At 71.9% G+C, this 53,112-nt stretch carries 43 protein-coding genes and 2 pseudogenes; 14 read left to right on the top strand and 31 right to left on the bottom strand.

The window, feature by feature from the left end:
• Window positions 1–163 (bottom strand): annotated as a pseudogene (locus ACZ58N_RS33150) (methylmalonyl-CoA carboxyltransferase); the annotation flags it as partial.
• Between the two features lie 284 nt (window positions 164–447).
• Here ACZ58N_RS33150 and ACZ58N_RS33145 point away from each other — a divergent pair.
• Window positions 448–1,050: a YceI family protein gene (locus tag ACZ58N_RS33145; RefSeq protein ID WP_471167538.1), complete on the top strand. Its 603-nt coding sequence runs from the start codon at window positions 448–450 to the stop codon at window positions 1,048–1,050.
• 31 nt (window positions 1,051–1,081) lie between these two features.
• Here the strand turns inward: ACZ58N_RS33145 and ACZ58N_RS33140 are convergent, their stop codons facing one another.
• The 4 genes from ACZ58N_RS33140 to ACZ58N_RS33125 form a co-directional block, all read right to left on the bottom strand.
• Window positions 1,082–2,440, bottom strand: coding sequence for a hypothetical protein (locus ACZ58N_RS33140; RefSeq protein ID WP_471167535.1), 1,359 nt, complete (start codon window positions 2,438–2,440; stop codon window positions 1,082–1,084).
• Between the two features lie 108 nt (window positions 2,441–2,548).
• A complete protein-coding gene (cimA, locus tag ACZ58N_RS33135; RefSeq protein WP_389707548.1) occupies window positions 2,549–4,189 on the bottom strand; it encodes a citramalate synthase in 1,641 nt (546 codons plus the stop codon).
• A 320-nt stretch (window positions 4,190–4,509) separates the two neighbouring features.
• The gene (locus ACZ58N_RS33130; protein WP_471167532.1) at window positions 4,510–5,142 is read right to left on the bottom strand and encodes a TetR/AcrR family transcriptional regulator; all 633 of its coding nucleotides are present in this window, start codon (window positions 5,140–5,142) and stop codon (window positions 4,510–4,512) included.
• Window positions 5,143–5,171: 29 nt separating this feature from the next.
• Window positions 5,172–6,242 (bottom strand): agmatine deiminase family protein, encoded by a 1,071-nt coding sequence (locus tag ACZ58N_RS33125; RefSeq protein WP_471167529.1) that lies wholly within the window; start codon window positions 6,240–6,242, stop codon window positions 5,172–5,174.
• 421 nt (window positions 6,243–6,663) lie between these two features.
• On the opposite strand from ACZ58N_RS33125, the gene ACZ58N_RS33120 reads away from it, so the two are divergent.
• Both ACZ58N_RS33120 and ACZ58N_RS33115 read left to right on the top strand, forming a co-directional pair.
• Window positions 6,664–8,115 (top strand): cytosine permease, encoded by a 1,452-nt coding sequence (locus ACZ58N_RS33120; RefSeq protein WP_471167526.1) that lies wholly within the window; start codon window positions 6,664–6,666, stop codon window positions 8,113–8,115.
• Entirely contained in the window at window positions 8,091–8,249 is a 159-nt protein-coding gene (locus tag ACZ58N_RS33115) for a hypothetical protein (protein WP_389707558.1), read from the top strand. Before ACZ58N_RS33120 ends, ACZ58N_RS33115 begins: the two co-directional genes overlap by 25 nt.
• Window positions 8,250–8,353: 104 nt before the next feature.
• On the opposite strand, the gene ACZ58N_RS33110 is transcribed toward ACZ58N_RS33115, so the two are convergent.
• The 4 genes from ACZ58N_RS33110 to ACZ58N_RS33095 all read right to left on the bottom strand — a co-directional run bounded on the left by ACZ58N_RS33110 (window position 8,354) and on the right by ACZ58N_RS33095 (window position 12,116).
• On the bottom strand, window positions 8,354–9,457 hold the full coding sequence (locus ACZ58N_RS33110; RefSeq protein WP_471167523.1) for a branched-chain amino acid aminotransferase: 1,104 nt from the start codon (window positions 9,455–9,457) through the stop codon (window positions 8,354–8,356).
• A 230-nt stretch (window positions 9,458–9,687) separates the two neighbouring features.
• On the bottom strand, window positions 9,688–10,728 hold the full coding sequence (locus ACZ58N_RS33105; RefSeq protein WP_471167520.1) for a 3-isopropylmalate dehydrogenase: 1,041 nt from the start codon (window positions 10,726–10,728) through the stop codon (window positions 9,688–9,690).
• A 111-nt stretch (window positions 10,729–10,839) separates the two neighbouring features.
• Window positions 10,840–10,971 carry a hypothetical protein gene (locus ACZ58N_RS33100; RefSeq protein WP_471167517.1) on the bottom strand — a complete coding sequence of 44 codons (132 nt, stop codon included), beginning with the start codon at window positions 10,969–10,971 and terminating at the stop codon, window positions 10,840–10,842.
• A gap of 260 nt (window positions 10,972–11,231) precedes the next feature.
• Window positions 11,232–12,116, bottom strand: coding sequence for a LysR family transcriptional regulator (locus ACZ58N_RS33095; protein WP_471167514.1), 885 nt, complete (start codon window positions 12,114–12,116; stop codon window positions 11,232–11,234).
• Between the two features lie 101 nt (window positions 12,117–12,217).
• Here ACZ58N_RS33095 and ACZ58N_RS33090 point away from each other — a divergent pair, with 101 nt between their 5' ends.
• A complete protein-coding gene (locus ACZ58N_RS33090) occupies window positions 12,218–13,231 on the top strand; it encodes an NADP-dependent oxidoreductase (protein ID WP_471167511.1) in 1,014 nt (337 codons plus the stop codon).
• A gap of 119 nt (window positions 13,232–13,350) precedes the next feature.
• Complete coding sequence (locus ACZ58N_RS33085; protein WP_471167508.1) at window positions 13,351–15,378, top strand: phosphocholine-specific phospholipase C; 2,028 nt, start codon at window positions 13,351–13,353, stop codon at window positions 15,376–15,378.
• 48 nt (window positions 15,379–15,426) lie between these two features.
• Here the strand turns inward: ACZ58N_RS33085 and ACZ58N_RS33080 are convergent, their stop codons facing one another.
• A complete protein-coding gene (locus tag ACZ58N_RS33080) occupies window positions 15,427–15,981 on the bottom strand; it encodes a GNAT family N-acetyltransferase (RefSeq protein WP_471167557.1) in 555 nt (184 codons plus the stop codon).
• Window positions 15,982–15,983: 2 nt separating this feature from the next.
• Window positions 15,984–16,436, bottom strand: coding sequence for a tyrosine-protein phosphatase (locus tag ACZ58N_RS33075; protein ID WP_471167505.1), 453 nt, complete (start codon window positions 16,434–16,436; stop codon window positions 15,984–15,986).
• Between the two features lie 82 nt (window positions 16,437–16,518).
• Between ACZ58N_RS33075 and ACZ58N_RS33070 the strand changes: the two genes are divergently transcribed.
• On the top strand, window positions 16,519–17,220 hold the full coding sequence (locus ACZ58N_RS33070; protein WP_471167502.1) for a nitroreductase family protein: 702 nt from the start codon (window positions 16,519–16,521) through the stop codon (window positions 17,218–17,220).
• Window positions 17,221–17,311: 91 nt separating this feature from the next.
• Here ACZ58N_RS33070 and pruA read toward each other — a convergent pair whose 3' ends face one another.
• Both pruA and ACZ58N_RS33060 read right to left on the bottom strand, forming a co-directional pair.
• Entirely contained in the window at window positions 17,312–18,943 is a 1,632-nt protein-coding gene (gene pruA / locus ACZ58N_RS33065) for an L-glutamate gamma-semialdehyde dehydrogenase (RefSeq protein ID WP_471167499.1), read from the bottom strand.
• A gap of 51 nt (window positions 18,944–18,994) precedes the next feature.
• Window positions 18,995–19,921 carry a proline dehydrogenase family protein gene (locus ACZ58N_RS33060; RefSeq protein WP_471167496.1) on the bottom strand — a complete coding sequence of 309 codons (927 nt, stop codon included), beginning with the start codon at window positions 19,919–19,921 and terminating at the stop codon, window positions 18,995–18,997.
• Window positions 19,922–20,120: 199 nt separating this feature from the next.
• Between ACZ58N_RS33060 and ACZ58N_RS33055 the strand changes: the two genes are divergently transcribed.
• Complete coding sequence (locus ACZ58N_RS33055; RefSeq protein WP_471167493.1) at window positions 20,121–21,428, top strand: PucR family transcriptional regulator; 1,308 nt, start codon at window positions 20,121–20,123, stop codon at window positions 21,426–21,428.
• Window positions 21,429–21,580: 152 nt separating this feature from the next.
• Window positions 21,581–22,555 carry an NAD(P)-dependent alcohol dehydrogenase gene (locus ACZ58N_RS33050; protein ID WP_471167490.1) on the top strand — a complete coding sequence of 325 codons (975 nt, stop codon included), beginning with the start codon at window positions 21,581–21,583 and terminating at the stop codon, window positions 22,553–22,555.
• A 78-nt stretch (window positions 22,556–22,633) separates the two neighbouring features.
• On the opposite strand, the gene ACZ58N_RS33045 is transcribed toward ACZ58N_RS33050, so the two are convergent.
• The gene (locus ACZ58N_RS33045; protein ID WP_471167487.1) at window positions 22,634–23,206 is read right to left on the bottom strand and encodes a TetR/AcrR family transcriptional regulator; all 573 of its coding nucleotides are present in this window, start codon (window positions 23,204–23,206) and stop codon (window positions 22,634–22,636) included.
• Window positions 23,207–23,308: 102 nt separating this feature from the next.
• On the opposite strand from ACZ58N_RS33045, the gene ACZ58N_RS33040 reads away from it, so the two are divergent.
• Window positions 23,309–24,850: an MFS transporter gene (locus tag ACZ58N_RS33040; protein ID WP_471167485.1), complete on the top strand. Its 1,542-nt coding sequence runs from the start codon at window positions 23,309–23,311 to the stop codon at window positions 24,848–24,850.
• Window positions 24,851–24,923: 73 nt separating this feature from the next.
• On the opposite strand, the gene serA is transcribed toward ACZ58N_RS33040, so the two are convergent.
• The 6 genes from serA to ACZ58N_RS33010 form a co-directional block, all read right to left on the bottom strand.
• Complete coding sequence (gene serA, locus ACZ58N_RS33035; RefSeq protein WP_471167482.1) at window positions 24,924–26,513, bottom strand: phosphoglycerate dehydrogenase; 1,590 nt, start codon at window positions 26,511–26,513, stop codon at window positions 24,924–24,926.
• Window positions 26,514–26,786: 273 nt separating this feature from the next.
• Complete coding sequence (gene ilvC, locus ACZ58N_RS33030) at window positions 26,787–27,788, bottom strand: ketol-acid reductoisomerase (RefSeq protein ID WP_281206934.1); 1,002 nt, start codon at window positions 27,786–27,788, stop codon at window positions 26,787–26,789.
• 102 nt (window positions 27,789–27,890) lie between these two features.
• Window positions 27,891–28,415, bottom strand: coding sequence for an acetolactate synthase small subunit (gene ilvN, locus ACZ58N_RS33025; protein WP_281206935.1), 525 nt, complete (start codon window positions 28,413–28,415; stop codon window positions 27,891–27,893).
• Window positions 28,416–28,447: 32 nt separating this feature from the next.
• Complete coding sequence (locus ACZ58N_RS33020) at window positions 28,448–30,334, bottom strand: acetolactate synthase large subunit (RefSeq protein WP_471167479.1); 1,887 nt, start codon at window positions 30,332–30,334, stop codon at window positions 28,448–28,450.
• Between the two features lie 227 nt (window positions 30,335–30,561).
• The gene (locus tag ACZ58N_RS33015) at window positions 30,562–33,435 is read right to left on the bottom strand and encodes a putative bifunctional diguanylate cyclase/phosphodiesterase (protein ID WP_471167476.1); all 2,874 of its coding nucleotides are present in this window, start codon (window positions 33,433–33,435) and stop codon (window positions 30,562–30,564) included.
• Window positions 33,436–33,710: 275 nt separating this feature from the next.
• Window positions 33,711–34,658, bottom strand: a complete 948-nt coding sequence (locus ACZ58N_RS33010; RefSeq protein WP_471167474.1) for a 2-hydroxyacid dehydrogenase — start codon at window positions 34,656–34,658, stop codon at window positions 33,711–33,713.
• Window positions 34,659–34,731: 73 nt separating this feature from the next.
• Here ACZ58N_RS33010 and ACZ58N_RS33005 point away from each other — a divergent pair, with 73 nt between their 5' ends.
• The 3 genes from ACZ58N_RS33005 (at window position 34,732) to ACZ58N_RS32995 (ending at window position 37,433) form a co-directional block, all read left to right on the top strand.
• Window positions 34,732–35,739 carry an aldo/keto reductase gene (locus tag ACZ58N_RS33005; protein ID WP_471167471.1) on the top strand — a complete coding sequence of 336 codons (1,008 nt, stop codon included), beginning with the start codon at window positions 34,732–34,734 and terminating at the stop codon, window positions 35,737–35,739.
• 314 nt (window positions 35,740–36,053) lie between these two features.
• The gene (locus ACZ58N_RS33000; protein ID WP_471167555.1) at window positions 36,054–37,211 is read left to right on the top strand and encodes a PQQ-dependent sugar dehydrogenase; all 1,158 of its coding nucleotides are present in this window, start codon (window positions 36,054–36,056) and stop codon (window positions 37,209–37,211) included.
• A gap of 39 nt (window positions 37,212–37,250) precedes the next feature.
• Entirely contained in the window at window positions 37,251–37,433 is a 183-nt protein-coding gene (locus ACZ58N_RS32995) for a DUF6191 domain-containing protein (protein WP_471167469.1), read from the top strand.
• Between the two features lie 135 nt (window positions 37,434–37,568).
• Here the strand turns inward: ACZ58N_RS32995 and ACZ58N_RS32990 are convergent, their stop codons facing one another.
• The 5 genes from ACZ58N_RS32990 to ACZ58N_RS32970 form a co-directional block, all read right to left on the bottom strand.
• Window positions 37,569–40,652, bottom strand: coding sequence for a helix-turn-helix transcriptional regulator (locus ACZ58N_RS32990; protein ID WP_471167552.1), 3,084 nt, complete (start codon window positions 40,650–40,652; stop codon window positions 37,569–37,571).
• A gap of 80 nt (window positions 40,653–40,732) precedes the next feature.
• Window positions 40,733–40,900, bottom strand: a complete 168-nt coding sequence (locus tag ACZ58N_RS32985) for a hypothetical protein (protein ID WP_471167467.1) — start codon at window positions 40,898–40,900, stop codon at window positions 40,733–40,735.
• A gap of 167 nt (window positions 40,901–41,067) precedes the next feature.
• Window positions 41,068–41,679 (bottom strand): hypothetical protein, encoded by a 612-nt coding sequence (locus ACZ58N_RS32980; RefSeq protein WP_471167465.1) that lies wholly within the window; start codon window positions 41,677–41,679, stop codon window positions 41,068–41,070.
• A gap of 136 nt (window positions 41,680–41,815) precedes the next feature.
• A complete protein-coding gene (locus ACZ58N_RS32975) occupies window positions 41,816–44,077 on the bottom strand; it encodes an MMPL family transporter (protein WP_471167462.1) in 2,262 nt (753 codons plus the stop codon).
• A gap of 215 nt (window positions 44,078–44,292) precedes the next feature.
• Window positions 44,293–44,748, bottom strand: a complete 456-nt coding sequence (locus ACZ58N_RS32970; protein WP_471167550.1) for a cupin domain-containing protein — start codon at window positions 44,746–44,748, stop codon at window positions 44,293–44,295.
• Between the two features lie 82 nt (window positions 44,749–44,830).
• Between ACZ58N_RS32970 and ACZ58N_RS32965 the strand changes: the two are divergent.
• Window positions 44,831–45,631, top strand: a pseudogene (locus ACZ58N_RS32965) (GNAT family N-acetyltransferase); the annotation flags it as partial.
• Window positions 45,620–46,264 (top strand): DinB family protein, encoded by a 645-nt coding sequence (locus ACZ58N_RS32960; RefSeq protein WP_471167547.1) that lies wholly within the window; start codon window positions 45,620–45,622, stop codon window positions 46,262–46,264. The pseudogene ACZ58N_RS32965 and the gene ACZ58N_RS32960, both read left to right, overlap by 12 nt.
• Before the next feature lie 3 nt (window positions 46,265–46,267).
• On the opposite strand, the gene ACZ58N_RS32955 is transcribed toward ACZ58N_RS32960, so the two are convergent.
• The 6 genes from ACZ58N_RS32955 to ACZ58N_RS32930 form a co-directional block, all read right to left on the bottom strand.
• Complete coding sequence (locus tag ACZ58N_RS32955) at window positions 46,268–46,999, bottom strand: siderophore-interacting protein (RefSeq protein WP_471167459.1); 732 nt, start codon at window positions 46,997–46,999, stop codon at window positions 46,268–46,270.
• Window positions 47,000–47,228: 229 nt separating this feature from the next.
• Window positions 47,229–48,743: an Asp-tRNA(Asn)/Glu-tRNA(Gln) amidotransferase subunit GatB gene (gene gatB / locus ACZ58N_RS32950; RefSeq protein WP_471167456.1), complete on the bottom strand. Its 1,515-nt coding sequence runs from the start codon at window positions 48,741–48,743 to the stop codon at window positions 47,229–47,231.
• A 16-nt stretch (window positions 48,744–48,759) separates the two neighbouring features.
• A complete protein-coding gene (locus tag ACZ58N_RS32945; protein ID WP_281206950.1) occupies window positions 48,760–49,005 on the bottom strand; it encodes a hypothetical protein in 246 nt (81 codons plus the stop codon).
• Window positions 49,002–50,510 carry an Asp-tRNA(Asn)/Glu-tRNA(Gln) amidotransferase subunit GatA gene (gene gatA, locus ACZ58N_RS32940; protein WP_389707618.1) on the bottom strand — a complete coding sequence of 503 codons (1,509 nt, stop codon included), beginning with the start codon at window positions 50,508–50,510 and terminating at the stop codon, window positions 49,002–49,004. Before gatA ends, ACZ58N_RS32945 begins: the two co-directional genes overlap by 4 nt.
• A gap of 5 nt (window positions 50,511–50,515) precedes the next feature.
• Window positions 50,516–50,812: an Asp-tRNA(Asn)/Glu-tRNA(Gln) amidotransferase subunit GatC gene (gene gatC / locus ACZ58N_RS32935; protein ID WP_281206952.1), complete on the bottom strand. Its 297-nt coding sequence runs from the start codon at window positions 50,810–50,812 to the stop codon at window positions 50,516–50,518.
• Between the two features lie 93 nt (window positions 50,813–50,905).
• Window positions 50,906–53,107 carry a putative bifunctional diguanylate cyclase/phosphodiesterase gene (locus tag ACZ58N_RS32930; protein WP_471167453.1) on the bottom strand — a complete coding sequence of 734 codons (2,202 nt, stop codon included), beginning with the start codon at window positions 53,105–53,107 and terminating at the stop codon, window positions 50,906–50,908.
• Between the last annotated feature and the right edge of the window lie 5 nt (window positions 53,108–53,112).

Genomic DNA, 53,112 nt, shown 5'->3' with positions numbered 1-53,112 from the left:
GGAGCGCGATCCGCTCCCGGGCCGTCAGCTTGCCCTTGGCGTGCTGCGCCTCCGTCGCCCGATCGCTCGGCCCGCGCCGCGCCTCCTCACGCAGGGAGTGCAGCTCGGCCACGCGTCCACGGGCGTCGGTCGGCTCGCTCGAAGTCTGGTCCACAACGGTCATGTACCGACCTTACGAAGTGCGACGGCGAAAACCCTCCGTTGGTTCCACACAGTCTCGGACCCGATCCGCTGTCCGGCCCGAACAGAACCGGCGGGGGATGCATGGACTCCCCCAGTCGGGACCTTGGCCCTTTGTGGAGGTTCGACAAAACCGCGCAGCACACTCCAGGAAAGTTGAAATTTGAACGGAATGGGTCTAGCGTCTGTCTCGTTGAAAGTTCAACGAAGTTCGGGCAGTCGAACCCGTCGAACACGCCACCAGCAGGATCTTCCGAGGAGGAAGTCATGGGTCTCTTCACCCGCCGCACCGCCCCCACCGCCGTCGCCACCCTCGAAGTGGACCCGGCGCTCGCCGCCCTGACCGGCGACTACGTGATCGACGCCGCGCACAGCAGCATCGGCTTCACCGTCCGGCACGCGATGGTCACCAACGTCCGCGGCGGCTTCACCGAGCACGAGGGCACCCTGCACCTCGACGGGAGCGACCCGTCCCGCTCCACCGCGGTCATCGACGTGAAGATCGCCTCGATCGGCACCGGCATCGCCGACCGCGACGCCCACCTGCGGAGCGGCGACTTCTTCGACGCCGAGGCCTTCCCCGTGATGAGCTTCCACTCGACCTCGGCGCAGACCCTCGGCGGGGACGCCTACCGGATCAACGGCGAGCTGACCATCAAGGACGTCACCCGCCCGCTCTCCATCGACCTGGAGTTCACCGGCTCGGCCACCGACGTCTACGGCAACGAGCGCGTCGGCTTCGAGGGCGGCACCGAGATCCTGCGCTCCGACTGGGGCCTGACCTGGAACGCCGCGCTGGAGGCCGGCGGCGTCATGGTCAGCGACAAGGTGAAGCTGACCTTCGACATCTCGGCGATCAAGCAGGCCTGACCGCCCGCTCGTGACGCCGGCCCGGGGGCGGCTACCAGCCGCCCCCGCCGTCGAACCCGCCACCCCCGTCGAACCCGCCACCGCCGCCGAAGTCCCCGCCGCCGAAGTCGGACGGGTTGAAGTCGGCCCCGGAGACGTCCCCGCCCTCGAACCCGCTCCCCGCGCCGCCGAAGTCCGACGCGTAGGCGGGGCTGGACATCATCGATCCGAGCATCGTGCCCATCAGCAGACCGGGCAGGATGCCGCCGCCGAAGTACCCGCCGGCCCAGGGACCGTAGGCCGGGCCCGCGTCGTAGTACGGGCGCGGTCCCCGATCTGTGTCGACCGTACGCACCGCCGGGTCCAGGCCGTCGCGCAGCCGCACCGCGTCCGCCGCGCAGACCGGGACGGTACGGGCCGCCCCGGCGGGCGGCGCCCAGGTGGCGTCCTCGGTGCTCGGTCCGTGCCGCGGGTCGAAGAAGCAGGGCGAGCGGCGCTCGGGCACCGGCCGGCCCTGACGGCGCGCGTCGAGGGACGCCAAGGCGTACCGGCCGTCCTCCAGGGCCTGGGTCACGCCCTGCACCTCTTCGGGACGTCGGACCGAGGCCATGATCTGCTTGGCCTTCTCGTAGGAGTCGAGGCCCTGTTCGTAGTCGCGCCGCATGGCGTCGTCGGCACCCGGCTCGCCCGGGTGGAAGTCGAGGCGCTCCAGCTCCTCGCCGAAGGCCGTGATGTCCTCGTCCACGACGACGGCGAGCCGGTCGATGGCCTCGCGCCGGGCCTCCTCCTTCTTCTTCCGGTTCCGCTTCACCAGCAGGTACGCGCCACCGCCGCCCGCGACGGCGACCGCGCCGAGCGCGATCAGGCCGCCGACCGGGGCTCCGTCGGACGCGCCGGTGGTGCCCCAGGACGCGGGGGCGGAGCCCTTGGCCTGGCTCAGGGCCTGGTCGACGAAGTCGTCGAGCTGGGTGGCCGCGTCCACCGGGGTGCCCGTCCTGGCCGCCGCGGCGAGGTTCGCCACCGCGTTCCTCGGCATGACGGCCGGGTCGGCTCCGGCGTTGAAGCCGTCGCCGAGGCGGATCGCGTACAGGCCGGTGATGCCGGTCTCGGTACGGACGGCGGCGAGCACCTTGTCCTGCGGGAACTGGGCGCCGGCCGGCAGCACGGCGACGAACACGGGCTTGCCGGAGTCCTTGATCTTCTCCGCCAGCGCGTCGGCCTGCGCGGCGGACAGCTGGTCCCGGGCGCCGGGGTCGACGTAGACCGGGCCCTTCTTGAGGGCCTCCCCCACCGCGGCGACCCCGGTGGCGGCCGATGCCTGCGGGGCGGCCACGAGCGCGGTCGTCGACAGGGCCAGCAGCAGACCGGCCAGCAGCGGTCCGAATCGTACGGAAATCAGCCTGGTCCTCATGCGTATGACGCTACCCGAACGGGTTGTTTCCCGTGTTAACGGGACATAAGGCCACCTCGCCCTTCCGGCGAGGTGACCTCATGTCCGACGAGGAGCGGTGGGCCCGGTCTACTCCGCCGGCTCCACGCCCGCGTGGAGGAGCCCGAAGGTGTAGGCGTCCTCCAGGGCCTGCCAGGACGCGGCGATCACGTTCGGGGCGACGCCCACGGTCGACCACTCGCGGACCCCGTCCGTGGTGGCGATCAGGACGCGGGTCGTGGACTCCGTGCCGTGCGTGCCCTCCAGGATGCGGACCTTGTAGTCGACCAGCTCGAACTTGGCCAGCTGCGGGTAGAACCGCTCCAGTGCCACCCGCAGCGCCCGGTCCAGGGCGTTGACCGGGCCGTTGCCCTCGGCCGTCGCGACGATCCGCTCGCCCTTGGCCCACAGCTTGACCGTGGCCTCGTTGGCGTGGGTGCCGTCCGGGCGGTCCTCGACGATCGCGCGCCAGGACTCGATGCGGAAGTACTTGCGGGCCCGGCCCTCGACCTCGGCCCGCAGCAGCAGCTCGAAGGAGGCGTCGGCGGCCTCGTACGTGTAGCCCTGGAGCTCGCGCTCCTTGACCCGCTCGACGACCCGGGCGATCAGCGCGCGGTCGCCGCCCAGGTCGACGCCGAGCTCCTTGCCCTTGAGCTCGATGGAGGCCCGGCCGGCCATGTCGGAGACGAGCATCCGCATGGTGTTGCCGACCCGCTCCGGGTCGATGTGCTGGTAGAGGTCGGGGTCGACCTTGATGGCCGAGGCGTGCAGGCCGGCCTTGTGCGCGAAGGCCGAGACGCCGACGTAGGGCTGGTGCGTGGAAGGCGTGAGGTTGACGACCTCGGCGATGGCGTGCGAGATCCGGGTCATCTCGGCGAGCGCGCCCTCCGGGAGGACGGTGCGCCCGTACTTGATCTCCAGCGCGGCCACCACCGGGAACAGGTTGGCGTTGCCGACGCGCTCGCCGTAGCCGTTCGCGGTGCACTGGACGTGGGTGGCGCCCGCGTCGACGGCGGCCAGGGTGTTGGCGACGGCGCAGCCGGTGTCGTCCTGGGCGTGGATGCCGAGCCGGGCGCCGGTGTCGGCGCGGACGGTCGCCACGGTCGCCGAGATCTGCGCGGGCAGCATGCCGCCGTTGGTGTCGCAGAGGATGACGACGTCGGCCCCGGCCTCGTAGGAGGCGCGGACGACGGCCTTCGCGTATTCGGGGTTCGCGCGGTAGCCGTCGAAGAAGTGCTCGCAGTCGACGAAGACGCGGCGGCCCTGCTCCACGAGGTGGGAGACGGTGTCCCGGACCATCTCCAGGTTCTCGTCGAGGGTGGTGCGCAGCGCGAGCTCGACGTGCCGGTCGTGGGACTTGGCCACCAGGGTGATGACCGGCGCGCCGGATTCGAGGAGGGCGCGGACCTGCGGGTCCTGCGCGGCGGAGCCGCCGGCGCGACGGGTGGCGCCGAAGGCGACCAGCTTGGCGTGCTTGAAGTCGATCTCGGCGCGGGCGCGGGCGAAGAACTCCGTGTCGCGGGGGTTGGCGCCGGGCCAGCCGCCCTCGATGAAGCCGACGCCGAAGTCGTCGAGGTGCCGGGCGATCGTCAGCTTGTCCGCGACCGTGAGGTTGATGCCCTCACGCTGGGCGCCGTCGCGCAGCGTGGTGTCGAAGACGTGGAAGCTGTCGTCGGGACCGGTGCGCGGCTCCGTCGGCTCGGTCGACTCCGTCGCCTCTGTCGTCGTCATGCTGATCTGACTCCTGTCGGATGAGTGGTTCCGGAGACCCGGGATCCACTGCCCCCATCATCGCGCGCCGCCCGGTCCCGGCATGATTTCGGGCCGGGAAACGAAAAGACCCCTCGCGGGTGCGAGAGGTCTGCGCGCGGGTCTGAGGCACGGTGGCCGCTGCCGCGAAGGTCGTCCACGGTTCAGCGGTCACAGAGGACCGGCGCGCTGCTGTCCATAATCATGAGCTGAGCAGGCACGTCCGCAGTGTGCCATACGGCTCGCCGTACGTGGACGGCGATCTCACGATGCGGGCAGCCCCGCACGGGAGGGCCCCGGGGTCATTCGGCGACGGGCACGGGGACGTCGAGCGTCTCGGTGAGGAACTCCCGTACGTGTTGCAGGATGTCGTCCCGGCCTATCCCGGGCAGGCCGACGGCGACCTGGATGCTGAACCCGTCGAGGAGGGCCCGGATCCGGGCGGCGTACCGGTCGGGGTCCACCGGGCGGAACTCCCCGCGCGAGACGCCCTCGGCGAGGAGGGCGACCAGGTCACGGTGCCAGGCGCCCTCGATGGCGGCCTGCCGGTCGCGTTCCTGGGGGCCGGCGTTCTGGGACCGGTTCCAGACCTCCAGCCACAGGGTCCAGTGCGGGTCCCGCGGGCCGTCGGGGACGTAGAGGTCCACGTAGGCCCGCAGGCGGGCGCCGGCCGGGTCGCGGCGGGAGAGCAGGGCCCTGCGTTCGGTGCCGAGGGCGGCCTCGCTCCACTCCAGGGTCTGCAGCAGGAGTTCGTCCTTGCTGCGGAAGTAGTAGAGGAGGTGTCCGCTGCTCATGCCGACCTGGCGGCCCAGACCGGCCATGGTCAGGCCCTCCAGGCCGCGCTCGGCGATCGTGGCCATGGCGGCGACGAGTACGTCCTCGCGCGGGGGCGCGTTCTTGCGCGCCGCCCGTACCGGCACTCCACCCACCGCCATGGGCACTCCTTCGTGAGGTCCGCCGCAGGTCAGACCTTCGGCTGTTGCTGGGTGATGCAGTGGATACCGCCACCCCCGGCGAAAATCGTACGTGCGTCGACCAGCGTCACGGTCCGCTCGGGGAACAGACCGCGGAAGATCTCGGCGGCCTCCTCGTCGCGCGGGTCGTCGAAGGCGCACAGGACGACGCCGCCGTTGCAGAGGTAGTGGTTGATGTACGAGTAGTCGACCCACTCGCCGTCCTCCTCCAGCACCGTCGGCGCCGGCACCTCCACGACCTCCAGCAGCCGGCCCCGCGCGTCGGTGGAGGAGCGCAGGAGGGCGGCGATGGTCTTGCAGCGCTCGTGGTCCGGGTGGGCCGGGTCGGGCTGGGTGTGGACCATGACGACGCCGGGGCGGGCGAAGGCGGCGACGATGTCGACGTGCCCCTGGGTCCCGTAGGTGCCGTAGTCCCCGGCGAGGCCGTACGGGAGCCAGATCGCCTTCGTGGTGCCGAGGTGGGCGTGGATCTCGTCCTCGACCTGACGGCGGGTCCAGCCGGGGTTGCGGCCCTCGCCGAGCTGCACGGTGTCGGTGAGGAGCACGGTGCCTTCGCCGTCGACGTGGATGGCGCCGCCCTCGTTGACGAGGCGGGTGCTGTAGGTGCGGGTGCCGATGAGGTCGGACACGTGGCGGGCGACCTTGGAGTCGTGGTCCCAGCGGGCCCACTCCTGGGCGCCCCAGCCGTTGAACGTCCAGTCGACGGCGGCCAGTTCGCCCGCGTCGTTGGTGACGAAGGTGGGGCCGATGTCACGCATCCAGGCGTCGTCGAGCTCGCGCTCGACGAGCTGGACGTCGTCACCGACGATCGCGCGGGCGCTCTCGGCGTCGCCCGGGGAGACGACGAGGGTCACGGGCTCGTACGCGCCGACGGCGCGGGCGACGGCGCCCCAGGCCTCGCGGGCCTCGGCGAGCTCCTGCTCGTTGGTGAAGGTGGGGTTGGGGCCGGGCCAGGCCATCCAGGTGCGCTCGTGCGGCGTCCACTCGGCGGGCATCCGGAATCCGGCGTCGACGGGCTTGGACGGCTGGGTCGGGTGCGACGGCTGGGTCGGGTGGGTCATGGCGGGGGTCCTCACAGGCTGTGCCGGGCTCAAAGGAAGTGCGGGCGGTTCAGGGGGCCGATTCGGCCGCTCGGAAGCGCGGTGGTTCGCCGTCGAGGGGGACGGGTCCGCCGCGCGCGTCGACATCGACCGCGCCCACCCGGGAGTCGAGGAGCATGTCCACGGGTCCGATGCCGCGGGTGCCGCGGCAGGCGTACGGCGCGCCGCCGGCCGCCCGGAGACCGGTCCCGCGGAACCGAACGCGCTCCCCAGGGGTCCGCCGCACGCCGATCCACCACCTCTTGAGTCAACGAGTTAGAGCATCACTCTAACTCTTCACTTCCTTGCTGGGAACCATTGACCCGGTACCAGCACCTGAGTCACATTGAGTGTCGCTCAAACATCAGCGCAACCACCCCCCGCCCTGCCAAGGGAGTCCCCCATGCCCATCGAACAGCGCGGAGTCGACACCGTCCCCGAGGAGGAACGGACGAGTGGTCCCCGCGACCTCGTCTCGATCCTGCTCGGTTCCAATCTCTGCCTCGGTGTGATCGTCTTCGGCTGGCTGCCGCCGTCCTTCGGCCTGGGGCTGTGGCCCTCGGTCACCGCCGTGGTGACCGGCACGCTGGTCGGGATCGCGTTCACCGCCCCGCTCGCGCTGGTCTCCCTGCGCACCGCGACCAACCTGTCCACCTCCAGCGGCGCCCAGTTCGGCGTCCGCGGCCGGCTGGTCGGCTCGGTGGTGGGGCTGCTGCTCTCGCTCGGGTACACCGCGCTGACCCTGTGGATCGGCGGCGACGTGATGGTCGGGGCCCTCTCCCGGCTCACGGGCCTGCCCGACACGGGCTTCTCCCGCGCCGCCATGTACGGCGTACTGGCCGCCTGTACCGTCGTCGGGGCCGTGTTCGGCTACCGACTGCTGTTGCGCATGAGCAAGATCCTGTCCGTCGTCATGGTGGTGCTGCTGGCCGTCGGCGTCCTCGCGTACGCCCCGGACTTCACCACCGCCGCACCGCCGGGGACCCCGTACCTGCTGGGCTCGTTCTGGCCGACCTGGCTGCTCGCCGCCGTCGCCGCCGGTCTCAGCGGCCCGGTCGCCTTCATCACGCTGCTCGGCGACTACACCCGCTACATCTCCCCGCGCCGGCACAGCCCCCGCAAGGTGCTGTGGGCCACCGCGGTCGGCCTCCTCGTCGGCCTGCTGATCCCGCAGCTCTTCGGCACCTACACCGCGCTCGCCGCCCGCGCCGGAGCGGACTACGCCGGGCCGCTCGTGGCCGCCGCACCGTTCTGGTACCTGGTGCCGCTGCTCGTCGCGGCCGCGGCCGGCTCGATCGGCAACGCGGGCCTGATGCTCTACTCGATGGGCCTGGACCTCGACGCGATCGTCCCGAGGGCCACCCGGACCACGACCACCCTGGTCGCCGCCGCCGTCGCCACCGCCTTCGTGTTCATCGGTTCCTTCGGCTGGAACGCCCAGGCCGCGATGACCTCGTTCGTCCTCGTCCTCACCGCGCTCGGCACCCCGTGGGCCGTGATCACGCTGATCGGGTACGCGCGCTGCGGCGGCAGGTACGACGAGAAGTCGCTCCAGGTGTTCAACCAGCGGACCCGCGGCGGCGTCTACTGGTTCAGCGGGGGGTGGAACCCGCGCGCGACGGTGTCCTGGGCACTCGGAGCGGCAACCGGCCTCGCGGCCGTCTCCACACCGTTCCACGAGGGCCCCCTGCTGGCCCTCACGGGTGGCGTGGACTGCAGCTTCGTCCTCTCGGGGCTCGTCGGCGGACTCGTCTACGCCGCGCTGACCCCGCGGTCGGCGGACGTGCCCGCCGCGGTCGCGCAGGAGCAAGGAAAGAACGCGGAACAGACATGGACGAGCTCGCAGGCCCTGTGATCATCCGGACCCTCAAGGGAATCGGCGCGGTGGTGTACCTCTTCGGCGACGCCGTCGTCGCGCTGCTCCCGGACGGCTCCGCCCGCGCCGACGCGCGCCGCGCCCGACGGGCGGAGCGCCGTCGGGCCCGCTGACGGCGCCCCTCGGAGCCTCCGGGCCTCGGAAGCGCAATGACGGAAGGCCCCCGACCGGTCCGGTCGGGGGCCTTCCGTGCGAGCGGGCGACGGCCGCGCCCGTCCTACTGGCCGAGCGGGTGCATCCAGCCGTGCGCGTCGGCGGCGCGGCCGGTCTGCAGGTCCAGGAGCGCCTTGCGGAGTTCCATCGTGACCTCGCCGGGCTCGCCGTTGCCCTGCGTCCAGTTGGCGCGCTCGGACTTGACCGAGCCGACGGGGGTGATCACGGCGGCGGTGCCGCAGGCGAACACCTCGGTCAGGGTGCCGTTCTCGTTGTCGCGCTTCCAGTCCTCGGTGGTGATCCGGCCCTCCTCGGCGGTGTAGCCGAGGTCGCGGGCGATGGTGAGGAGGGAGTCACGGGTGATGCCGGGAAGGAGCGAACCGGTGAGTTCGGGGGTGACGATCCGACGGGTGCCGTCCTCCTCCGTGTACACGAAGTACAGGTTCATGCCGCCCATCTCCTCGATCCAGCGGTGCTCGACCGCGTCGAGCCAGACGACCTGGTCGCAGCCGTGCGAGGCCGCCTGGGCCTGTGCGACGAGGGAGGCCGCGTAGTTGCCACCGGTCTTCGCGGCGCCGGTGCCGCCCTTGACGGCGCGGACGTACTCCTCGGAGAGCCAGACGGAGACCGGCTTCACGCCGCCGGGGAAGTAGGCGCCCGCCGGGGAGGCGATGACCATGAAGAGGAACTCGTTGGCGGGGCGGACGCCCAGGCCGACCTCGGAGGCGAACATGAAGGGCCGCAGGTAGAGCGAGGCCTCACCGGAATCGGGGACCCAGGCGCGGTCCTGCGCGATGAGGGCGTCGCACGCGGCGATGAACAGCTCGGACGGCAGTTCCGGCATCGCCATGCGGCGGGCGGAGGCCCGGAAGCGATCGGCGTTGGACTCGGGGCGGAAGGTGGCCACGGTGCCGTCGGGCTGCTTGTACGCCTTGAGACCCTCGAAGATCGTCTGCGCGTAGTGCAGGGTCATGTTCGCCGGGTCCATCGACAGCGGCGCGTAAGGGACCAGCTCGGCGTCGTGCCAGCCGCGTCCCTCGGTCCACTTGATCGTCACCATGTGGTCGGTGAAGTGGCGGCCGAAACCGGGGCTGGCCAGGATCGCTTCCCGCTCCGTGTCGGACAGAGGGTTCGAGGAGGGCTTCAGCTCGATCGTGGGCGTCGTCATGAGTGCTTGTCCTTCACCGGTTGGGTAGGGCGGACCGCGCTCACGGCGTACTAGGACGTCCGAGCTTCCCCGTATTCCGCGGCCTCGCGTTCGATTATCGCCCGCGGCCAGGCTTCGGTGAAACGGGGCATGAGCGGCCCAGGGGAGATGGTGGCACCCGGGGCCGCACAGGAAAAGCCGCCGGGTCCGTTGGTAGCGACCCGGCGGCTTCCTGGGATGGAGCTGCCGGGTCAGCCGGCTACGCGTGCGGCGAGGGCGTCGCCGATGGCGTCGGTGGAGCGGAAGGTGCCGTCGCGCTCGGCGAGGTCGGCGGAGACGGCGTCCTCGATGCGGGCGGCTTGGGCCTCGTAGCCGAGGTGGCGCAGCAGCAGGGCGACCGAGAGGATCGTCGCGGTCGGGTCCGCCTTGCCGGTGCCGGCGATGTCCGGGGCCGAGCCGTGGACGGGCTCGAACATGGAGGGGAAGGCGCCGGTCGGGTTGATGTTTCCGGAGGCCGCCAGGCCGATGCCGCCGGTCACGGCCGCGGCCAGGTCGGTGAGGATGTCGCCGAAGAGGTTGTCCGTGACGATGACGTCGAAGCGCTCGGGCTGGGTGACGAAGAAGATCGTCGCGGCGTCGACGTGCAGGTAGTCGGTGGTGACCTCGGGGTACTCCTGGCCGACCCTGTCGAAGATGTTCTTCCACAGGTGTCCCGCGTACACGAGGACGTTGTTCTTGTGGACCAGCGTCAACTTCTTGCGGGGGCGGGCGTTCGCCCGCTCGTAGGCGTCCCGGACGACGCGCTCGACGCCGTAGGCGGTGTTGAGGCTGACCTCGGTGGCGACCTCCGCCGGCGTACCGGTGCGCAGCGAGCCGCCGTTTCCGGTGTACGGGCCCTCGGTGCCCTCACGAACCACGACGAAGTCGATCTCCGGGCGGCCGGCGAGCGGGGTGGCCGTGTTGGGGAAGAGCTTCGACGGGCGCAGGTTGATGAAGTGGTCGAAGGCGAAGCGGAGCTTCAGCAGCAGACCGCGCTCCAGCACGCCCGACGGGACCGACGGGTCGCCGATGGCGCCCAGGAGGATGGCGTCGTGGTGCTTGAGGGCTTCGAGCTCCGACTCCGGGAGGGTTTCACCGGTGCGGTGCCAGCGCTGGGCGCCGAGGTCGTATTCCTTGGTCTCCAGCTTCACGTCCTCGGGCAGGACCGCGGTGAGGACCTTGAGGCCCTGAGCCACGACTTCCCGACCGATGCCGTCACCGGGGATCACTGCGAGATTGATGCTGGTCGACATGACGGAACCGTACTCCGCGTCTTAGCCCTCAGACATCTCGCGTCCACGATGTGGACCCATGTGGACGCGAGATGCCTGCCGGCCGGGGTGTGCGAGGGGGGAAGGCGCAGCTCAGTGGCCGGTCGAGCCGCCGTTGTCGCGGCGGTCCAGGGCGCGCTGGAGAGCTGCGGCGGCGTTCTTGCGGTCGGCGTCGGCCGGGGAGGAGTGGCGGACGCGGCGGGCTGCGGCGGTGCTGGGGGTCATGGTGATCGACTCCTTGAGATCACGGCGTGGCGGGGCCACGGATGAGGGGTTCCTTCAAGGCGCCGGAAGAGGCGGGGAGCAGTGCGCCGCAGGGGTTGCCTGCCAGGGGCGCGCGCTCACGACCGCCATTCGCCGGATCGGCGAGACGTTCGGCTCCTACAAAGCTAGGGCAGGTCCGGCTGTATGTCTCCGCAATTACTCGGACTTCCTAGTATCTGAGACGCCGAACCCGCGGAACGACCCTCATCAGACTTCCGTTTTTATGCCTTCTCAGCTCTGAGTTCCCTGATCAGAGCCCTGACAGCGAGAGTCGAGGCCGATTCCGCCGTGGTGACGTATCCCACCTGCCTCACCGGCCCTCCGGGGCCCAGAGGGGCGATCTCCACCGCCTCCGTGGCCTCCCTCAGGGAGAGCTCCGGAAGGATCGCCATGCCCAGGCCCCTGCCGACCATCGTCAGTACCATCGCGTCGTCCTCGGCCTTGACCGTCGCCGACGGGATCCAGTCCTGGGCCCGCCACCAGTCACGGGTGTAGGAGCCGCAGTTCTCGTCCCAGTCCAGCAGCGGCAACGCCCTGGGGTCCGGGTGACCGGCCGGGTGGACCAGCGCGTACGCCTCGTTCGTGAGCACGCCGGTGAGCAGGCCGGGCGGTACGGAGTCCCCGGAGCCCAGGGTCGCGATGCCCAGGTCGGCACGGCCGGCGGCCACCTCCCCCGCGGTGCCGGCACCGAGTTCGCGGACCACCCGCACCTCGGGCCGGACGCCGGGATGCCGGGCCGTCAGGCGTTGCAGCGCGGGCGGCAGCAGGTGCAGGGCGGCGCTGCGGAACGCTGCGACGCGCAGGACCCCGGCCGGTTCGTCCCGGTCGGCCGCGACGCGGCCGGCGGCGCGCGCCTCCTCGCCGAGGACCTCGTACAACCGCAGGATCCGCCGCCCGAGCGCGACGGCCCGCTCCCCCGCCGGGGTGGGCGAGGCCCCGGCGCGGCCGCGCTCGAAGAGGACCGCGCCGATCTTGCCCTCGCTGCCGCGCACGGAGTGCGAGACGGCCGACTGGCCGATCCCGAGCCGGGCGGCCGCGGCGGTGAAGCCGCCCGTCTCGGCGACGGCGACCAGGATCCGCAGTTCCTGCGGGAGGAGCTCGGCCACGGGGGCTCTCACCTCGTTCTATGAGCGGTGTTCATGGAGGGGCGGCTGCCATGAACACAACCCCCTGCCCGGCCCGGGGATTCCTTCGTAGCGTCGACGCCATGACCAAGAAGACCGCTCTCGCCGTCCACCAGACCGCCCGCCCCTCCGGATTCCCCGTCGCCGGCGACTTCACGTACGCCGCGTACCCCGTCCCGGCCCCGGCGCCCGGCACCGCCCTGGTGGAGAACCTGCTCCTGTCCGTGGACCCGTACCACCGGGGACTGATGGACGGCGGCGAGGGCGGCTTCGCGTTGGGCACCCCGTTGGAGGGCCGTTCCGTGGGGCGGGTCGTCGCCTCCCGCGATCCGGGCCTCGCCGAGGGCGACCTCGTCTTCCACCGCGAGGGCTGGCGCACCCACGCCCTGGTCACCCTCGGCGCCGACGGCGCCCGCAAGCTGCCGGACCACGAGGGCGTGCCGCTGGAGGCGTACCTGTCGATCCTGGGCGGCACCGGCCTGACCGCGTACGCCGCCCTGACCCGGACGGCGGCCCTGCGCGAGGGCGAGGACCTCTTCGTGTCCGCCGCCGCCGGCGGGGTCGGCACGGCCACCGGCCACATCGCCCGGCTGCTCGGCGCGCGCCGGATCATCGGCAGCGCCGGCTCGCCGGCGAAGGTCCGTCGGCTCACGGAACACCTCGGCTTCGACGCGGCGTTCGACTACCACGACGGCCCCGTCGGCGAGCAGTTGGCGAAGGCCGCGCCGGACGGGATCGACGTCTACGTGGACAACGTCGGCGGGGGCCACCTGGAGGGCGCGATCGACGCGCTGCGCGAGTTCGGGCGGATCGCCTGGGTCGGCGCGATCTCGACGTACAACGCCGACCGGGCACCGGCCGCACCCCGCAACCTCTTCGAGGTCGTACACAAGTCCCTGCGGCTGGAAGGCGTATTGGTACGTCACCACACCAATCTCCAGGAGGAGCTGGAGGATCTTCTGGTCCCCCACCTCCGCAGTGGCCGCGTGGGCACCGACACCACGGTTGTCCAGGGGTTCGAGCAGACCGTGGAGGCCTTCCTCGGGATGCTCCACGGGGAGAACACGGGCAAGATGCTGGTGCGCGTCGACGGCTGACCGCTACCTTCCGGATGTTCACCGAGTTCTTACCGCACGGTTGTAGACCTTTGCGGAGGCTGCCGCCACTCTTGCCGTCGACGTGCCGCAGGGGCACCCGAGTGGGAGGCGAGCAGCCAGTGACACCGATCAGCCGCAGAGGGTTCGTGGGCATCGGAGCGGGGCTCGTCGCGGGGGCGACGCTGCCCACGGTCTGGCCGGCTTCGGCGGCGGCAGCCGCCGCGACCGGCACGATCACCGATGTGAAGCACGTGGTGATCCTCATGCAGGAGAACCGCAGCTTCGACCACTACTTCGGCCGGCTCAAGGGCGTGCGCGGCTTCGCCGACCGCGCCGCCGGCAACATCCCCGGCGGCTGGGGCACCTTCAACCAGCCGAACTGGGGCGGCCGACAGTACCCGTGGAAGCTGTCCGCGACCCCGCCCGCGGGCGGCGCCGACGGCGAGACCCTGGCGCAGTGCACCGGCGACCTGCCCCACAGCTGGACCTCGCAGCACGCGGCCTGGAACAAGGGCCGGATGGACAACTGGGTCACCGGCGTCGGCCAGACCCGGACCCTCGGTTACCTGGACCGGGGCGACATACCGTTCCACCACGCGCTCGCCGACCAGTACACGATCTGCGACGCCTACTTCTGCTCGGCCCTCAGCGCCACCGGCCCCAACCGGACCTTCCTGTGGAGCGGCACGATCGACGCCGGCAGCAAGGACGGTGGCGAGGAGAGGGGGCTGACCTGGGAGACGTACGCCGAGGCCCTCCAGCGGGCCGGCATGAGCTGGAAGGTCTACCAGAACGCCCAGGACAACTACGGGGACAACGGCCTGGCCTACTTCAAGAAGTTCACGGACGCGCCCCCCGGCGACCCGCTGCACGACCGGGGCATGGCCTCCGTCCCCCGCGTCACGGGTTCCACCCCGGACGACATCGCCGCCGCCATCCGCGCGGACGTGGTCGCGGGCACCCTCCCGCAGGTCTCCTGGGTCGTGGCGAACGAGGCCTTCTCGGAGCACCCGTACGCCCCGCCCGGCGACGGCGCCCACTTCGTGGACCTGGTGTACCGGGCCCTCGCCGCGAACCCGGAGGTCTTCGACTCCACCGTCGTGTTCCTCAACTACGACGAGAACGACGGGTTCTTCGACCACGTCCCGCCGCCGGTCGCCCCGCCCGGCACGCCCGGCGAGTACCTCGACGGGCTGCCGATCGGGCTCGGCTTCCGGGTCCCGATGCTCGTGATGTCCCCGTGGACCCGCGGCGGCTGGGTCAGCTCCGAGGTCTTCGACCACACCTCCGTCCTGCGGTTCATGGAGACCTGGACGACGGCTCTCGGCACCCCGGCGACCTGTCCGAACATCAGCGCCTGGCGGCGCCGGGTGACCGGTGACCTGACCGGCGTCTTCGACTTCGCGCGCCCGGTGTACGGAGTGCCCGCCGGCCTCCCCTCGACGGCCAAGGTCATCGGGCAGTCGACCTGCGCCCCGCTGCCCAACCCGATGCCGCAGGACAACGCCCTGCCGACGCAGGAGCCCGGCACGCGTCCGGCGCGCGCCCTGCCGTACCAGGTCAACGGCAACCTGGACCGGTTCGAGTTCGGGGCCGCCGGACAGATCACGGCCCACTTCTCGATGTCCAACCAGGGCGGGCAGGCGAAGCGGCCCGCACACTTCTCCCTCCACCCCCACCAGCACCGGGACACGGCCGCCTGGCAGTACACGGTCGACGCGGGGGCCGCCACCTCCGACTGGTTCCACATCGGCCTCGGGCACGGCTCCGGCAAGTACGACATCTCGATGTACGGCCCGAACCGCTTCCTGCGCCGCTTCCTCGGCGACGCCTCCAAGCCCGGCAGGGCGGTCGAGGTCGCGGCCCGTTACGCGGTCGAGCCGGGCACCGGGAAGACCGCGGTGTACTTCAGGATGACCAACGCGTCGGCCTCCCCGGTCACCTTCACCGTCCGGGCGAACGCCTACCGCACGGACGGGCCGTGGACGTACACCGTCCCGGCGAACTCCTCCCGCGAGGACTTCTTCAACGCGGTCGCCTACAGCAAGGGCTGGTACGACTTCACGATCCTCGCGGACAACGACGGCACCTGGTCCCGCCGCTACACCGGCCACATCGAGACCGGCGCGCCCAGCGTCTCGGGGTAGCCCCGGGCGGGTGGGGCGGTCCCGGTGCCGCCGGGGCCGCGGCGGTGGCTAGAGCACGTCCCCGTCGCGCCAGTCGAAGTCGAGGCGCCCGGCCGGGTCCGGCGGGGCCGCGCCCGGCGGCGTCCACACGTACGTGGAGCCCTCCTCCTCGGCCAGTCGTTCGGGGCCGGTCGGTCCGAGGACGCCGATGCGACCGGGGTACGGGCGCCAGCCACGGCCCTCGTACAGGGCCGCGCCGGCCTCGGACGCCGAGAGCGCGCCCAGCACGTACGCGCTGGCGATCACCCGCTCCAGCTCGGCCATGACCTGCCCGGCGAGCCCGCGCCGGCGCCGGTCGGACCGTACGGCCACGGCCTCGACGTAGCCGGTGCGCAGGGCCCGGCCGCCGTGCAGGACCCGCCGCTGTACGACGCTGCCGTGCGCGACGAGTGCGCCGCCGGGACCGTCGGGGTCGTCCTCGCGCAGCAGGACGTGCATCCCGCCGAGGGCGTGCTCGAAGTCCTCGTCGGCGAAGTCCCCGTCGAACGCCGCGTCGAGCAGGGCCCGGATCTCGCGCCGTTCGCCGGCGCCGAGCCCGGCGGTGTGGGTCAGCGTCAGGGTCACGGTCACTGCTCGTCCTCCAGGGGTCGGCCGGCGTCTCCTGACACGCCGAGGTCCCGCCGGGGCACGGTACCAGCGCCGCGGCGGACCGCGGGCCGGTGGGACGGTCGGGGAAGCGCATCCGGGAAAGGCCGGAAACACGCGGGGGTGCCGAATCCCGGAGTGCCCCGCCACACGTCCCGGAAGTCCCGGTGTTCGATGCCGTCGCGGGGGATCAGCAGGGGCGTCGTACCGGCCGTTCGCGGGAATTGGTCCACTCCCCGCTCGTCGTCGTTCCGCAGGTCGATGACGGTGCGCACGCCGTGCGCGGTCACCGCGGTCCAGCCCCGGGAGGTCGGCCCGTCGGGGCTGTCGGCCCGTCCGGGGCGGCCCGGTGGCAGGGCTCCCGCCCCGCCCTGGTCACGGGCGTCGGGACAGCCGTCCCGGTCCACGAATCGACCGACGTTCGCCACGGTCATAGCCCCCCTGTCCGTACACAACGGACATGAGGTGGTGACGTGCCGCTGGCCTCGGGCGGTTGCGCGGACGGAAGATCTGCCCATGTCGCCAGAAACGCAGCAGTGGACGCCCACCCACGGCCGGCCCTACCGGCCCGTCGCCTACCGGCCGGCGCGCATGCCGGGCCGGGAATCCCTCGCGCGGGCCGCGGAACTGAGGCAACGGATGGACGAGCGGCGGACCGTACGCCAGTTCTCCTCCGATCCGGTGCCCGAACAGGTCGTCCGCGACGCCGTCGCCTGCGCGGCCACCGCCCCTTCCGGCGCGCACCAGCAGCCGTGGACGTTCGTCCTGGTGAAGGACCCGACCGTCCGCCGGCAGATCCGCGCCGCCGCCGAGCAGGAGGAGCAGATCTCCTACGACGGTCGGCTGGGCGACGAATGGCTCGCCGCCCTGCGCCCGATCGGCACGGACGCCGTGAAGACCCACCTGACGGACGCGCCCGCGCTGATCGTGGTGTTCCAGCAGCGCTACTGGCTCGGTCCGGACGGTGCGAAGCGCAAGCACTACTACGTGGACGAGTCGGTCGGCATCGCGGTCGGCATGCTGCTGTCCGCCCTCCACCTCAGTGGGCTGTCCGCGCTGATCCACACCCCGAGCCCGATGCGTTTCCTCGGGCACGTACTGAACCGCCCCGAGAACGAGAAGGCGTTCGCGGTCATCCCGGTGGGCTACCCGGCCGACGACTGCGAGGTGCCGGACCTGGTGCGCAAGTCCCTGGACCAGGTCATGGTCGAGGTCTGAGCGGACCCGGTTCCGGTCGGCGAATTGGAACCGCCCCCGCTCCGGACTTGGGGGTACCGGAGCGGGGGCGGGGTTCAGCGCCGGGCCGTGATCAGCCCATGTGGGGGTAGCCGTACTCGGTCGGCGGGACCAGGGTCTCCTTGATGGAGCGCGTCGAGGTCCAGCGCAGCAGGTTCGAGGCGGCGCCCGCCTTGTCGTTCGTGCCCGAGGCGCGACCGCCGCCGAAGGGCTGCTGGCCGACGACGGCGCCGGTCGACTTGTCGTTGATGTAGAAGTTGCCCGCCGCGAAGCGGAGCTTCTCCATCGTGTCGGCGGCCGCGTAGCGGTCCTGCGCGATGACGGCGCCGGTCAGGGCGTAGGCCGAGACGGACTCCATCTGCGCCAGCATCTCGTCGTACTTGTCGTCCTCGTAGACGAGGACCGCGAGGATCGGGCCGAAGTACTCGGTCGTGAAGACCTCGTTCTCCGGGTCGGTGCACTCGATGACGGTCGGGCGGACGAAGTAGCCCTCGGAGTCGTCGTAGGTGCCACCGGCGACGATCGTGCAGGTCGGGTCGGCCTTCGCGCGGTCGATCGCGGCCTTGTTCTTCGCGAAGGAGCGCTCGTCGATGACGGCGCCGATGAAGTTGTCCAGGTTCCGGACGTCACCCATGGTGATGCCGTCGACCTCGGCCGCGAAGCTCTCCTTGAAGCCGGCGTTCCAGATGGAGGCGGGAACGTAGGCGCGCGAGGAGGCCGAGCACTTCTGGCCCTGGAACTCGAAGGAGCCGCGGGTCAGGGCGGTCTTCAGGATGGCGTGGTCGGCGGAGGGGTGCGCGACGACGAAGTCCTTGCCGCCGGTCTCGCCGACCAGACGCGGGTAGGACTTGTACTTCTCGATGTTGTTGCCGACCGTCTTCCACAGGTACTGGAAGGTCTTGGTCGAGCCGGTGAAGTGGATGCCGGCCAGCTCGGGGTGGTTCAGGGCCACCTCGGAGACGGCGATGCCGTCGCCGGTCACCAGGTTGATGACGCCCTTGGGCAGACCGGCCGCCTCCAGGACCTCCATCAGCAGGACCGCGGAGTGGGTCTGCGTCGGGGACGGCTTCCAGACGACCACGTTGCCCATCAGGGCGGGGGCGGTCGGCAGGTTGCCGGCGATGGCCGTGAAGTTGAACGGCGTGATCGCGTAGACGAAGCCCTCCAGCGGGCGGTGGTCGCTGCGGTTCCACACGCCCGCGGAGTTCGCGGCGGGCTGCTCGGCGAGGATCTGCCGGGCGAAGTGGACGTTGAAGCGCCAGAAGTCGACGAGCTCGCAGGGAGTGTCGATCTCCGCCTGCTGGGCGGTCTTGGACTGGCCCAGCATGGTGGACGCGGCCAGCTTCTCGCGCCACGGGCCGGCCAGCAGCTCGGCGGCGCGCAGGATGATCGCGGCACGGTCGTCGAAGTCCATCGCGCGCCAGGCGGGGGCGGCGGCCAGGGCGGCGTCGACGGCCTCCTGGGCGTCGGCCTCGGTGGCGTTGGCGTAGGTGCCGATGACGGACTTGTGGTCGTGCGGCTGGACCACGTCGAAGCGCTCGCCGCCGCCCATCCGCTTGACGCCGCCGATGGTCATCGGGAGGTCGATCGGGTTCTCGGACAGCTGCTTGAGCTGGATTTCGAGACGCGCGCGCTCGGCGCTGCCGGGGGCGTACGAGTGGACCGGCTCGTTGACGGGCGCGGGGACCTGGGTCACGGCATCCATGGGGCGGGAACTCCTTGAGCTAGGGGGACGGGCCTTGAGCTAGTGGGGTGCCTAGTTCTTGGTGATCATCGAGCGGAGGAAGAACAGCAGGTTGGCCGGCTTCTCCGCGAGGCGGCGCATGAAGTATCCGTACCAGTCCGTGCCGTACGCCGTGTAGACGCGCATGCGGTGGCCCTCGGCGGCGAGCCGCAGGTGCTCCTCACCGCGGATGCCGTACAGCATCTGGAACTCGTACTCGTCCAGTTTGCGCCCGGCCTGCCGGGCCAGTTCCTGGGCGATGGCGATCAGGCGCGGGTCGTGGGACCCGATCATCGGGTAGCCCTCGCCCTCCATCAGGATCTTCATGATCCGGACGTAGGCCTTGTCGATCTCGGCCTTGTCGAGGTACGCGACCTCGGCGGGCTCCTTGTAGGCGCCCTTCACGATCCGCACGCGGCTGCCCGCGGCGGCCAGCCGGTGGGCGTCGGCCTCGGTGCGGAACAGGTAGGCCTGGATCACGCAGCCCGTCTGCGGGAAGTCCCGGCGCAGCTCCTCGTGGATGGCGAACATCGAGTCGAGGGTGGTGTGGTCCTCGGCGTCGAGGGTCACGGTGGTACCGATGGCCGCGGCGGCCTCGACGACCGGGCGGACGTTGGCGAGGGCCAGCTCGTGACCGCCCTCCAGCGCCTGGCCGAACATCGACAGCTTGACCGACATCTCGACCGTCCCGCCCAGGCCCAGCTCGGCGAGCCGCTCGATGAGCAGGAGGTAGGCGTCACGGGCGGCGTGGGACTGCTCCACGGCGGTGATGTCCTCACCGACGACGTCGAGCGTGACCTCCAGGCCCTTCCGCGTGAGTTCCTCGACGATCGGGATGACCTGGTCGACCGTCTCACCGGGGATGAACCGGTTCACCACGGGCTTGGTCACCGGGGCGGCAGAGACGATTCGGCGCATCTTGTCGCTGCGCGAAGCGGCGAGGATCGCGGGACCCAGCACGGGGCACCTCCAACGGGTGGCAGAAGCAGACGTACGGTCCGTTACCGGATGGATCGGGGCCGTAGGGAAAACGCAAGTAAAACCACCGTGAAACCTAAGGATCCCCACGATCCTCGGCCATCGACAGCTGTCACGCATCCGTGGTCCGGATCTCATACATCTGTCTGAAGGGCCGGCCGCGGGGTGGGAGAATGTCCGGGTGAAGGACGAGTACCAGGACCTGGTGGACGAGATCTCCGCGCTCCTCGGCGCCCCCGCGACGCTGGAGAACCGGGACTTCCGCCTGATCGCCTTCGGCGCGCACGACAGCGACAGCGAGGGCGGCGAGCTCGTCCTGGACCCCGTGCGGACCCGTTCGATCCTGACCCGGCAGTCGACCTCCGCCGTCCGGTCCTGGTTCGAGGGCTTCGGCATCGCCCGCGCGACGGGCCCCGTGCGGATCCCCGCCGCGCCCGACGCGGGCGTGTTCCGGGGGCGGATCTGCCTGCCGGTGCGCCACCGCGGCATCGTGCAGGGCTACGTGTGGCTCCTCGACCACGAGGGCCCGGACACCGGGGCGGCCCCGGGACCCGGGCCGGAGGAACTGGCCGCCGCCATGGAGGTGGCCCAGCGGATCGGCGTACTGCTCGCACAGGAGGCCAGGGCGGGCGCCGACCTGTCGCGGGAGTTCCTGGCGGTGCTCACCGCGGGGCGCGGCTGGCAGCAGGACATGGCGGTGGCCGCGCTGCGACTCGCCCTCGGGGCCGGCGGGGAGGGCCCGCACACGGTGGTGTGCGTGTCGCCGTGGATCGGGGAGGTGCCCCAGTCCGTCCCGGGCGCGGCGGCGGTGTGCGTGGTTCCGGCGGAGGACCCCGGGGCCGGCGGACGACTCGCGGCGCTGGTCAGGATGCGCGGCACGGACGCCATGGCTCCGGCCCTGACGGCCCTGGGTCGACTGCTGCCGCGCGCGACGGAGCCGACCGGCTCGGTCGCGGCCACCGAGGGCTCCCGGACCGCGCCGCGGACCACCGCGGCGTCGGCCTCCGCGCCACCGGCCTCCGGGTCGGGCTCCGCTCCGCCGGTGGGGGCCGCGGCGTCCGCGCGGGCCGGCGGCGTGAACGCGGGCGTGTCCGATCCCGTACGGGCCCTCGCGGAACTGCCGACGGCCTGGGGGCAGGCCACGGCGGCGGCGCGGGCCGCCACCGCCCAGCCGCGGTTGGGTCCCGTGGCCCAGTGGTCGCGGATCGGCCCGTACCGGATGCTCGCGGCGCTCCCCGCCGGCCCGGTGGACGATCCGGCGGTCCGGACCCTGCTGAGCCCCGCCCACCGCGAACTGACCCGCACGGCCGAGGTGTTCCTCGACTGCGCCGGCCAGGCGGGCCGCGCGGCGGCGGCCCTCGGGGTGCACCGTCAGACGCTGTACTACCGCCTCGGCAAGGTCGAGCAGTTGACGGGCCTCGACCTCGACGAGGGCGAGGACCGCCTCCTGCTCCACATGGCCCTCAAGGCCTCCCGCCTCCACCACTGAACCCGCGCCCACCGCGGATCGGCCGGGCGGTGAGGAACCCCCGGGCCTTCCCCCATTCCGCTGCGGACCGCGTTCGCCTACCGTCACCCGCAGCGTCGGCCTCCGGTCGGCCGGACCCTTTCCGCACCGACCGTGTGCGGCGCGGAGGCGTGATGAAGGCGATCGTCCAGGACCGGTACGGCTCTCCGGACGTGCTGGAGCTGCGGGACGTCGACCGGCCCTCGGTGGCCGATCACGAGGTGCTGGTACGGGTCCACGCGGCCTCGGTGAACGCCCGCGACCGGCATCTGATGCGCGGGGACCCGTACGCGGCACGCCTGGTCCTGGGGCTCGGCAGACCCAAGGTCGGGATCCGGGGTTCGGACTTCGCGGGCCGGGTGGTGGCCGCGGGCCGCGACGTGACCCGGTGGAGACCCGGCGACGAGGTGTTCGGCGAGGCGGACGGGGCGTTCGCCGAGTACGTGGCCGCCTCGGAGGACGTGGTGGAGGTCAAGCCGGCCGGCCTGGGCTTCGAGGAGGCGGCGGCGCTGCCGCTGGCGGGGAACACGGCCCTGATGGGGCTGCGGGACCGGGGCGGGGTGGAGCCGGGCCAGCGGGTCCTGATCAACGGGGCGTCGGGCGGTGTGGGGACGTTCGCCGTGCAGATCGCGAGGGCGCTCGGCGCGGAGGTGACCGGGGTGTGCAGCACGCGCAACGCGGAGCTGGTCCGCTCGCTGGGCGCGGACCACGTCATCGACTACACCCGGGAGGACTTCGCCCTCGGGGGGCCGCGCCACGACCTCGTCCTCGACCTGGTGGGCAACCGTTCCCTGGCCGACTGCCGGCGCGTGCTCACCCCCACCGGGACGCTCGTCCTGTCCGGCGGTGGCGCGTACGGGGACGGCAGCCTGTGGGGCCCGTTGGGACTCCTCCTGAAGGGGCGGGTGTCGTCCCCCTTCGCCCGGCATCGGCTGGCCGTGCTCACGGCCGCGCCGGACGGGGAGAACCTGGCGGCGCTGCGCGCGTTCGTGGAGGGCGGCCTGGTCACCCCCGTCATCGACCGGACGTACCCGCTCGCCGAGGTGCCGGAGGCGATCCGGTACCTGGAGGGGGAGCACGCGCGCGCGAAGGTCGTCATCACCGTGTGACGTGACACCCCGCCGCCGCATCCCCTCGGGACGTCCGCCCCGACGGCCCGCCAGGCGGCGGCCTGAACTCCGAGCGCGTCAGGGCGCGTTGAACCCCTGCGCCACGCGCCGCATGCCTTCCGTGAACTCCTCCGGGGTGGCGGCGCTCGCGGGGTCGAACAGCCACTGCACCATCAGGCCGTTGAGCAGCGCCTGGTAGACGGCCCCGACCGTACGGACCTCGTGTTCGGTGATGTCCTCCTCCCGGACGCCCGTCATCATCGCGATCAGCCCCTTGCGACCGTCGCCCTGCGAGGTGGCGAGCAGCGCGCGCAGATCCGGCATCCGGTCCCGGTTCAGGGCCACTTCGAGGCTGGCCGACCAGATCGGCGCCGTCTCCTCGCGCCGGTCCAGGACCCCCTCGAAGAGTGCCCGGAACCGGTCCGGGAAGGTGGCGTCGTCACCGAGCCCGGTCCGGAAGCCCTCGCCCCACTCCTCCATCAGGACGATGAACGCCTGCGCGAGGAGGGCGTCCTTGGAGCCGTAGTGGTAGCCGATGGACGCCAGGTTGGTCCCGGACGCGCTGACGATGTCGCGCGCCGTGGTACGCACGAACCCCTTCTCGGCCAGGCACTTCTTGGCACCTTCGAGCAGATCTTCACGATGTCCCATGCCGTCACGGTAGCAAGACAGCCGTCCCAGACAGAAGTTCCACACAAGCGTTCTATACAGCCGTCATAGACATTCGTTTATGACGGCTGTACATTCCTGCTCATGACGAACCCCGCCACCACGGCGCGCCTCGCCGGCCGCCGCGAATGGACCGCTTTCACCGTCCTCCTGCTGCCCCTGCTCCTGGTCGCGATGGACGTCTCCGTCCTCTACTTCGCCATCCCGGCCATCACCCGGGAACTCGACCCGAGCGCCTCCCAGCAGCTCTGGATCTTCGACAGCTACGCCTTCGCCCTCTCCGGACTGCTGATCACGATGGGCTCCCTCGGCGACCGCATCGGCCGCCGCAGGCTGCTGCTGATCGGCGCGTCCGCCTTCGGCCTGGCCTCCGTCGCGGCCGCCTACGCCACGAGCGCCGAGATGCTCATCGGCGCCCGCGTGCTGCTGGGCATCGGCGGCGCGACCCTGATGCCGTCCACGCTGGCCCTCGTGCGCAACCTCTTCCAGGACGACGCCCAGCGCGGCAAGGCCATCGCGATCTGGTCCGGTGCCATGACCGGCGGCATCGCCCTCGGCTCGGTGCTGAGCGGGGTGATGCTCAACCACTTCCACTGGGGATCGGTCTTCCTGATCAACGTGCCCGCGATGCTCCTCCTCCTGGTCCTGGTCCCGGTGCTGGTACCGGAGTTCAAGGACCCGGCCCCCGGCCGCTTCGACCTGCTGGGCGTCCCGCTCTCCATGGCCGCCGTCCTGCCGGTGGTGTACGGGCTGAAGGAGATCGCCGCCGAGGGCTTCGCCCCCTTCCGTCTGGGCTGCCTCGCCGTCGGGGCGGTCTTCGGGTACGCCTTCGTCCGCCGCCGGCGCCACCGGGCCGACGCGATGATCGACCGGGCCCTGTTCCGGGGGCGCGGCTTCGGGGCGGGCATCGGGCTCAACGCGGTCGCCGCCTTCGCCATGATGGGCTCGTCCTACTTCACCACCCAGTACCTCCAGTCCGTCCTCGGCATGGGCACCCTGGAGGCGGCCCTGTGGAGCCTCGCCCCCTCGCTCCTCATCGGCGCCGCCGCCCCGGCCGGCGCAGCCCTGGCCCGCAGGACCTCCCGTGCCCGTGTGATCGCCGGCGGCTTCGCCCTCGCGGCGGGCGGGTTCGCGCTGATGGGCCTCACCGGCACCGATTCCCTGTGGCTGCTCCTGACCGCCGCCGGGGTGCTGGCCGCCGGCATCGTCATCGTGATGTCCCTGGTCTCCGACATGGCGCTGGCCGCCGCCCCCGCCGAGAAGGCCGGTTCGGCGGCCTCCCTGCTGGAGACGGGCCAGGAGTTCGGCGGGGCGCTCGGCATGGCCCTGCTGGGCAGCCTGGGCACCGCGGTCTACCGCGGTGATCTGGCCGGTACGGATCCGGCGGTACGGGAGACGCTGGGCGGCGCGGTCGCCACCGCCGGTCAACTCGGTGGCGGGGCGGGCGAACGGCTCCTGACCCTGGCCCGCGAGGCCTTCGTGCACGGCATGCAGTACGCGGCCTGGGGCGGGGCGGCCCTCCTGTTGGTCGCGGCGGCGCTGACGCCGGTCCTGCTGCGGGGTGCCGCGGCAGCCGCTCCCACCGACGCCGAACCGGCCGGGGCTCCCCCGGTTCCGGCCCTCTGAACCGTTCGGAACGGGGGTACGCACGAGGGCCCGGGGCATGCGCCCCGGGCCCTCGTGTCGTTGGTGGTTCCGCTCAGACGAGGTTGACCGTACGGGCCGAAGCGGCCCCGATCTCGGCCGAGATGGTGGCGAGGACGTCCACCGGGACCTCCGCGTCGACGGTGAGCACGACGAGCGCCTCGCCGCCCTCCTCGGCACGGGCGACCTGCATGCCCGCGATGTTCAGACCGGCCTCGCCGAGCAGCTGCCCGACCTTGCCGACCACGCCGGGGCGGTCGGTGTAGCGCAGCACGATCATGTGGTCGGCCAGGGCCAGGTCCACGTCGTACTCGCCGACGCCCACGATCTTCTGCAGGTGCTTCGGGCCCGCCAGGGTGCCGGAGACCGACACTTCCTGACCGTCCGACAGGGTGCCTCGTACGGTGACCACGTTGCGGTGGTCCGGCGACTCCGAGCTGGTGGTGAGGCGGACCTCGACACCGCGCTCCTGCGCGAACAGCGGGGCGTTGACGTAGGAGACCGTCTCGTCGACGACGTCCTCGAACACGCCCTTGAGCGCGGACAGTTCGAGCACCTTGACGTCGTGCTGGGTGATCTCGCCGCAGACCTCGACATCGAGGCGGACCGCGACCTCGCCCGCGAGGGCGGTGAAGATGCGGCCGAGCTTCTCGGCGAGCGGCAGACCCGGCCGGACGTCCTCGGCGATGACGCCGCCCTGGACGTTGACCGCGTCGGGCACGAGCTCACCGGCGAGCGCGAGGCGCACCGACTTGGCGACCGAGACACCGGCCTTCTCCTGGGCCTCGTCCGTGGACGCGCCGAGGTGCGGGGTGCAGACGACCTGGTCGAGCTCGAAGAGCGGGGAGTCCGTGCAGGGCTCCTTCGCGTACACGTCGAGGCCGGCTCCGGCGACGCGACCCTCCTTGATGGCCGCGTACAGGGCGGCCTCGTCCACGATCCCGCCGCGCGCGGCGTTGACGATGCGGACGGACGGCTTCACCTTGTGCAGGGCCTCGTCCCCGATGAGACCGAGGGTCTCGGGGGTCTTGGGCAGGTGCACGGTGATGAAGTCGGCGACCTCCAGCAGCTCGTCCAGCGCCAGCATCTTGACGCCCATCTGGGCGGCGCGCGCGGGCTGCACGTAGGGGTCGTACGCGACGATCTTCATGCCGAAGGCCGACATGCGCTGGGCGACCAGGACACCGATGCGGCCGAGGCCGACGACACCGAGGACCTTCTCGCTGAGCTCGACGCCCGTGTACTTGTTCCGCTTCCACTCGCCGTTCTTCAGGGCGGTGTTGGCCTGCGGGATGTAGCGGGCCGTGGCGACGAGCAGGCCGCAGGCGAGCTCGGCGGCGGTCACGATGTTCGAGGTCGGCGCGTTGACGACCATCACGCCGGCCTTGGTGGCGGCGGAGACGTCGACGTTGTCGAGGCCGACACCGGCGCGGGCGACGACCTTCAGCTTCTTGGCGGCCGCGATGGCCTCGGCGTCCACCTTGGTGGCGGAACGGACCAGGATCGCGTCGACGTCGACGATCGCGGGCAGCAGCGCGGCGCGGTCGGCGCCGTTCACGTGCCTGATCTCGAAGTCCGGACCGAGCGCGTCCACCGTGGCGGGCGACAGCTCTTCGGCGATGAGTACGACAGGTTTCGAGCTCACGTGGGTCCTCACAAGTCCAGTGCGGACGGCCGTCCCGACGGCCGCAGGCGTGGAGGGGGTAGCCGCGTGGAAGACGCACGACACTGTGGGCCTGACGCGTTGTGTTGAGCAGTGTAGTAGCGGATCCGCAGCGGAACTCCGCCTGTACGGAAGGATCACCCGTCCGAGATTGGCCGGCGTGGACAATCCGTCCCGTACGAGGGTTGTTTTCCGGCCGGGCCGGTGATGTGCGGCGGGGCCGGGACGTGCGTCCCGGCCCCACCGCGCACGAGATCAGCTCTCGTCGTTGTCGACCCAGCTCATCAGCTTGCGCAGCTTCTTGCCGGTGGTCTCCAGCAGGTGCGCCTCGTCGGCCTTCTTGTACTCGTTGTACTTGGGCAGGCCCGCCTTGTACTCGGCCATCCAGGTGTTGGCGAACTCGCCGCTCTGGATCTCCGCGAGGACCTTCTTCATCTCGGCCTTGGTGGCGTCGGTGATGACGCGGGGACCGGTGATGTAGTCGCCCCACTCGGCGGTCTCGGAGACCGACCAGCGCATCTTCTCCAGGCCACCCTCGTACATGAGGTCCACGATGAGCTTCAGCTCGTGCAGGCACTCGAAGTACGCGATCTCCGGCTGGTAACCGGCCTCGGTCAGGGTCTCGAAACCGGCCTTGACCAGGGCGGAGGCGCCACCGCAGAGGACGGCCTGCTCACCGAACAGGTCGGTCTCGGTCTCCTCGGTGAAGGTGGTCTTGATGACGCCGGCGCGGGTGCCGCCGATGCCGGCCGCGTACGACAGCGCGAGGGCGAAGGCGGAACCGGTGAAGTCCTGCTCGACGGCGGCGATGCAGGGCACGCCGCGGCCTTCCTCGTACTGGCGGCGGACGAGGTGGCCCGGGCCCTTCGGGGCGACCAGGGCGACGTCGACGTTGGCCGGGGGCTTGATGAAGCCGTAGCGGACGTTGAAGCCGTGGCCGAAGAAGAGCGCGTCGCCCTCTTCGAGGTGCTCCTTGATGGACTCCTCGTAGATCTCGGCCTGGAGCGGGTCCGGGGTGAGGATCATGATGACGTTCGCCCATGCGGCCGCCTCGGCCACCGGGACGACCTTCAGGCCCTGCTCCTCGGCCTTGGCCTTGGACTTCGAGCCCTCCTTGAGGCCGACGACGACGTCGACGCCGGAGTCACGGAGCGACAGCGCGTGGGCGTGGCCCTGGCTGCCGTATCCGATGACAGCGACCTTGCGGCCCTGGATGATGGACAGGTCGGCGTCGTTCTCGTAGAACAGCTCGGCCACTGGGATATCTCCTTGGTGCGCTGATGTTGCACCCACCGTACGGCGGGGAACGGAATCTGAGGTTCTTGGTCTCGCGATGCGAGCGGGAGCGTGTCCGGCCCGTCAGGCGCTGCGGTCGAGCGAGCGCAGGCTGCGGTCCGTGATGGACCGGCCGCCGCGCCCTATGGCGATCGTGCCGGACTGGACCAGTTCCTTGATGCCGAAGGGCTCCAGCATCTTGAGCATCGCGCCGAGCTTGTCGGTGCCGCCCGTGGCCTCGATGGTGACGGCGTCCGGGGAGACGTCGACGGTCTTGGCGCGGAACAGCTGGACGATCTCGACGATCTGCGAGCGGGTCTCGTTGTCGGCCCTGACCTTCACCAGAACGAGTTCGCGCTCGATGGCGTTGTGCGACTCCAGCTCGACGATCTTGAGCACGTTGACCAGCTTGTTCAGCTGCTTGGTCACCTGCTCCAGCGGGAGGTCCTCGACGTTCACGACGATGGTGATGCGCGAGATGTCGGGGTGCTCGGTGACGCCGACCGCGAGGGAGTCGATGTTGAACCCGCGGCGGGAGAACAGCGCGGCGATCCGGGCGAGGATGCCGGGCGTGTTCTCGACCAGGACGGAGAGCGTGTGCTTGGACATGTGAGTCGTTCTCTCTCTTCGGCTCTCTCGGCTCAGTCGTCTTCGTTGTCGCCGAAGTCGGGGCGGACGCCCCGGGCTGCCAGGACCTCGTCGTTGGAGGTGCCGGCGGCGACCATCGGCCACACCATGGCGTCCTCGTGGACGATGAAGTCGACGACGACCGTGCGGTCGTTGATCGCGTTGGCCTCGGCGATGACCTTGTCCAGGTCGGCCGGGTCCTCGCAGCGCAGCGCGACGCAGCCCATGGCCTCGGACAGCTTGACGAAGTCCGGGACGCGGGTGCCCTGGCGGCGCGTCTGCGACTCGCCGAGCTGGGAGCCGACCGTGTCGTGGCCCGTCTCGTCGCCGTGGAGCACCGTGTTGGAGTAGCGCTGGTTGTAGAACAGCGTCTGCCACTGGCGGACCATGCCCAGGGCACCGTTGTTGATGATGGCGACCTTGATCGGGATGTTGTTCAGCGCGCAGGTGGCCAGTTCCTGATTGGTCATCTGGAAGCAGCCGTCGCCGTCGATCGCCCAGACCGCGCGGTCGGGCATGCCGACCTTGGCACCCATCGCGGCCGGGACCGCGTAGCCCATGGTTCCGGCGCCGCCGGAGTTCAGCCAGGTGCGGGGCTCCTCGTACTTCACGAAGTGCGAGGCCCACATCTGGTGCTGGCCGACGCCCGCGGTGAAGATCGTGCCCTGCGGGGCGAGGGCGCCGATCCGCTCGATGACGTGCTGCGGGGAGAGCGAGCCGTCCTCGGGCTGGTCGTAGCCGAGCGGGTAGGTCTCGCGCCAGCGGTTGAGGTCCTTCCACCAGGCGCTGTAGTCACCGGCGTTGCCGTCGGTGTGCTCGGCCTGGACCGCCTGGATCAGGTCGGCGATGACCTCGCGGGCGTCGCCCACGATCGGGACGTCGACCTCGCGGTTCTTGCCGATCTCGGCCGGGTCGATGTCCGCGTGGATGACCTTGGCGAAGGGGGCGAAGCTGTCCAGCTTGCCGGTGACGCGGTCGTCGAAGCGGGTGCCGAGCGCGATCAGCAGGTCCGACTTCTGCAACGCCGTGACGCCGGTGACCGAGCCGTGCATGCCCGGCATGCCGACGTGCAGGGGGTGGCTGTCGGGGAAGGAGCCCAGGGCCATCAGGGTGGTCGAGACCGGGACGCCGGTCAGCTCGGCGAGGACCTTCAGCTCGGCCGTGGCGCCGGACTTCATGACGCCGCCGCCGACGTACAGGACGGGGCGCTTGGCCTGACAGATGAGCTTGGCGGCCTCACGGATCTGCTTGGCGTGCGGCTTGGTGACCGGGCGGTAGCCGGGCAGGTCCTGCGTGGGCGGCCAGGAGAAGGTGGTCTTCGCCTGGAGGGCGTCCTTGGCGATGTCGACCAGGACGGGGCCCGGCCGGCCGCTGGCGGCGATGTGGAAGGCCTCGGCGATGGTCTTCGCGATGTCCTCGGCCTTGGTCACCAGGAAGTTGTGCTTGGTGATCGGCATCGTGATGCCGACGATGTCCGCCTCCTGGAAGGCGTCCGTGCCGATCGCCTTGGAGGAGACCTGGCCGGTGATCGCGACGAGCGGGACGGAGTCCATGTGCGCGTCGGCGATCGGGGTGACCAGGTTGGTGGCGCCCGGGCCGGAGGTCGCCATGCAGACGCCGACCTTGCCGGTGGCCTGCGCGTAGCCGGTTGCGGCGTGGCCCGCGCCCTGCTCGTGGCGGACCAGGATGTGACGGACCTTCTTGCTGTCCATCATCGGGTCGTACGCGGGGAGGATGCAGCCACCCGGAATCCCGAAGACGGTGTCGCACCCCACCTCTTCGAGAGAGCGGATGAGGGACTGCGCACCCGTGACGTGCTCAACTGCGGTGGACTGCTGTCCACCCGTACGGGGCCGCGGCTGCGGATGGTGGGCCCCGGTGGCCTGCTCGGTCATCGGCATTCTCTTCTCGAAGCTGAGGGTTTTACGAGGAGCGGGGATCCCCCGGGTCAGAGCCGGGGGCGTGTGCCAGTGCAACAAAAAACCCCTCGTGCCGGGTGGCAAGCGAGGGGAGCGCGTCGGGGGTGTTGAGCGGGGACATGCAGGTCCCCGCTTCAGCCGACGCGCTTTCCAAGTACGAGAATTCGGGTGCGCATGGCATTGACCCTCCCTCCGGCGGGAGGTGGATGTCAAGCGGGTGGGACGGGCGTCTCATTATTTGAGCCTCTACGGATGACCATCGAACCTCCGGACGAGCCTCCGGCCAAGGCCGGCTGGGCCGTACCGCCCGGTACTGGGAACGTACCGCGCACGAGCGCGCGCCGCAGCCTGTATTCGTCGAGTGGGCCGGAGAACGCCGTTCCCTGGCCGTGGGTGCACCCCATCGCGCGCAGTGCCATGACCTGCTCGGGCAGGTCCACGCCGTCGGCCACGGACTGCATGCCCAGATCGTTTGCGATCCGCAAGAGTCCGGCGGTGATCTTGTGCAGTCGCGCGGACTCGACCACGCCGTCCACCAGCCCCCGGTCCAGCTTGAGCAGGTCCACGGGGAGGCGCCGGAGGGCGCTGATGGCCGCGTAGCCGCTGCCGAAGCCGTCAAGGGCGATGCGCACGCCGAGCCGGTGCAGGGCCGTCAGGCGGCGCTCCAGCTCGTCGAAGGGCACTCTGGGGTCGGAGGCGGCCAGTTCGAGGACGAGCGCGCCGGAGGGCAGCCCGTGTCGGGTCAGCAGCGCCTCCACGGAGCCGCGCGGCAGGGAGCGGTCCAGCAGCCTCCGGGCGGTGATCCGCACGGCCACCGGTACGGCGTGCCCCGCGCGGTGGCGCTCGGCGGCCTCTTCCACGGCCTCCTCCAGCAGCCAACGGCCCAGTTCGGCGCTGCGGGCGGCATCCTGCCCGGGGGCGCCGGGCCCGCCGTGTTCGGCCACCCGGAGGAACTCGGCCGGGGTGAAGAGGATTCCCTGCGCCGAACGCCAGCGGGCCTGCGCGGCCACGGCCGTGACCTCCCCGGTGGCCAGCGAGACCACGGGTTGGTGCAGAAGGGTGAACTCCCCGTCGTGGAGCGCGGTGCGCAGCCGGCCGGCGAGTTCGGCCTTGCGGACGACCTCGGCCTGCATCTGCGGGGCGTACAGCTCGACCCGGTCCTTGCCGCCGGCCTTGGCCCGGTACATCGCGAGGTCCGCGTTGCGCATCAGGTCCGAAGGGGTGATGCCGGGGTCCGCGAAGGCCACGCCGATGCTGGCGGCGACGCGGACCTCGCTCCCGGCGATCCGGTAGGGCTGGGCGAGGGTGGTGCGCAGCCTGTCGGCGATCTCGTGGACCTGGTACTCCCGGGCGCCGCGGTCCCGGCCGCCGTCACCGAGGATGAGGGCGGCGAACTCGTCACCGCCGAGTCGGGCGGCGGTGTCCCCGGCGCGGACCGAGGCCTGGAGCCGGTGTGCGGCCTCGACGAGCAGTTCGTCGCCGGCCTGGTGCCCGATGGTGTCGTTGACCGCTTTGAAGCCGTCGAGGTCGATGAAGAGCACGGCGGTGCTGTGGTCCCCCGACCGGCGACCGGTGAGGGCCTGGCGGACCCGGCGGGTGAACAGCGCGCGGTTCGGCAGGTCGGTCAGCGGGTCGTGCTCCGCGCTGTGCTGGAGCTGGGCCTGGAGTCGGACCCGCTCGGTGACGTCCCGGCTGTTGAGGATCAGCCCGCCCTGGTGGCGGTTGACGGTCGATTCCACGTTGAGCCACTCGCCGGTGCCCGATCTGAACCGGCATTCGATGCGCGTGGTGGGTTCCTCCGCCGGCTGGGCGGCGAGGAAGCGGCGCACCTCGTGGACCACCTGGCCGAGGTCGTCGGGGTGGATCAGGGTGGCGAGCTCGCTGCCGACCAGTTCCTCCGCCTCGCGGCCGTAGACGCCGGCGGCGGCGGGGCTGACGTAGCGCAGGGTTCCGGTGGGCGCGGCGATCATGATGACGTCGCTGGAGCCCTGGACCAGGGAGCGGAAGTGGTTCTCCTTCTGGGCCAGTTCCTGGGTCAGCGCGATGTTGTCGAGGAGCATGATGCCCTGCCGGATGACGAGGGCCAGGACGACGGTGCAGCCGGTGAAGACGACCATGCGGTCGACCTTCCGGCCGTCCACGACGTTGTACAGGATCCCAAGGGTGCACACCGCCGCGGCGAGGTACGGGGTGAGGGCCGGCAGGGAGCCGGTGATGGGCCGGCTGTGCGGCCGCTCGGCGCGCGGTGGCGCGACCCGGCCGGCCGGATCGGCCCGGCGGGCGCCCCAGGGCGCGTAGGCCAGCAGGAGGGACCCCGCGAACCAGCCGGCGTCGAGGATCTCGCCCGAGCGGTAGGTCGTGTTCAGCAGCGGCGAGGTGAACAACGCGTCGCTGAGGACGGTCAGCGCGAGGGCCGCGATGGCCGTGTTGACCGCGGAACGGTTGTTGGCCGAGCGGCGGAAGTGCAGCACCAGGACCATCGACACGAGGGCGATGTCGAGGAGCGGGTACGCGAGCGAGAGCGCGGCGCGCGGCACGCTGCCGGGGGCTCCCGACTGCGCGGTGCGGGCCGCGTTGGCGAGGGCCAGGCTCCAGGACAGGGTCAGGAGCGAACCGCCGATGAGCCAGGAGTCGAGTCCGAGGCAGACCCAGCCGGCCCGGGTCACCGGACGTTTGGCGAGGACGAGGAGGCCCACGATGGCGGGCGGCGCGAAACAGAGGAAGGCGAAGTCGGCGAGTGAGGGTTCGGGCACCTCCTGGCCGAGGATGACCTCGTACCAGCCCCAGACCGCGTTGCCGAGGGCGCCCATGAGCGAGGAGAACGCGAACATCAGCCAGGCGGGGCGCTCGCGGCGGTCGATCGTCCGCGCGTAGTGGTAGCAGGAGACCGCGGCGAGCAGGCCCGCCGTGCTGAGCCCGAAGTCGCCCATGATCTTGGCGAGTTCCTTGGACCCCCAGCCGAGGGCGGCCCCGACGGCGTACCCGCCGCTGACCACCGCGAGGAGGAGCTGCGCCGCCAGTCCTCTGCCGCCGCCGGCCGCGGCGGGGGGCCTGGTCAGGAGCGCCGCCCCCGGGGCGCTCACCGGTCCCCCTCGCCCGCCGGCTTCGGAGCACCCCGTCGTCGCCTTCGGCGGCTCTGCCGCGTCGGATCCTTCACCCATTGGCCGTGCATCGCCCGTCGCCCCCCAAATGGTCCGATCACTCCCCAGCGCCGTACTAACGCGCCGCAGCCCCTTCTTCCGGACGATACACCACTTTCGTCACTCAGCGACATAGCTTCTCTACTCTCCGTCACCATCAGGGGAGTTGTGGCCACTGCCCGCGCGCGGGCGGTCGCGGAGCGTGCGCGCGGGGCGCCTCAGTCCGTGACGAGCACCGTGTTCTCCACCGGCTCACCGGCGGCGAACCGGGCGAGCTGACGGGCCACCAGACGCTTCGCCCGGGGCTCGAACGCCGAGCTGCTGCCGCCCACATGAGGGGTGATCAGGACGTTCGGGGCGTGCCAGAGCGGATGGCCGGCGGGCAGCGGTTCGGGGTCGGTGACGTCGAGCGCTGCCCGCAGGCGGCCCGATCCGACCTCCTCCAGAAGGGACTTGGTATCGACGACCGGACCGCGGGAGACGTTGACGAGCAGGGCGCCGTCCTTCATCCGGCCGAGGAAGTCCGCCCCGGCCAGGCCCCGGGTGTCCGCGGTCAGCGGCGTGCAGAGGATCACCACGTCGGCGGTCGGGAGCAGCCGGGGCAGGTCCACGAGGCCGTGCACCGGCCCGTGCGGGGCGGTGCGCGCCGAACGCGCGACGCGACTGACCGGACCGCATTCGAAGGGGGCCAACCGGTCCTCGACGGCCGCGCCGATCGATCCGTAGCCGACGATCAGCACCGACTTGTCGGCGAGGGACTCGTAGAAGCCGTCGCGCCACTCCTCCCGGTCCTGGCCGCGCACCATGCGGGGGATGCCGCGCAGGGAGGCGAGGGTCAGGGTGAGGGCCAGTTCGGCGGTGCTGGCCTCGTGGACGCCGCGCGCGTTGCACAGCCGTACGCCGGGGCCGAGGTCGGCGAGGCCACCGAGCACGTGGTCGATGCCGGCGGTGAGGGTCTGGACGACCCTCAGGTCGGGCATCGCCGCGAGCGGGCGCAGGGTCACCTCCGGGGACTTCATGTACGGCGTGACGTAGAAGACGCAGGCGGCGGGGTCCGCGGGGAACTCGTCCTCGCCGTCCCACCGGCGGTAGCGGAAGGAATCGGGCAGGCCGTCGATCTCCCCGGCGGGGAAGGGGAGCCAGACGTCGGCGGTCGGTGCAGTCATGATCACGAGGCTATGCCAAGGGATCCGGATCAAGCCGTTAGTTTGAGGGCCGGACCGGGAGGGGGACGCAGGGGTGGAGCGCAGGTCGATCGGGTCGGGACCGCTGACGGTGGGAGCCATCGGGCTCGGCTGCATGCCGATGAGCTGGGCCTACGCGCCGTCGCTCCGCCGGGGCGAGGAGTCGCTGCGCACCGTGCACACGGCGCTGGACCTGGGGGCGAACCTGCTGGACACGGCCGATCTGTACGGGCCGTTCACCAACGAGCTGGTCGTCGGGCGGGTCCTGCGGGAGCGGCGGGCCGACGCCTTCGTGTCGGCGAAGGTCGGGCTGCGGGCGGGCGATCAGCACGTGGTGGCCGACGGGCGGCCGGGATACGTGCGGCGGGCCTGCGACGCCTCGCTGCGGCGGCTGCGGACCGACGTGATCGACCTGTACCAGTTGCACCGGGTGGACCCGGACGTACCGGTGGAGGAGACCTGGGGCGCGATGGCGGAACTGGTGGGCGCGGGCAAGGTGCGGGCGCTGGGATATTGCGCGCTGGGGGCGGGGGCCGGGCCGGGGGCGGGGCGACGCGGTGACCGGGCGTACGCGACGACCCTGCGGCGGCTGGAGAGGGTCCAGCAGGTGTTCCCGGTGACGGCGGTGCAGGCGGAGCTGTCGGTGTGGTCCCCGGAGGCGGCGTGGCAGCTGCTGCCGTGGTGCGCGGCGCGGGGTGTGGGGGTGCTGGCGGCGATGCCGCTGGGCAGCGGGTTCCTGACCGGGACGCTGACGCCGGGGCAGGGTTTCGAGGACGCGGACGTGCGGGCCCGGCATCCGCGGTTCACGGCGCACGCGATGGCCTCGAACCAGGTGCTGCCGGCGGGGCTGCGTCGGGTGGCGCTGCGGCACGGGCCGCAGGTCACGGCGGCGCAGGTGGCGCTGGCGTGGGTGCTGGCGCAGGGACCGCACGTGATCCCGGTACCGGGGGCCGAGCGGGCCCGGTGGGCCGCGGAGAACGCGGGGGCGGCGGAGGTGCGGCTGACGGCGGCCGAGCTGTCGGAGATAGCGGCACTGCCGTCGGCGGTGGGAGCCTGGGACTGAGCGGTCACGGGCGGGCCGGAGGAGGAGGAATCCGCCTCGGCCGGGCGCACCCGGCCGGGGCGTGCGCCGAGCACGGCGGGCAAGTGCACTCGATCGGGTGTACGAGCGGTGGAACTTCACGGGCTGCCGGGGCTGTTGGAACAGAGGGAAGGCAGGCGGCCACGGAGGGGAGCAGGGCGATGTGGGACGACGGACGGATGGACGGGACCGCGGGCGCCGGTGTCGGTGTCGGTGTCGGTGTCCAGGGTGCGGGTGGTGCGCGGGAGCGGCGGCCGGGTCGGTACGGGGTGGGCGGCGCGGGCCGGCGCAAGCGCATGGCCGCGCTCGCGCTGGTCGGGTGCGGAGCACTGTTGGCGGCGGGCTGTTCCTCGTCGGGCGGGGCGCAAGCGGGCGCGGGCGGCTCTCCCCCGGCAGCGTCGCGGACCGGGTCGGCGTCGCCCGGGTCCTCGGCCTCGGCGAAGACCCCGGCCGCTCCCGCGAAGGGCTCCGTGACGGTGACGGGGGAGGTCGCCAAGGGCCTGGAGTCGCCGTGGGGCGTGGCGCCGCTGCCCGGCGGCGACCTGCTGGTCGCCTCCCGGGACAAGGGCACGATCAGCCGGGTCGGGGCCGACACCGGCGCGGTGACGCGGATCGGCGAGGTCCCCGGGGTGGCTCCGGGCGGCGAGGGGGGCCTGCTGGGGCTCGCCCTGTCCCCGGCGTTCGCGACGGACCGGATGGTCTACGCGTACTTCACCACGGAGGGGGACAACCGGATCGCCCGGATGCGCTACGACGAGAAGAGAGCGCCCGGGCAGCAACTTGGCGCACCCGACACGGTGTTCCGGGGCATCCCCAAGGGGGTCGTCCACAACGGGGGCCGGATCGCCTTCGGGCCGGACAGGATGCTCTACGCCGGGACGGGTGAGACCGGTGAGACGGGGCTGGCGCAGGACAAGAAGTCGCTCGGCGGGAAGATCCTGCGGATGACCCCCGACGGCGAACCGGTCCACGGCAATCCCGAGGCGGACTCGGTCGTCTACTCGTACGGGCACCGCAACGTGCAGGGCCTTGCCTGGGACAAGGACAAACGGCTTTGGGCCGCGGAGTTCGGGCAGAACACCTGGGACGAGCTGAACCTGATCGAGCCCGGCGGCAACTACGGCTGGCCGGAGGCCGAGGGGAAGGCGTCGAAGCCCGGCTTCCGGGATCCGGTGGCGGTGTGGAGAACGGACGAGGCCTCGCCGAGCGGGATCGCCTGGGCGCAGGGCTCGATCTGGATGGCCGGGCTGAAGGGTCAGCGGTTGTGGCGGATCCCGCTGGACGGGGCCGTACCGGTCGCGGAGCCGGAAGCCTTCCTGGAGGGGAAGTACGGGCGGCTGCGCACGGTGGTCCCGTCCAGCGGGGACGGCCTGCTGCTGGTCACGAGCGAGACGGACGGGCGGGGCTCGCCGGAGGCGGGCGACGACCGGATCCTGACCCTGAAGGTGCAGTGACCGGACGAGGCCCCGGAGGGGCGGAAGGCACGGTGTGCGGTGTTCAACATGATCGAGGAGCTGTTCAATCCCGGCCGCAAGCACACGGACGAGGAGAAGAAGCGCCTGGAGTTGTCCCGGACCGACGTGAACGACGGCGACCCGGGACGGGGCCCGATAGACCTGGACTCCGGGAGGGTGCTCATACGCCCTTCCGAGAGTCCCGATGACACCGTGACGTAGGCCGTCGCCCTCGGACCACGCCGGCCGGGCCCGCGTCGTCCGGGCCCCGTCCCGCTCCCCCGTGCGCCAAAGGGCGCGGGGTGCTCCCGGTGCTCCGGTCCCGGACGTACGCGCTCGGGCGGCCCCGGCGGGGCACTACGCCCGGCCGCGGCCCGCGGGCACGGCCGCCGGGGCGGGTGGTGACGGTGCCGCGACGGGGGTGAAGAGGCGTAGGCGGTGGGCGAGGGCGGCCGCCTCGCCGCGGCCGGCGACACCCAGCTTGGCCAGGATGTTCGACACGTGCACGCTGGCCGTCTTCGGGGAGATGAAGAGTGCCTCCGCGATCTGCCGGTTGGTGCTGCCGCCCGCGACCAGGCTCAGGACCTCCCGTTCGCGGCCGGTCAGGCCGAGGGACTCGGCCGGGTCGGTTTCCGCGGCGGGCGGGGCCCGGTGGCTGTCGGCGTCGGCGTCCAGCGGGATCCGGGCGCGTTGCGCGAGCAGGGCCAGGTCCTCGCGCAGCCGTCGGGAGCCGAGCCGGTCGGCGGTGGCGTGGGCGTCGCGCAGCAGGGCGGCGGCCTCGGCCCGGTCCCCGCCCGCGGCCAGCAGGGCCTCGGCGAGCCGGTGGCGGGCCCGGGCCAGCAGGTAGGGGCGTTCCAGGGGGCGAACCGCCGCTTCCACGGAGGTCCAGTCGGCGACGGTGTCGGCGGCGTCGGCTCGCAGCAGCTCGGCCCGGACGTACTCGGAGTGGGCGATCCACACGGGCGCCGGGGTCGCCAGGGCGCGGGCGGCCGTGCGCAGCAGGCCCAGGGCGGCGCTCCGGCCCGGTTCGGCGGCGGGCAGGCCGCGCGAGTCGGCCTCGGCCGAGGCGCCGGCCAGCAGGAGGGGCCAGGCGTAGCGGTGCTGGCCGAGCCGGAAGCCGAGGGTGACGGCCTCCTCGATCTCGGAGCGGACGTCGGCGATCCGGCCTTCTCCGGCGGCGACGCCGACGGCGAGGCGGTACAGCGGGACGCGGTGCTGGGGCTGGGTGTCGTGGGTGCCGAAGTGGGCGTGCGCGGCGGCCAGTTGTTGGGCGGCCTCGGCGAGTTCGCCGCGGGCCAGGGCCAGGTAGGCCAGGCGGGCCGAGGCGGATCCGCGGGGGGCGGCGCTCTGGCCGACGCTCAGGGTGCGCCGTGCGGCCTCGGCGGCCTCGTCCCAGCGGCCGAGGCTGTACAGGCTCTCCGCCATGTTCCCGCAGACCCAGGCCTCGGTGTCCATGAGCCGGGATTTCTTGACCAGTTGGGCGCCCTGTTCGGCCAGTTCGACGGCTTCGCGGGACCGGCCCATGCTTTCGAGTTGGGAGGTGAGGTTGATATGGGCCCGTCCCACGATCGGGATGAGACCGAGTTCGGCGGCCCGGTCCTTGACCGCGTGCATCTCGGCGAGTCCGGCGCTGCCGTCGCCGGAGTCGGTGAGGAGGCAGCCGAGGGTGATGCGGGCGTTGAGTTCGGTGTCCTCGGCGCCGACCATGCGCGCGTAGCCGACGGCGCGTTCGGCGGCGGCGAGGTTGCCGGGTCCGGGGTTGTGGAGCATGCCCCAGCCGGCGGCGAGGACGAGGACGTCGGCGTGCACCTGGGACGGGGGCAGTCCCTTGACGAGCTCCTGCGCCTTGGCTATTTCCTCCCAGCCGTCGCCGCGGCCGAGGCCGGCGACGAGCCGGGAGCGTTCGGCCCAGAACCAGGCGGCGCGCAGCGGATCGTCGCCGTCCTCGGCGAGGGTCCGCAGGGCCAGCTTGGTTATCTTCAGGGCGCGTTCGCGTTCGCCGCCGAAGCGGGCGGCGACGGTGGCTTCGGCCAGCAGGTCGAGGCGTTGGAGCGGGGTGGTCGCCGGGTCGCAGCCGCAGGGCGGGTACACGTCGGTGTAGTCGGCCGGGCGCAGGCCCTCGCGGACCTCGACCGGGGTGCTGTCCCACAGGTCCATGGCCCGTTCCAGCAGGCTCAGCTGCTCCGAGTAGGCGTGCCGGCGGCGGGCGGTCACCGAGGCGGCGAGGACGGCGGGCAGGGACTTCGCGGGCTCGTTGGCGGCGTACCAGTAGTTGGCGAGCCGGATGACGCGTTCCTCGGCGCGTACCAGCGTCTCGTCGTCCTCCATCGCCTCGGCGTAGCGCCGGTTGACGCGGGCGCGTTCGCCGGGGAGGAGGTCGTCGCTGACGGCCTCGCGGACCAGGGAGTGGCGGAAGCGGTAGCCGTCGCCGTCGGAAGTGGCGAGGAGGATGTTGGCGCCGACGGCGGCGCGCAGCGCCTCGAAGAGTTCGTCCTCGCCGAGTCGGGCCACGGCGCGCAGCAGCGGGTACTCGACGGTGGATCCGCCCTCGGCGACGACGCGCACCACGCGCTGGGCGGCGTCCGGGAGGACCTCGACCCGGACGAGCAACAGGTCGCGGAGGGATTCGGTGAGCCCGGTGCGGCAGCCGCTCTGTCGGGAGGCGACGAGTTCCTCGACGAAGAAGGCGTTGCCGTCGGAGCGTTCGAAGACGGAGTCGACGAAGCTCTCGTCGGGCTGCGAGGCGAGGATCCCGACGAGTTGGCGGCGGACCTCGGCGTGGTTGAACCGGGGCAGTTCGATGCGCTGGACGGTGCGGAGCCGGTCGAGTTCGGCGAGGAGCGGGCGCAGCGGGTGGCGGCGGTGGACGTCGTCGGCCCGGTAGGTGGCGACGACGACGAGTCGGCCGCTGCCGAGCGTGCGGAACAGGTAGGCGAGCAGGTGTCGGGTGGAGGTGTCCGCCCAGTGCAGGTCCTCCAGGACCAGCACGAGGGTCCGGTCGGCGGCGAGGCGCTCCAGCATCCGGGCCGTCAGTTCGAAGAGTCGGGCGGTGCTCTCCTCGTCGTGGGGGCCGCGGGGGGTCTCGCCGAGTTCGGGGAGGATCCGGGCGAGTTCGTCCTCCTGTCCGGCGGCCGCGGTGGCGAGTTCGTCGGGCAGCCGGCGGTGCAGGGCGCGCAGGGCCGTCGAGAAAGGGGCGAAGGGAAGTCCCTCCGCCCCGATCTCCACACAGCTTCCGACGGCCACGACCGCGCCGCGGCGGGTGGCCTCGCCGATGAACTCCTCGGTCAGCCTGGTCTTGCCGACCCCTGCCTCGCCCCCGATGAGCAGGGCCTGCGGCTCTTGTTCCGCGGCGCGCGTCAGGGCGTCGACGAGTACGGCCAGTTCGTCGGCTCGGCCGACGAACACCGGGCTGACGGATCTGGTCTCCACGCCGCCGAGCATCGCACAGAGCTGTGGTCCGGCGGCACCGGATATCGCTGCGCTCCTCATCACGTATCAGTTCACGTGGTGTGCGGCGCGGGTCACGCGGCGCGGGTGAAGAGACTGCGGACCGCTCTCACCGGCCCTTCGGGTTCCTGGCTGCTGGAGGAGCCGCGGCGCGCCTTCTTGGCCTCCTGGACCATCCGGTACCGGTCGGCCTCGCGGATGAGGTCGGCGCGGCGGGCGGTGGCCATCTCGTACTCGAACATCTCGTACTCCCTGGTGGTGTTTCTCGGGCACCTCGTTCGGTGTGATCCAAGATTCGCTTCCCAGAGGGGGCCGCCGCATCGGGCGCATGCCGCATCCGCGGGGGGTCGGGGTCCTTAGGCCGCGGCGGCGGGCGCTCCAGGTCGGGTGGAGCGCCCTAAGGGGGTGCCTACTCGGCGGCCGTCGGCATGGGGACGAGTACGTCGAAGTACATGAGGCCGAAGAGCAGGACGCCGAGGAGTCCCAGGGCGACGGCGGCCCAGGACACGGACCGGATCCAGACGGGCAGGACCCGGCCGGGGGCACCGAAGGCGGGGCGGGCCAGGACGAAGACGGCGATGAGGAGGGCCAGGGTGGACAGGACGCCGTTGACCAGTGCGGTCATGTGCCAGGCGTCGCCGTACAGGGCGGCGATCTTCTCCTTGGCGGTGGCCGCGTTGGCCGATTCGATCTGGCCGATCAACGTCTGGCGTTCGGCGATCACTCGGGAGACCCAGCTGCCGCTGAGGGCGACCAGTCCGAGGCCCGCGGCGACGATCGCGGAGGCCGCGGCGCCGACGCCGGCGTGCTCCTGCGGCGCGGGCTCCTCGTCGTACGCGGAGTCCTCGGCGTGCTCGAAGGCCTCGTCGTCGGACGCGTCCGCCTCGGTGGGGGTCGCGGCGGCCGGGGTGCCTTCGGTGGTGGTGTGCGCGGGGGCGGCGGGGGTACCGGCAGCCGTGTCCGTGTCGGCGTCCGCGGCCACCTCGGGGGCGGTCGGGGCGGGGGTCTTCTTGATGTCCATGCCGCGCACCGTAGGCGGCCTTTCTGAGAGGTTTCTGAGAGGCCGGGGAGGGGGTCCGTCAGGAAGGTCCGCAGGTCCCGGTGTCGGGGCCGGTGGCGGGGTGGCGGCCGGGGCGGCGGATTCGCCCGTCGACCGGTCAGCGGGACAGCACGGCCGGTTCCCCGCGGTTCGGGTCCTCGCGGTCGGGGTCCTCGCGGTCCGGGTCCGGTCGTTGTGCGGGCAGGGTCGCGCGGGTGCGGCGCTCGGGCGGTTCGATGCTGATCCGGGGCAGCCTGCGGTCGAGCCAGCCGGGCAGCCACCAGTTGGCTCCGCCGAGCATGTGCATGAGGGCCGGTACGAGCAGGGTGCGCAGGACGAACGCGTCGAGGGCGACGGCGGCCGCGAGGGCGATGCCGAACATCGCGATGATCCGGTCGCCGCTCAGGACGAAGGCCAGGAACACGGCGATCATGATGACGGCCGCCGAGTTGATGACCCGGCTGGTCTCCGCCAGGCCGACCCGGACGGCTCGCTTGTTGTCGCCGGTTTCGAGCCACTCCTCGTACATCCGGCTGACGAGGAAGACCTGGTAGTCCATGGAGAGTCCGAAGAGCACCGACACCATGATCACGGGGAGGAAGGGTTCGATGGGCCCGGCGCTGCCCAGGCCCAGCAGTTCGCTCCCCCAACCCCATTGGAAGATCACGACGACGACGCCGAAGGACGAGGCGACGGCCGCGACGTTCATGGCGGCCGCCTTGAGCGGGATGCCCACGGACCGGAAGGCCAGCAGCAGGAGCACGCAGCCGAGGGCGATCACGACGGCGACGAACAGCGGCAGCTTCCCGACGATCACTTCGGCGAAGTCGTCGTAGCCGGCCGTCACCCCGCCGACGTGGGTCTTGGCCGAGCTGCCGTGGGAGGCGCGCGGGATGACGTCCCGGCGCAGGGTGTCGACGAGTTCGCTCGTGGCCCGGGCCTGCGGCGCGAAGTCCGGTACGACGGTCAGGACGGCGGTGTCCCCGCCGCGGCCCAGGAGCACCGGGCTCACGGAGGCCACCCCGCGGGTGTCGCGAACCGCTTCGGCGATCCGGTCGACGGCGATCCGGTCGCCGGGGCCGTCGAGGCGGGTGACGACGGTGAGGGGGCCGTTGGTGCCGGGGCCGAAGCCGTCGGCGAGCAGGTCGTAGGCCTTGCGCGTGGTGGATCCGGCCGGGTTGTTGCCCTGGTCGGAGGTGCCGAGGTGGAGCCAGAAGGTGGGCAGGGCCAACGCCACCATGACGGCGGTGGCCACGGCCCCGAGGAGCTTGGGGTGCCGCTCGACGAAGGCCGACCAGCGGGCGGCGAAGCCACTGGGCTGATCGGGCCGGGGCCCTTCGGCGGCGAGCCTGCGCCGCTCGCGGCCGGAGAGGACGCGCATGCCGATCCAGGAGAGGAGCGCGGGGAGCAGGGTCACCGACGCGGCCACGGTGAGGACGACGGTGAGGGAGGCGGCTATCGCGACGCCGTTGAGGAAGTTCAGCCGCAGCACCAGCATGCCGAGGAGGGCGATGCAGACGGTGGCGCCCGCGAAGACGACGGCACGGCCGGTGGTGGCGACGGCGTTCTCGCCCGCCTCGTCGACGGTGAGGCCGCGGGCCAGGCCCTTGCGGTGCCGGGTGACGATGAACAGGGCGTAGTCGATGCCGACGCCGAGGCCGACGAGGGTGCCGAGCATCGGGGCGAAGTCGGCGACGGGCATGGCGTGCCCGAGGAGGGTGATGCCGAAGTAGGCGCTGCCGACACTGACGAGTGCCGTGGCGATGGGCAGCAGGCTCGCGGCGAGGGAACCGAAGGCGAGGAAGAGGACGACGGCGGCGATGACCACGCCGATGGCCTCGGCGAGGTGGGCGCCGGGCGCCTCGGTCAGGCCGATGGCACGGCCGCCGAGTTCGACCTGGAGGCCGTCGGCCCGCGTGGTGTCGTTCCTCGCGGCATCGACGACGGCCCGGGCCTGCGCCTTGGGTACGGCATCGGCCGGCCGGTCGAAGGTGACGACGGCGTAGGCGGTGCGGCCGTCGGGGCTGATCTGCGCGGCGCTGCCCGGGCCGGGCCCGTAGGGGCTCGCGACGGAACCGATGCCGGGGAGGGCTGCGACGTTCTCCAGGGCGCGGGTCATGCGCTGTTCGACGTCGGGGCTGCGCGCCGTCCGGTGGTCCGGGGTCCGCCACACGATGGTGTCGGTGTCCCCGCCCTGGCCCGGGAAGCCTTCGCGGAGCAGGGCGTGGGCCTTGGCGGACTCGGTGCCGGGGACCTCGTAGTCGGTGGAGAACGCGCTGCCGGTGACGCCGGCGGCCGCCGCGGTCCCGCCGAGGGCGAGCAACCAGATCAGGACGGTGCCCAGGCGGTGCCGCATGCACCACCGTGCGATTGCTGCCAACGGACGTGCTCCCTGGTGGTTCGGATCTTCACCGGGAGTCGGCCCGACGCAAAGAACGCTTGAACTCGTGCGGACGGCCGCCGTCCGGGGGGTCGCCCCGTCACGTCGGGAAGGTCTAAACCTCGACGCCACGATCTCAACGTTTCGTGATCGTTGGCCCGTTTCGTGTGCATCGTCACAGGCCGGCGGGGAAGTGCGGGACCTTGGTCGGTCGTTCACGGGCCGTCCGGAACCTCGACCGGAGGATCGGACCGGTCATCGGCCGCCGCCCCGGCCCGGGCGTCGACGCGGTAGCCCGCCACGGACGGCCACCGGACGGTGAGGACGACCGAGTCCTCCTCCGCGTACCAGGAATGGTCGACGCCGCGCCCCCACACGACGTAGTCCCCCTGTTCGGCGAGGACGACGGTACGGCCGGGGAACTCCAGCCGGAACCGACCGCTGATCAGCACCTGGAGTGCGGTGCGCCGTTCGCCGGTCACCCAGCGCTCGCGCTCCTCGCCCTTGGGATGGACGCCCCACTTGATCTCCACGTCCTCGCTGTGGCGGGGGTCGCCGGGAGGCTTGAAGTGGCCGAGGAGCCATCCCCGGTCGGTGGCGGCGTCGGGACCGGCCCTGCCCGTGTGGACGGCCTGCTCGACGTTCGTGGGGTGCTCGGGGTTCTCGTTCACGGGGAGGACGCTCACGCACGCGAGGTTAATGCAGTTGCCGGAGTGCGGCGGCGGCTGGTCGGCTGGCCCGATGAGCAAAGTGATGGAACGTGAAGAGCTGCTGGCGGTGCGCGCCCTCCACGACGCGCAGATGCGCCGGGACGCGGTGCCCGACGTGGCGGCGGCACGGGTGGAGCGGGTGGGGCCGGTCGTCCGGCAGACGACGCCGGGGCCCGGCTGGAACGGGGTGCTGTGGTCGGACCTCGACGAGGGGACGGCGGACGCCGCCATCGCGGCGCAGGTGGCGTACTTCGCGGGCCGCGGCGACACCGGCGCGGGGACGGAGTTCGAGTGGAAGTGGTACTCCCACGACCGGCCCGCGGACCTCGGGGAGCGGCTGCGCGCCGCGGGCTTCGTACCGGAGCCGGCGGAGACGCTGCTGGTGGCGCGGACGGCCGACCTCGCCGCGCTGCCCGTGGAGCCGCCGGACGGCATCACCCTGCGGGTGGTGAAGGACGCGGCGGGGGTGGAGCTGATGATGGACGTCCACCACCGGGCCTTCGGCACCGAGCGGCCGGCCATTCGGGAGACGTTGCTGCGACTGCTGCGCGACGAGCCGGGGACGATCGAGGCCGTGGTGGCGATGGCCGGGGACGAGCCGGTGAGCGCGGCCCGGATGGAGATGCGGCCCGGGTCCTCCTTCGCGGGGCTGTGGGGCGGCGGCACCGACCCCCGGTGGCGCGGCCGGGGCATCTACCGACTGCTGGTGGCCCACCGCGCCCGGGTGGCGGCGGAGCGGGGCATCGAGTACCTCCAGGTGGACGCGTCGGACGACAGCAGGCCGATCCTGGAGCGCCTGGGTTTCGGGGTGTTGGGGGTCACGGTTCCGTACGTGTGGCGGCCCGACGTGTCGGGGAGCCCTTCCCCGGGGGCCGCGGGAGACGGCAGGATCGTCCCCGTGGAAAGCCGTACGAGCGCCGAAGGGACCCACGCGTCCGACACGGCCCCGGCAGCCGACCCCGTCGTCCGGGGCGTCGAGCGCACCGGCCCGCCCCTCACCGCCGGTGAACGCGAGACCCTGCGGGCGTACCTCGACTTCCACCGGGCCACCCTCGCGATGAAGTGCGAGGGCCTCGGGGACGCGGACCTGCGCCGCCCGGCCTCGCCGCCGTCCACGCTGTCGCTGCTGGGGTTGGTCAGGCACATGGCCGAGGTCGAACGCCAGTGGTTCCGCCGCACCCTGGGAGGTGCGGCGGACGTGCCGCACGTGTGGTCCGACCGGCACGACTTCCAGGCCGCCTACGACACGACCGGCGCCACCATGGCGGAGGCGTTCGCCGCCTGGGAGGCCGAGGTGGCGCACTCCCGGTCGGTCGAGGCCTCGCTGGATTCCCTCGACGTGACGGCCCACGTCCCGAAGTGGGGGGCGGACGTCTCGGCCCGCTTCGTGATGCTGCACATGATCCACGAGTACGCCCGCCACAACGGCCACGCGGACTTCCTCCGCGAGGCCGTGGACGGCACGGTCGGGGCCTGAGCCTCAGGCGGCGCGCCAGTAGCCCAGGCTGTTGACCCGCTGCTTCGGCAGGGCGAGGTCCTTGCGCAGGTAGGCCGTCAGGGCGCGGGTGGTCGCGGTGTCGCAGGCCATCCACACGTAGGCCGAGGCGGGGTCCGCGACCAGCCCGGGCAGTTCGGCCCGGACCCGGTCGGCGAGCGCGGTGCCGCCCCGCTCGACCCGCCGGACGTCGTGCCGGCCGCTGTCGACCCGCATCGGCAGGTCGCCGTCCGAGGCGTGCTGCGTCTCGAACCAGACCGTGGCCGGGGTCTGCGGGTAGGCGTCCAGCAGGGAGTTGATGGCGGGCAGGGAGGCCGGGTCCCCGATGACCAGCAGCCGCTCGGGCGCCGGGTCGGGAGCGGCGAAGCCGGTGCCCTGCACGGTCGCCTCGACGGTGTCACCGGGCTCCGCGCCGCGCGCCCAACGGCTGGCCAGCCCGTCGTGCAGGGCGAACTCGAACGCGAAGGTCCCGGTGGCCGGGTCGGGGTCGACGAGGGTGTACGCCCGCTGGTGGGGGCGGCTGCCGCCCTCGAACCAGACCCGGACCCACATGGTGGGGTGGAGGGATTCCCCGGCGGCCGCGAGCAGCCCGCCGTCGGTGAAGCGGATCCGCCGGAAGTGCTCGGTGACCTGTTCCACCTCCGTCACCGTGAACGTGAAGTCCTTGCCCCTGAGCAGCTTGAGGACCACGCCCTCCCAGCCCTTGCCTGCGGCCATGTCCACCCACCCCTTCACCCGACACCCCATTGGTTAGGTAACCCTAACCCACACCTCCGGGGCGGGCGGCCCTCCGTGCCGAACCGGCCCGAGGTGGTGGCGCGGGTCGTGCTCGACGTGGTCCGTCGAGCCCGGGCCGGCGACGCGGAAGGGCCCCGCACCCCCTGATCGGGGTGCGGGGCCCTTCCGGCCGTACAGGTGACGTCCGGCCGTGGGCCGGTGTCGGGGCTCAGCCCTCGGAGACGCCCAGGCGCTCCAGGATGAGTTCCTTGACGCGGGCCGCGTCGGCCTGGCCACGGGTGGTCTTCATGACCGCGCCGACCAGGGCGCCGACGGCGGCGACCTTGCCGCCGCGGATCTTGTCCGCGATGGCCGCGTTGCCCGCGATGGCCTCGTCCACGGCCGCGCCCAGCGCGCCCTCGTCGGAGACGACCTTCAGGCCGCGCTTGTCGACGACCTCGTCCGGGGTGCCCTCGCCGGCGAGGACGCCCTCGATGACCTGACGGGCCAGCTTGTCGTTGAGCGAGCCGTCCGAGACCAGCGCCGCGACCCGGGCGACCTGCGCCGGGGTGATCGGCAGCTCGTCGACGACGACGCCCTGCTCGTTGGCGTTGCGCGCCAGCTCGCCCATCCACCACTTGCGCGCGGCGGCCGAGTCGGCACCCGCCTCGATGGTGGCGACGATGGAGTCCACCGCGCCCGCGTTGAGGATCGACTGCATGTCGTGCTCGCTGACGCCCCACTCCTCGCGGAGCCGGTTGCGGCGCACGCGCGGCATCTCGGGCAGACCGGCGCGCAGTTCCTCGACCCAGGTGCGGGCCGGGGCGACGGGCACGAGGTCCGGCTCCGGGAAGTAGCGGTAGTCCTCGGCGTTGTCCTTGATGCGGCCGGCCGTGGTGGAGCCGTCCTCCTCGTGGAAGTGCCGGGTCTCCTGCACGATCGAGCCGCCCGAGGTGAGCACCGCCGCGTGGCGCTGGATCTCGAAGCGGGCCGCGCGCTCGACGGAACGCAGGGAGTTGACGTTCTTGGTCTCCGAGCGGGTGCCGAACTCGGACTCGGGGGTCGGGCGCAGCGACAGGTTGACGTCGCAGCGCATCTGGCCCTTGTCCATGCGGGCCTCGGAGACGCCGAGCGCCTTGATGACCTCGCGCAGCTCGGCGACGTACGCCTTGGCGACCTCGGGGGCCCGCACGCCCGCGCCCTCGATCGGCTTGGTGACGATCTCGATGAGCGGGATGCCGGCGCGGTTGTAGTCCAGCAGGGAGTGGGACGCGCCGTGGATGCGGCCGGTGGCACCGCCGACGTGCAGCGACTTGCCGGTGTCCTCCTCCATGTGGGCGCGCTCGATCTCCACGCGGAAGATCTCGCCGTCCTCCAGCTGTACGTCGAGGAAGCCGTTGAAGGCGATCGGCTCGTCGTACTGGGAGGTCTGGAAGTTCTTCGGCATGTCCGGGTAGAAGTAGTTCTTCCGGGCGAAGCGGCACCACTCGGCGATCTCGCAGTTCAGCGCGAGACCGATCTTGATGGCGGACTCGATGCCGATCTCGTTGACGACCGGGAGCGCGCCGGGCAGACCGAGGCAGACCGGGCAGGTCTGCGAGTTGGGCTCGGCGCCCAGCTCGGTCGAACAGCCGCAGAACATCTTGGTCCTGGTGCCGAGCTCGACATGGACCTCAAGACCCATGACGGGGTCGAACGAGGCGAGAGCGTCCTCGTACGACAGGAGTTCGGTGAAGGTGGTCACGGTGAAACTTTCCCTCTCAGCCCAGCAGGACGTCGTCGTCGCCCAGGCGCTTCAGCTCGCGGTACAGGATCGCGAGGCCGGTGACGATGGCGGCGGCGGACACGGCGGCATCGATCAGCTTCAGCGTGTCGTGCTCGACGCGGGCCTTCTTGACCTGCTTCAGCACGCTCAGGGCGCCGAAGGCCGTCGTGCCGATCGACAGGTAGGTGCCGGTCTTGGACTTCTTGAAGCCCTTGGCCTTGGACAGTGCACTGGTGCTCACAGCGACGGTGCCTCCTCAAGCAACGGGTGACCCCAGCGCTCGATGAAGGCGGCCTCGACGGCGGCACCGACCTTGTACAGCCGGTCGTCCTTCATCGCCGGGGCGATGATCTGGAGCCCGACCGGGAGACCGTCCTCCGGTGCCAGGCCGCAGGGCAGCGACATGGCGGAGTTGCCGGCCAGGTTGGTCGGGATGGTGCACAGGTCCGCGAGGTACATGGCGAGGGGGTCGTCGCTGCGCTCGCCGATGGGGAAGGCGGTGGTCGGGGTCGTCGGGGAGACGATCACGTCGACCTGCTCGAAGGACTTCTCGAAGTCCTTCGTGATGAGCGTGCGGACCTTCTGGGCCGAGCCGTAGTACGCGTCGTAGTAGCCGGAGCTGAGCGCGTAGGTGCCGAGGATGATGCGGCGCTTGACCTCGTCGCCGAAGCCGGCCTCGCGGGTAAGGGCGGTGACGTCCTCGGCGGACTTCGTGCCGTCGTCGCCGACGCGCAGGCCGTAGCGCATGGCGTCGAAGCGGGCCAGGTTCGAGGAGCACTCGGACGGCGCGATCAGGTAGTACGCGGCCATCGCGAGGTCGAAGGAGGGGCAGTCCAGCTCGACGATCTCGGCGCCGAGCTCCTTGAGGAGCGCGACGGACTCGTTGAAGCGCTGGACGACGCCGGCCTGGTAGCCCTCGCCGGAGAACTGCTTGACGACACCGACGCGCATGCCGGCGACGGAGCCGTTGCGGGCCGCCTCGACGACCGGCGGGACCGGCGCGTCGATGGAGGTGGAGTCGAGCGGGTCGTGCCCGGCGATGACCTCGTGCAGCAGGGCCGCGTCCAGGACCGTACGGGCGCAGGGACCGCCCTGGTCGAGGGAGGAGGAGAACGCCACCATGCCGTAGCGGGAGACACCGCCGTAGGTGGGCTTCACGCCGACGGTGCCGGTGACGGCGGCGGGCTGGCGGATGGAACCGCCGGTGTCCGTGCCGATGGCGAGCGGCGCCTGGAAGGCGGCCAGCGCGGCCGCGGAGCCGCCGCCGGAGCCGCCGGGGATGCGGGTGAGGTCCCACGGGTTGCCGGTGGGGCCGTAGGCGCTGTTCTCGGTGGAGGACCCCATGGCGAACTCGTCCATGTTGGTCTTGCCGAGGATGACGACGTCGGCTTCCTTCAGCTTCCGCGTCAGGGTGGCGTCGTAGGGCGGGATCCAGCCTTCGAGGATCTTCGAACCGACGGTGGTCGGGACCCCGATGGTGGTGAAGATGTCCTTGAGGGCGAGCGGTACGCCGGCCAGCGGGCCGAGCTCCTCGCCGGCCTCGCGCTTGGCGTCGACGGCGCGGGCCTGGGCGAGGGCGCCCTCACGGTCGACGTGCAGGAAGGCGTGGACCTTCTCGTCGGTCGCCTCGATGCGGGCCAGGTGGGCCTCGGTGACCTCGACGGCCGTGAGTTCGCCGGAAGCGATCTTCGCGGCGGTCTCGGCGGCGGTGAGCTTGATGATGCTCAGGATGTTTTCGGTGGTCATGGTGATTAGTCCTCCCCCAGGATCTGCGGCACCTTGAAACGCTGCTGCTCCTGGGCGGGAGCGCCGGAAAGCGCCTGCTCGGGGGTGAGCGACGGGCGGACCTCGTCCGCGCGCATGACGTTCGTCAGCGGCAGCGGGTGGGAGGTCGGCGGTACGTCTTGGTCGGCTACCTCGGAAACGCGGGCGACCGCGCCGATGATGTCGTCGAGCTGTCCGGCGAAGTGGTCCAGCTCATCGCTGGCCAGCTCAAGACGTGCCAGCCGAGCGAGGTGAACGACCTCCTCGCGCGTAATGCCAGGCATGCGGCGATCCTCTGGGGTTGGAGTTCTGGGCGTAGGGCCCAATCCTAGAGGGCGGCGATGCCCGGCATCGACTCACATGGTCACCTCACGCGGTCACGAGGACTGCGACTCCGCGGCGGCCGCCGCGGCGGCGAGCTCGGCGTTGATGTCCGCCGGGCGGCGCCAGCCGCGTTCGCCGCGGGCCAGCAGCCACGCCGTGGCTTCCTGGGGTGGCATCGCGGCGGCCACGAGCCAGCCCTGCACGGCGTCGCAGCCCAGGTCGCGCAGCCGCTCCCACGTCTCGTCGTCCTCGACGCCCTCGGCGACGACGAGCAGGCCCAGGGAGTGCGCCAGGTCGACGGTGCAGCGGACGATCTCCGCGTCCTGGGCGTCGACGGCGAGCCGGGCGACGAAGGAACGGTCGATCTTCAGCTCGCTGACGGGGAGGCGGCGCAGGTGCACCAGGGAGGAGTAGCCGGTGCCGAAGTCGTCCAGGGACATCTTCACGCCGTGCCCGGTGAGCCCCGCCATGGTGTCGGCGGCCCGCTGCGGGTCCTCCAGCAGGACGTGCTCCGTTATCTCCAGCTGGAGACCGCTCGCCGGGACGCCGTGTCGGGCGAGGCGGGCCGCGACGGCACCGGCGAAGCCCGGGGTGTGGACGTCGCGCGGCGACACGTTGACGGCGACGGGCACCTTGAGGCCCTGGGCGCGCCAGCGCGCGACCTGGGCGAGGGCCGTCTCCAGGACGTACTCGGTGAGGTGCGGCATGAGTCCGGACGTCTCGGCGATGGCGATGAACTCGTCCGGGGGGACCCGTCCGCGCTCCGGGTGCACCCAGCGGACGAGGGCCTCCAGGCCGGCGACCTGGCCGTCGAAGCGGACCTTGGGCTGGTAGTGGAGCTCGACCTCGCCCGCGTCCAGGGCGCGCCGCAGGTCTCCGAGGAGTCCCAGGCGGTCCGGGGTGTTGCTGTCCCGCTTGGATTCGTAGACCTCCACCCCGGTGCGGTCGCGCTTCGCCTGGTACATGGCGACGTCGGCCCGGCGCAGCAGTCCTTCCGCGTCCAGGGCGTGGTCGGGGAAGACCGCGAGTCCGGCGCTGGCCTCCAGGACGAGGGTGAGGCCGTCGAGGTCGAGCGGGGAGCTGAGTTCGGCGACGAGGTGGCGGGCGACCCGCTGGGCGCTGGTGGTGGAGTCGGCGACGGGCAGCAGTACGGCGAACTCGTCGCCGCCGAGCCGGGCCACCTCCGCGTCCTGGGGCAGTGCCTGGCGCAGCCGGTCGGCGATCTGGAGCAGCAGCCGGTCCCCGGCGAGGTGGCCGAGGGTGTCGTTGACCGCCCGGAAGCGGTCCAGGTCGATCAGTACGAGCGCGGACCGGGTGCCCAAACGTTCAGCCTCGTCGAGGGCCGACCACGCGCGTTCCAGGAGCCACTGCCGGTTCGGCAGCCCGGTCAGCGGGTCGCGCAGCTGTTCCTCGGCCCGGGCGCGGGCGATCCACAGGGTGGAGTCGAGGGCGATGAGCGGTACGGCGAACAGGGGCAGCAGCACCGGCTGGCTGACGGCGACGACGCAGATCAGCGGTGCGATGCCGAGGAGCGCCGCGGCGACCAGGGCCTGTCGCAGCAGGGCGGTGCGGGCGACGGTGGGCAGCCCGCCGCCGCGCGGGGTGAGCGCGCACCACAGCAGCAGCCGGGTGACCGCGAGGTAGGAGACGGCGACCAGGACGACCTCGGGGACGTCGGCGAGGCCCCAGGTGCCGGGCAGCCAGGGGTCCTCGACGTCGGGAACGTCGTCGAAGGCGGCCAGGACGAGCGCCCCCGCGCCGATGCCGAGGATGTCGACGCAGCCGTGGAGCAGCCCTTGGCGCCAGCGGTGCCGGCGCGCGGCGCCGACCAGGGTGACCACGGCCAGCGAGACGAGTCCGGCGGGGACCCAGCCGTACAGGAGCAGCACGCCGAGCGTGAGGGCCGCGCCCGAGCCGGTCCCGCCCCACCAACGATCCCGACCGAGGGCGACGAGGTGGCCGACGATGATGCCGGTGAGCAGGGCCAGCGCCCAGCCCACGCGGCCTCCGGGGAACAGGGCTTGACGGTGCGTCAGTGTGGAGACGATGCCGGCGGCGAGGACCACCGCGGCCATGCCGATGACGAGCAGGGGCAGCACGGTGCGCCGTTGTCCCCGGGTTCCGCCGCCCGCACCGGTGTCGAGGGGACGGTTCTCCGGTGTCCTGGCACCCAGGACACCGAGCCGTCCCGTCCGCACGGGCGGGGGTTCCCCGCCCAACTCAGGTGACGGGTCGGCGCTTTCGGTGGGTTTCATGCCCG

It is taken from the genome of Streptomyces sp. NPDC040432 (assembly GCF_055595445.1).
This window is presented reverse-complemented; position numbering and strand designations above follow the sequence as displayed.

What these genes read in the sequence shown, in the direction of transcription:
- ACZ58N_RS33145 (WP_471167538.1), top strand. Translation starts at nt 448, where the DNA reads ATGGGTCTCTTCACCCGCCGCACCGCCCCCACCGCCGTCGCCACCCTC.
- ACZ58N_RS33140 (WP_471167535.1), bottom strand. Translation starts at nt 2,440, where the DNA reads ATGAGGACCAGGCTGATTTCCGTACGATTCGGACCGCTGCTGGCCGGT.
- cimA (WP_389707548.1), bottom strand. Translation starts at nt 4,189, where the DNA reads ATGACGACGACAGAGGCGACGGAGTCGACCGAGCCGACGGAGCCGCGC.
- ACZ58N_RS33130 (WP_471167532.1), bottom strand. Translation starts at nt 5,142, where the DNA reads ATGGCGGTGGGTGGAGTGCCGGTACGGGCGGCGCGCAAGAACGCGCCC.
- ACZ58N_RS33125 (WP_471167529.1), bottom strand. Translation starts at nt 6,242, where the DNA reads ATGACCCACCCGACCCAGCCGTCGCACCCGACCCAGCCGTCCAAGCCC.
- ACZ58N_RS33120 (WP_471167526.1), top strand. Translation starts at nt 6,664, where the DNA reads ATGCCCATCGAACAGCGCGGAGTCGACACCGTCCCCGAGGAGGAACGG.
- ACZ58N_RS33115 (WP_389707558.1), top strand. Translation starts at nt 8,091, where the DNA reads ATGGACGAGCTCGCAGGCCCTGTGATCATCCGGACCCTCAAGGGAATC.
- ACZ58N_RS33110 (WP_471167523.1), bottom strand. Translation starts at nt 9,457, where the DNA reads ATGACGACGCCCACGATCGAGCTGAAGCCCTCCTCGAACCCTCTGTCC.
- ACZ58N_RS33105 (WP_471167520.1), bottom strand. Translation starts at nt 10,728, where the DNA reads ATGTCGACCAGCATCAATCTCGCAGTGATCCCCGGTGACGGCATCGGT.
- ACZ58N_RS33100 (WP_471167517.1), bottom strand. Translation starts at nt 10,971, where the DNA reads ATGACCCCCAGCACCGCCGCAGCCCGCCGCGTCCGCCACTCCTCCCCG.
- ACZ58N_RS33090 (WP_471167511.1), top strand. Translation starts at nt 12,218, where the DNA reads ATGACCAAGAAGACCGCTCTCGCCGTCCACCAGACCGCCCGCCCCTCC.
- ACZ58N_RS33075 (WP_471167505.1), bottom strand. Translation starts at nt 16,436, where the DNA reads ATGACCGTGGCGAACGTCGGTCGATTCGTGGACCGGGACGGCTGTCCC.
- ACZ58N_RS33070 (WP_471167502.1), top strand. Translation starts at nt 16,519, where the DNA reads ATGTCGCCAGAAACGCAGCAGTGGACGCCCACCCACGGCCGGCCCTAC.
- pruA (WP_471167499.1), bottom strand. Translation starts at nt 18,943, where the DNA reads ATGGATGCCGTGACCCAGGTCCCCGCGCCCGTCAACGAGCCGGTCCAC.
- ACZ58N_RS33050 (WP_471167490.1), top strand. Translation starts at nt 21,581, where the DNA reads ATGAAGGCGATCGTCCAGGACCGGTACGGCTCTCCGGACGTGCTGGAG.
- ACZ58N_RS33045 (WP_471167487.1), bottom strand. Translation starts at nt 23,206, where the DNA reads ATGGGACATCGTGAAGATCTGCTCGAAGGTGCCAAGAAGTGCCTGGCC.
- ACZ58N_RS33040 (WP_471167485.1), top strand. Translation starts at nt 23,309, where the DNA reads ATGACGAACCCCGCCACCACGGCGCGCCTCGCCGGCCGCCGCGAATGG.
- ilvN (WP_281206935.1), bottom strand. Translation starts at nt 28,415, where the DNA reads ATGTCCAAGCACACGCTCTCCGTCCTGGTCGAGAACACGCCCGGCATC.
- ACZ58N_RS33020 (WP_471167479.1), bottom strand. Translation starts at nt 30,334, where the DNA reads ATGCCGATGACCGAGCAGGCCACCGGGGCCCACCATCCGCAGCCGCGG.
- ACZ58N_RS33010 (WP_471167474.1), bottom strand. Translation starts at nt 34,658, where the DNA reads ATGACTGCACCGACCGCCGACGTCTGGCTCCCCTTCCCCGCCGGGGAG.
- ACZ58N_RS33000 (WP_471167555.1), top strand. Translation starts at nt 36,054, where the DNA reads ATGGCCGCGCTCGCGCTGGTCGGGTGCGGAGCACTGTTGGCGGCGGGC.
- ACZ58N_RS32990 (WP_471167552.1), bottom strand. Translation starts at nt 40,652, where the DNA reads ATGCTCGGCGGCGTGGAGACCAGATCCGTCAGCCCGGTGTTCGTCGGC.
- ACZ58N_RS32985 (WP_471167467.1), bottom strand. Translation starts at nt 40,900, where the DNA reads ATGTTCGAGTACGAGATGGCCACCGCCCGCCGCGCCGACCTCATCCGC.
- ACZ58N_RS32980 (WP_471167465.1), bottom strand. Translation starts at nt 41,679, where the DNA reads ATGGACATCAAGAAGACCCCCGCCCCGACCGCCCCCGAGGTGGCCGCG.
- ACZ58N_RS32955 (WP_471167459.1), bottom strand. Translation starts at nt 46,999, where the DNA reads ATGGCCGCAGGCAAGGGCTGGGAGGGCGTGGTCCTCAAGCTGCTCAGG.
- gatA (WP_389707618.1), bottom strand. Translation starts at nt 50,510, where the DNA reads ATGACCACCGAAAACATCCTGAGCATCATCAAGCTCACCGCCGCCGAG.
- gatC (WP_281206952.1), bottom strand. Translation starts at nt 50,812, where the DNA reads ATGCCTGGCATTACGCGCGAGGAGGTCGTTCACCTCGCTCGGCTGGCA.
- ACZ58N_RS32930 (WP_471167453.1), bottom strand. Translation starts at nt 53,107, where the DNA reads ATGAAACCCACCGAAAGCGCCGACCCGTCACCTGAGTTGGGCGGGGAA.